The sequence below is a fragment of the Corynebacterium amycolatum SK46 genome (assembly GCF_000173655.1).
Classification (GTDB): domain Bacteria; phylum Actinomycetota; class Actinomycetes; order Mycobacteriales; family Mycobacteriaceae; genus Corynebacterium; species Corynebacterium amycolatum_A.
Genome location: NZ_ABZU01000015.1, coordinates 1 through 47,179, shown reverse-complemented (window position 1 = coordinate 47,179; position 47,179 = coordinate 1). Strand labels below are relative to the sequence as shown.

General features: G+C 59.1%; 36 protein-coding genes and 2 tRNA genes. 33 read left to right on the top strand and 5 right to left on the bottom strand.

Features of this window, described 5'->3' with window-relative positions; translation table 11 throughout:
* Positions 1-164: 164 nt before the first annotated feature.
* The gene (locus CORAM0001_RS09085) at positions 165-1,343 is read left to right on the top strand and encodes an IS256-like element IS3507 family transposase (RefSeq protein ID WP_040361790.1); all 1,179 of its coding nucleotides are present in this window, start codon (positions 165-167) and stop codon (positions 1,341-1,343) included.
* A 97-nt stretch (positions 1,344-1,440) separates the two neighbouring features.
* Here the strand turns inward: CORAM0001_RS09085 and CORAM0001_RS09080 are convergent.
* A tRNA-Gly gene (locus CORAM0001_RS09080) sits at positions 1,441-1,515 on the bottom strand.
* Positions 1,516-2,077: 562 nt separating this feature from the next.
* Here CORAM0001_RS09080 and CORAM0001_RS09075 point away from each other — a divergent pair.
* The 6 genes from CORAM0001_RS09075 to clpX all read left to right on the top strand — a co-directional run bounded on the left by CORAM0001_RS09075 (position 2,078) and on the right by clpX (position 8,670).
* Positions 2,078-2,154 (top strand) — tRNA-Pro (locus CORAM0001_RS09075).
* Positions 2,127-3,590, top strand: a complete 1,464-nt coding sequence (tig, locus tag CORAM0001_RS09070) for a trigger factor (RefSeq protein WP_005511546.1) — start codon at positions 2,127-2,129, stop codon at positions 3,588-3,590. Before CORAM0001_RS09075 ends, tig begins: the two co-directional genes overlap by 28 nt.
* 141 nt (positions 3,591-3,731) lie before the next feature.
* Positions 3,732-4,304 (top strand): ATP-dependent Clp protease proteolytic subunit, encoded by a 573-nt coding sequence (locus CORAM0001_RS09065; protein ID WP_005511512.1) that lies wholly within the window; start codon positions 3,732-3,734, stop codon positions 4,302-4,304.
* 46 nt (positions 4,305-4,350) lie between these two features.
* Positions 4,351-4,974 carry an ATP-dependent Clp protease proteolytic subunit gene (locus CORAM0001_RS09060; protein WP_369707172.1) on the top strand — a complete coding sequence of 208 codons (624 nt, stop codon included), beginning with the start codon at positions 4,351-4,353 and terminating at the stop codon, positions 4,972-4,974.
* 92 nt (positions 4,975-5,066) lie between these two features.
* Positions 5,067-7,190 carry an alkaline phosphatase D family protein gene (locus CORAM0001_RS09055; protein ID WP_100066823.1) on the top strand — a complete coding sequence of 708 codons (2,124 nt, stop codon included), beginning with the start codon at positions 5,067-5,069 and terminating at the stop codon, positions 7,188-7,190.
* Between the two features lie 217 nt (positions 7,191-7,407).
* Positions 7,408-8,670: an ATP-dependent Clp protease ATP-binding subunit ClpX gene (gene clpX, locus CORAM0001_RS09050; RefSeq protein WP_040361775.1), complete on the top strand. Its 1,263-nt coding sequence runs from the start codon at positions 7,408-7,410 to the stop codon at positions 8,668-8,670.
* A gap of 59 nt (positions 8,671-8,729) precedes the next feature.
* Here clpX and CORAM0001_RS09045 read toward each other — a convergent pair whose 3' ends face one another.
* Positions 8,730-9,515: a TetR/AcrR family transcriptional regulator gene (locus CORAM0001_RS09045; RefSeq protein ID WP_005511545.1), complete on the bottom strand. Its 786-nt coding sequence runs from the start codon at positions 9,513-9,515 to the stop codon at positions 8,730-8,732.
* 230 nt (positions 9,516-9,745) lie between these two features.
* On the opposite strand from CORAM0001_RS09045, the gene CORAM0001_RS09040 reads away from it, so the two are divergent.
* The 20 genes from CORAM0001_RS09040 to holA all read left to right on the top strand — a co-directional run bounded on the left by CORAM0001_RS09040 (position 9,746) and on the right by holA (position 34,579).
* On the top strand, positions 9,746-10,729 hold the full coding sequence (locus tag CORAM0001_RS09040; RefSeq protein ID WP_005511521.1) for a malate dehydrogenase: 984 nt from the start codon (positions 9,746-9,748) through the stop codon (positions 10,727-10,729).
* A 214-nt stretch (positions 10,730-10,943) separates the two neighbouring features.
* The gene (locus tag CORAM0001_RS09035) at positions 10,944-13,679 is read left to right on the top strand and encodes a valine--tRNA ligase (protein WP_005511522.1); all 2,736 of its coding nucleotides are present in this window, start codon (positions 10,944-10,946) and stop codon (positions 13,677-13,679) included.
* A 209-nt stretch (positions 13,680-13,888) separates the two neighbouring features.
* A complete protein-coding gene (folC, locus tag CORAM0001_RS09030) occupies positions 13,889-15,394 on the top strand; it encodes a bifunctional tetrahydrofolate synthase/dihydrofolate synthase (RefSeq protein WP_425265868.1) in 1,506 nt (501 codons plus the stop codon).
* Positions 15,391-15,906, top strand: a complete 516-nt coding sequence (locus tag CORAM0001_RS09025) for a DUF4233 domain-containing protein (protein WP_005511507.1) — start codon at positions 15,391-15,393, stop codon at positions 15,904-15,906. Before folC ends, CORAM0001_RS09025 begins: the two co-directional genes overlap by 4 nt.
* 84 nt (positions 15,907-15,990) lie before the next feature.
* A complete protein-coding gene (gene ndk, locus CORAM0001_RS09020; protein WP_038629458.1) occupies positions 15,991-16,401 on the top strand; it encodes a nucleoside-diphosphate kinase in 411 nt (136 codons plus the stop codon).
* A gap of 574 nt (positions 16,402-16,975) precedes the next feature.
* Positions 16,976-20,686: a translation initiation factor IF-2 N-terminal domain-containing protein gene (locus CORAM0001_RS09015; RefSeq protein WP_005511508.1), complete on the top strand. Its 3,711-nt coding sequence runs from the start codon at positions 16,976-16,978 to the stop codon at positions 20,684-20,686.
* A 383-nt stretch (positions 20,687-21,069) separates the two neighbouring features.
* Positions 21,070-21,378, top strand: a complete 309-nt coding sequence (rplU, locus tag CORAM0001_RS09010; protein ID WP_005511541.1) for a 50S ribosomal protein L21 — start codon at positions 21,070-21,072, stop codon at positions 21,376-21,378.
* A 40-nt stretch (positions 21,379-21,418) separates the two neighbouring features.
* A complete protein-coding gene (gene rpmA / locus CORAM0001_RS09005) occupies positions 21,419-21,676 on the top strand; it encodes a 50S ribosomal protein L27 (protein WP_005511518.1) in 258 nt (85 codons plus the stop codon).
* Between the two features lie 258 nt (positions 21,677-21,934).
* Positions 21,935-23,452, top strand: a complete 1,518-nt coding sequence (obgE, locus tag CORAM0001_RS09000) for a GTPase ObgE (RefSeq protein WP_005511509.1) — start codon at positions 21,935-21,937, stop codon at positions 23,450-23,452.
* A gap of 98 nt (positions 23,453-23,550) precedes the next feature.
* A complete protein-coding gene (proB, locus tag CORAM0001_RS08995) occupies positions 23,551-24,900 on the top strand; it encodes a glutamate 5-kinase (RefSeq protein ID WP_005511531.1) in 1,350 nt (449 codons plus the stop codon).
* A 161-nt stretch (positions 24,901-25,061) separates the two neighbouring features.
* Positions 25,062-25,775, top strand: a complete 714-nt coding sequence (locus CORAM0001_RS08990) for a class E sortase (protein ID WP_005511516.1) — start codon at positions 25,062-25,064, stop codon at positions 25,773-25,775.
* Positions 25,776-25,928: a hypothetical protein gene (locus CORAM0001_RS11355; protein ID WP_005511511.1), complete on the top strand. Its 153-nt coding sequence runs from the start codon at positions 25,776-25,778 to the stop codon at positions 25,926-25,928.
* A 14-nt stretch (positions 25,929-25,942) separates the two neighbouring features.
* Positions 25,943-27,286: a glutamate-5-semialdehyde dehydrogenase gene (locus tag CORAM0001_RS08980; RefSeq protein ID WP_244262047.1), complete on the top strand. Its 1,344-nt coding sequence runs from the start codon at positions 25,943-25,945 to the stop codon at positions 27,284-27,286.
* Positions 27,287-27,307: 21 nt separating this feature from the next.
* On the top strand, positions 27,308-28,078 hold the full coding sequence (gene nadD / locus CORAM0001_RS08975) for a nicotinate-nucleotide adenylyltransferase (protein WP_050773640.1): 771 nt from the start codon (positions 27,308-27,310) through the stop codon (positions 28,076-28,078).
* A gap of 87 nt (positions 28,079-28,165) precedes the next feature.
* Complete coding sequence (gene rsfS / locus CORAM0001_RS08970; protein ID WP_005511538.1) at positions 28,166-28,624, top strand: ribosome silencing factor; 459 nt, start codon at positions 28,166-28,168, stop codon at positions 28,622-28,624.
* A gap of 2 nt (positions 28,625-28,626) precedes the next feature.
* A complete protein-coding gene (locus tag CORAM0001_RS08965; protein ID WP_005511520.1) occupies positions 28,627-29,334 on the top strand; it encodes a histidine phosphatase family protein in 708 nt (235 codons plus the stop codon).
* A complete protein-coding gene (locus tag CORAM0001_RS08960) occupies positions 29,324-30,667 on the top strand; it encodes a DegV family protein (protein ID WP_005511533.1) in 1,344 nt (447 codons plus the stop codon). The genes CORAM0001_RS08965 and CORAM0001_RS08960 overlap by 11 nt, the downstream gene beginning before the upstream one ends.
* A gap of 126 nt (positions 30,668-30,793) precedes the next feature.
* Positions 30,794-31,564, top strand: a complete 771-nt coding sequence (locus CORAM0001_RS08955; RefSeq protein ID WP_244262046.1) for a ComEA family DNA-binding protein — start codon at positions 30,794-30,796, stop codon at positions 31,562-31,564.
* Entirely contained in the window at positions 31,548-33,524 is a 1,977-nt protein-coding gene (locus CORAM0001_RS08950; protein ID WP_050773639.1) for a ComEC/Rec2 family competence protein, read from the top strand. Before CORAM0001_RS08955 ends, CORAM0001_RS08950 begins: the two co-directional genes overlap by 17 nt.
* The gene (gene holA / locus CORAM0001_RS08945; RefSeq protein ID WP_005511539.1) at positions 33,521-34,579 is read left to right on the top strand and encodes a DNA polymerase III subunit delta; all 1,059 of its coding nucleotides are present in this window, start codon (positions 33,521-33,523) and stop codon (positions 34,577-34,579) included. Before CORAM0001_RS08950 ends, holA begins: the two co-directional genes overlap by 4 nt.
* A gap of 313 nt (positions 34,580-34,892) precedes the next feature.
* Here holA and rpsT read toward each other — a convergent pair whose 3' ends face one another.
* Both rpsT and CORAM0001_RS08935 read right to left on the bottom strand, forming a co-directional pair.
* Positions 34,893-35,159 carry a 30S ribosomal protein S20 gene (gene rpsT, locus CORAM0001_RS08940; RefSeq protein ID WP_005511524.1) on the bottom strand — a complete coding sequence of 89 codons (267 nt, stop codon included), beginning with the start codon at positions 35,157-35,159 and terminating at the stop codon, positions 34,893-34,895.
* A gap of 288 nt (positions 35,160-35,447) precedes the next feature.
* Positions 35,448-36,062 carry a type II toxin-antitoxin system PemK/MazF family toxin gene (locus CORAM0001_RS08935; protein WP_005511544.1) on the bottom strand — a complete coding sequence of 205 codons (615 nt, stop codon included), beginning with the start codon at positions 36,060-36,062 and terminating at the stop codon, positions 35,448-35,450.
* Between the two features lie 162 nt (positions 36,063-36,224).
* Between CORAM0001_RS08935 and lepA the strand changes: the two genes are divergently transcribed.
* The 6 genes from lepA (at position 36,225) to CORAM0001_RS08905 (ending at position 43,511) form a co-directional block, all read left to right on the top strand.
* Positions 36,225-38,072 carry a translation elongation factor 4 gene (lepA, locus tag CORAM0001_RS08930; RefSeq protein ID WP_005511529.1) on the top strand — a complete coding sequence of 616 codons (1,848 nt, stop codon included), beginning with the start codon at positions 36,225-36,227 and terminating at the stop codon, positions 38,070-38,072.
* Positions 38,073-38,085: 13 nt separating this feature from the next.
* Positions 38,086-39,102, top strand: a complete 1,017-nt coding sequence (locus tag CORAM0001_RS08925; RefSeq protein ID WP_005511505.1) for an ankyrin repeat domain-containing protein — start codon at positions 38,086-38,088, stop codon at positions 39,100-39,102.
* Between the two features lie 91 nt (positions 39,103-39,193).
* Positions 39,194-40,777 carry a cation:proton antiporter family protein gene (locus tag CORAM0001_RS08920; RefSeq protein ID WP_005511540.1) on the top strand — a complete coding sequence of 528 codons (1,584 nt, stop codon included), beginning with the start codon at positions 39,194-39,196 and terminating at the stop codon, positions 40,775-40,777.
* 128 nt (positions 40,778-40,905) lie between these two features.
* Entirely contained in the window at positions 40,906-41,841 is a 936-nt protein-coding gene (locus CORAM0001_RS08915) for a hypothetical protein (protein ID WP_005511513.1), read from the top strand.
* A gap of 49 nt (positions 41,842-41,890) precedes the next feature.
* Positions 41,891-42,463 carry a histidine phosphatase family protein gene (locus tag CORAM0001_RS08910; RefSeq protein WP_005511515.1) on the top strand — a complete coding sequence of 191 codons (573 nt, stop codon included), beginning with the start codon at positions 41,891-41,893 and terminating at the stop codon, positions 42,461-42,463.
* Positions 42,464-42,542: 79 nt separating this feature from the next.
* Positions 42,543-43,511 (top strand): ADP-ribosylglycohydrolase family protein, encoded by a 969-nt coding sequence (locus tag CORAM0001_RS08905; protein ID WP_005511535.1) that lies wholly within the window; start codon positions 42,543-42,545, stop codon positions 43,509-43,511.
* A 66-nt stretch (positions 43,512-43,577) separates the two neighbouring features.
* On the opposite strand, the gene CORAM0001_RS08900 is transcribed toward CORAM0001_RS08905, so the two are convergent.
* Complete coding sequence (locus CORAM0001_RS08900; RefSeq protein WP_040361779.1) at positions 43,578-47,075, bottom strand: DEAD/DEAH box helicase family protein; 3,498 nt, start codon at positions 47,073-47,075, stop codon at positions 43,578-43,580.
* Between the last annotated feature and the right edge of the window lie 104 nt (positions 47,076-47,179).

Sequence of the window (47,179 nt, the reverse complement as noted above, 5' to 3'; positions counted from 1 at the left end):
GGGGGTTAAACGACAGAAAGTGTGTCTGGATTCGGTGATTTGTAGTGGTTGACCTCTAGGTTTCAGAGAAATATATGCTCCGGGAGCATATATTTGGCTCCGGGACGGTAAATCCGCGGTGTGGCAGCAGTGATGTGCTACACGCGGCGTGGTGTGGTGTCGCAATGTCAAAGAACCAACCACGCTGCCACTGCGGCGATGAGATGAAGCGCAACGGCACTACCAGCAAAGGAACTACGAGGTGGCGATGCAAACACTGCGGCGCGTCGAGTGTGAAGCGCCGCAGCGACATCACCAATTCCACGGTTTTTGCCGCCTTCATTGACCACCTGACCACTGGCGCCAGCCTCGATACCATTGCCAGTCGTGTGGGATGCTCACCGCGCACACTGCAACGCCGCTTCGAACCCTTCTGGCTCGTTGACGTACCAGATCCCACCATCGGACATATCGGGCGGGTTTACGACCAGGTGTTTCTAGACGGCACATATACCGCCGGCGGCTGTTTGATCATTGCCGCAACTATCGACCATGTCATCGCCTGGCACTGGTGCAAACACGAAACCACGCGCGACTACCAACGACTTCTCGAGCGCATCGAAGCCCCACTTATCGCCGTTATCGATGGCGGCCAGGGAGCGTTTAGCGCGATCAAAAAGTGCTGGCCCACCACGAAAATCCAGCGTTGCCTCGTCCACGCCCAACGCGTTGTACGCCGCTACACCACCTCACGGCCCCGGACTGATGCCGGGCGCACCATCTACCGACTGGCGCTGAAACTGACCCGGATCACCACCCTGGACCAAGCAGCAGCATGGGGTGCACAACTGCACGAATTCTCCACGATCTACCGTTCCTGGATGGACGAGAAAACCACGGTCAAAGACCCTAAAACAGGTACATGGACCCGCACGTGGACACATCACAACGTGCGCAAGGCCTACAACAGCCTCAACCACCTCTGGCGCTCCGAACTGCTGTTTGTCTACCTCACCCCACCAGAAGGTGTGCTGGAGAAAAACCGGATTAAATCCACCACCAACAGCCTTGAAGGCGGCATCAACTCCCAGATCAAACTACTTGCCAGAACACACCGCGGCAGATCAGGCGAACGACAACGCCGAATGCTGGATTGGTGGCTCTACTTAAAAACCGAACTGCCCGACGATCCAGCACGAATCGCCAGGCAGTCCAACTGGGGCCAGGACCAACTCGCCAAAGTTTCCACCCTGACCCAACACGAGAACCAAGCCGACCACGAAACAGGACGACCAGCCCTCTACGACAACGCTATCGACACCGACTACACCCACTCAATCGGCATCCAGAAAGGCCAAATCTAACCCCCGCGCGACACGCCGAGCCAGACACACATTTTGTCGTTTAACCCGACATCGGCTCGGAAAAACAAAAAAACCGGGAGCGGTGCTCCCGGTTTCGTGGAGGGGATGACGGGAATCGAACCCGCGTCTTCAGCTTGGAAGGCTGAGGTATTAGCCACTATACGACATCCCCATAGACAGAAATCCGGCTTAGACGCTCAATCGCCTCCACCAGACTGTGTCTTGGTACAAGGCATATTAACCCGTTAAAGCGCACATACAAAAATCGATGCCAGGTTTTTCTCGAAGGCTTTAAAGAAAAGTGGCTGTGGCCGGGAAAAACAGAAATTGAAGATAAAGCAACGTGGGGTATGTGAAACAGGCGGATAGCCGTTGATTACACTGTCACACGACTCAACAAAGGGGCAGTCGTTTGAGAGGCTTCTTTGGGGAGTCGGCCGACGAATGGAGTGTTTGCAGTAAACGAGGCCGCCAAAAGCAGTGCCGAGGTGATGTAAACGCCCTGTGATATGCATGGTTTTCATGAAACCAGTAGCAGTTGGCAGGTTGGCTCTCGATGGCGTCGTAAAGCGTTTTCGGACAGAGCATTAGCCTGGTTGAACGCGTGGTTTTGTGATTTCATTAATCGTCAGGTAAATCTATACGGGTCCGTTGTGGAAACGCGATTTCGCGCCTATGAGGGCCCCGGTGCAGATGCTCCAAAGGGGTTTCTGCTAGGTTTCGAATGACGCATACGGGGTATGGCGCAGCTTGGTAGCGCGTCCGCTTTGGGAGCGGAAGGCCGTGGGTTCAAATCCCGCTACCCCGACCAGTATCACGGGCACTCCCGTGGTCTATGAATTAATCATCGAGTTGCAGGAGAGTGCACCAGTGAAGTCTTCCGTTGAGAAGCTCAATGAGACCCGAGTGAAGATTACCGTCGAGGTCCCGTTTGACGAGCTGAAGCCAGAGTTCGACAACGCCTACAAGGCACTGGCTCAGCAGGTCCAGATTCCGGGCTTCCGTAAGGGCAAGGCACCGGCAAAGCTGATTGAGGCCCGCTTCGGCCGCGGCCCAATCCTGGAGCAGGTGCTCAACGACATGGTTCCGTCCCGCTACGACGAGGTCGTTCGCGAGGAGGACCTGAAGGTTATCGGTCAGCCAGAGGTTGACATCACCAAGCTGGAAGACGGCGAGCTCGTTGAGTTCACCGCTGAGGTCGACGTCCGCCCGGAGATTGAGCTGCCGAAGTTCGAGGACATCGCAGTTGAGGTTGACCCGCTGGTCGCCGACGAGGAAGCTGTTGAGGCTGAGCTGCAGAACCTGCTTGCTCGCTTCGGCACCCTGACCGGCGTCGAGCGTGCAGTCGAGAAGGACGACTTCGTCTCCATCGACCTGTCCGCCACTATCGACGGCGAAGAGCTGGAAGAGGCTTCCACCGAGGGTCTGTCCTACCAGGTTGGCTCCGACGACCTGATTGACGGCCTGGACGAGGCTGTTGTTGGCCTGTCCCAGGGCGAGTCCAAGGAGTTCACCACCAAGCTGGTTGCTGGCGAGCACGAGGGCGAGGACGCTCAGGTTACCGTTACCGTTCAGTCGGTCAAGGTCCGCGAGCTGCCGGAAGCTGACGACGACTTCGCTCAGATGGCTTCCGAGTTCGACACCATCGACGAGCTGAAGGAAGACCTGGCTCGCCAGGTTGAGAACACCAAGAAGGGTGAGCAGGCTCAGCAGGTTCGCGACAAGGTTCTGGCTGCCGCTATGGAGCAGACCACCATCGCTCTGCCGGAGGGCGTTGTCAAGGAGCAGGTCGAGGGCCAGCTGCAGCAGCTGCTGGGTCAGTTCGGCGGCGACGAGAAGGTTCTGAACTCCATGCTGGAGGCACAGGGCACCACCCGTGAGCAGTTCGACGAGGACTCCAAGAAGTCCGCTGAGGAAGCTGTCCGCACCCAGCTGTTCCTGGACGCACTGGCTGAAGAGATTAAGCCGGATGTTTCCCAGCAGGAGCTCACCGACCACATCCTGTTCACTGCTCAGTCCTACGGCATGGACCCGAACCAGTTCATCCAGCAGATTCAGCAGTCCGGCCAGCTCGGCAACCTGTTCGCAGACGTTCGCCGCGGCAAGGCTCTGGCTACCTCGATCCTGAAGGCTTCCGCCAAGGACACCGAGGGCAACGAAATCGACCTGAACGAGTACTTCGGTGAGGTCGAGCCGGAGGCTGAGAAGGCTGATTCCGACAAGGCTGAGGACACCTCCGCTGAGTAAGCCCCGCAGTTAGCGCGGCGCGTTCGACATGACGCAACGCTTATAGCGAACAAGGGCCGTTCCCGAAACAAAGGGGCGGCCCTTTTCGTTACCCTCTAATGAACGACAAAACTCGCACACGTACGAAAAAGGAGTACACAGATGAGCGATAACGCCCAGATGTCGACGAACACAGTTTTCGACAAGCTGCTCAAGGAGCGCATTATTTGGCTGGGTGAGCAGGTCGACGACGAGATTGCCAACAAGCTCTGCGGTCAGATGCTGCTCCTGGCAGCCGAGGACCCGGAGTCGGATATCTCGCTGTACATCAACTCCCCGGGCGGCTCCGTCACCGCCGGCATGGCTATTTACGACACCATGCAGTTCGTTCCGTGCGACGTGGCTACCTACGGCATGGGCCTGGCAGCTTCCATGGGCCAGTTCCTGCTCGCCGCAGGTGCTAAGGGCAAGCGGTACGCACTGCCGCACGCTCGCATTATGATGCACCAGCCGTCTGCAGGTATCGGCGGTACCGCATCCGACATCACCATTCAGGCTGAGCAGTTCGCTGCCACCAAGAAGGAAATGGCTCGTCTGATTGCGCAGCACACCGGCCAGCCGGTCGAGCGCATTGAGGAAGACTCGGACCGCGACCGCTGGTTTACCGCAGCTGAGGCTAAGGAGTACGGCCTGGTTGACCACGTCGTGACCGCTCTCAAGGACACCGCACGCTAAAAGCGGACAGTAGCGAAGAATTAGAGGCGAAACAATCAACATGGAGATGAACAATATGCAGATGCCGCAGTCGCGCTACGTGCTTCCTTCTTTCGTGGAGCACTCCAGCTTTGGTGCTAAGGAATCCAACCCGTACAACAAGCTCTTCGAAGAGCGCATTATCTTCCTCGGCTCGCAGGTCGACGACACCGCCGCTAACGACATCATGGCGCAGCTGCTGGTGCTCGAGGGCCTGGACCCGGACCGTGACATCACGATGTACATCAACTCCCCAGGTGGCTCCTTCACCTCGCTGATGGCCATCTACGACACGATGCAGTACGTGCGTCCCGACGTGCAGACGGTGTGCCTGGGCCAGGCTGCCTCCGCGGCCGCCGTGCTGCTCGCTGCGGGTGCACCGGGCAAGCGTGCAGCTCTGCCGAATGCGCGCGTGCTCATTCACCAGCCGGCCACCCAAGGTATCCAGGGCCAGGTTTCCGACCTGGAGATTCAGGCGAACGAGATCGAGCGCATGCGCAAGCTGATGGAGGAGACTCTGGCTCGCCACTCCGGTCGCACTGCGGAGCAGATCCGCAAGGACACCGACCGTGACAAGATTCTGACCGCTGAAGAGGCCGTCGAGTACGGCATCATCGACCAGGTCTTCGAGTACCGCAAGCACAACGCCTAGAGCGTTTGGTTGCATGGCCTTAATCGGAAAGTTTTCAATCCGGTTAAGGCCTTGTTCATTTTTGGGTATGTATTAATACCTAATATCGATTCATGCCTTTTCGACCTGATATCGATGCCCAACAGTTCAGCAGTGATAATTCGGAATTCCAAGTTAGCCGACGTCAAGTTTTGCGTGGCATCTTTCTGTCTGTAGCAGGTGCAGCAACTACTTATTCGGTCTCTTCGTTTTCGAACCTAACGGCCGCTCAAGCTGTAGCTGCAAAACCGGTAACGCCGGGGTCTTTTGAAATACCTATCTTGCCTCTCGGTAAGCGAACCGGTGCACCTGAAGATGCCGGTGAGGACAACATCTCGCTGCCGGGGCAAGGGGCTAGCGAGAATGATCGCGGCGTCGGTAGCGTGCCGGTGGATGACTTCCCAACGGCTTATGATTTCCCATTTGCTCACGGCGTTGCCTCGGGAGACCCACTGCAAGATCGTGTGATTATTTGGACTCGCGTTACGCTTGCAGAGCGAGACCCTAATGGCGCTCCAGGCGCTAATCCCAAAGGTATGAGAATTCCGGTCGATTGGTCAGTGGCCACGGACCGAGAGATGTCCAATGTTGTGGTTTCGGGTACTCAGGAAGCTATTGCTGAGCATGATTGGACGATCAAGGTTGACGTCACTGGACTAGCGCCAGGTAAAACGTACTATTACCAGTTTGTCTCGCAAGGGCAGAAGTCGGTGGTTGGACGCACTCGCACTGCATTTGATGCAGGCATAGACGAAATGCGAATGGCCGTGATGTCCTGTAGCTCCTACTGGTCATCATGGTGGTCTGGCCTTGGTCACCTGGCGAATCGAAACGATCTTGACTTGGTGGTTCACCTGGGGGACTACTTGTACGATTTCATCGATAAGGATGAAATGGTGCGCTCGCGCCCTGGTTTCGACAAGCTTGATCATCCGGATAATCGGGACTGGCTCAATCTGGATGAAGTTCGACGTCGTTATGCCTTGTGGCGCTCGGACGAGAATTTTGCCCGAGCCCATCAACAGCATCCCTGGACCATTATTTGGGACAATCACGATATTGATCCGTTCTACGGAAACCAAGTTGATGTGCCGGAAATTAGTATCGACGAAACCATCACGATTTCAGATACTTTCCGCGCATTTTGGGAGTGGACTCCCTCACGGCCACCGCGTGGTGATGGATCCGGCGAGTTCATGCTGGTAGAGGACTTCTCATACCCAGTGCCGGAGGATCCAGCGCTGGTGTACCGAAAGCTAAAGTTCGGTGATCTCGTTGACATTCATGCCATGGATGCTCAGTCGCTATTGCCGAAGTACGAGTTGCCAGTAGATAACTCACATCTCGATGGTGCGCCTAGTTTGCTTGGCCGTCCCCAGTTCGAATGGTTGGAAAGGGGATTGGCTGATTCTCAGTCGCGCGGCGTTCGCTGGAAAGTTTTAGCTCAGCAGGCTTGGTTCTCGCCAACTGAATTGCCGGATGTTATTCCCGGTCAAGAGGGCCCAAAGTTTGGTCTCAGTCGCTGGTCGGACTACCTGGCGGAAAAGGAAAAACTCATCGCACTGCTGCGAAACGAAGTTAGCAATGCGGTTATGGTTTCCGGAGATGCACATGGAAACCTCGGATCAGATTTGCTGTCGCAATCAGTAGTTGGAGACGGTTACATTTCTGGGTTGCCGGGTACCAATCCACGACCAGGTGCAGAGTCGGGGAATGTGCAGGCAGGAGCGCTCAGGACAACCACGGGTAACAGCGGCACCTTTAATGCCCGTAGGTACAGCGCCGGTGTTGAATTCTGCCCAACATCAATGGGACGTGGAGGCGCAGATGATGCGGTTAGAGGTGTGACAAGTGCTGTCAGTGGAAATTCTCCTGAGGCGCGTATTGCTGCTTTTGCAGCATCTCGCGTAGCTGAGATGGCTCTGTTGAATCTCAATTCGAATGTCCAGTTCATGGAGTGGTCCGATCATGGGTATGGGATCGTCCATTTCGACAGGGAAAAGGCGATATTCGAATTTTGGTGGCAGGACAAATACGAACGCAACGCACCCGACGTCTTGGGCCATCAAATGGTCAGTTGGGCGGACGAGGATCTCGAGCATCCAGTGCCGCGGTATCCGAATCAAATTGACTCTGTAGTGCTCCACGGTCTGCCGATCGAAGCGACGCAGGGCAGTCGTGTTTCCGAGTCAGCGTAGTTTCGGCATGCTGTAGCCGAGACATCGTCTTCGGGTACAGGCGTTGATGCGTCAGTAGCTACGCTGGATAGCGCGAGTGCAATTCAAGTAGTAAACGCCTCGTTTTAAAAGCTTCCTCAGCATCAGGCGTGGGGGCTTCGTTCTGATCGTGAATCTTGGTAGGCTCGTGCGAAGTCATACCGAAATTAATCAGCGGAAAGGCGGCGGCGGGAGCCTCATGGCGCGTATGCAAGAAAGTGCGGATTTGCTGAAATGCTCTTTCTGTGGAAAGAGTCAGAAGCAGGTCAAGAAGCTGATTGCCGGACCTGGTGTGTACATCTGTAATGAGTGCATTGAGCTCTGCAATGAAATCATTGAAGAGGAGCTCAACACCGGCGGCGAGGCAACTGGCAACGACGACCGCCTGCCGCGTCCGATGGAAATTCGCGACTTCCTCGATGAGTACGTAATCGGCCAGGACATGGCGAAGCGCACCCTAGCGGTAGCGGTCTACAACCACTACAAGCGCCTTCGTGCTGCGGAGACCAAGTCGGACAACGACGTCGAGCTGCAAAAGTCGAACATCCTCCTACTGGGGCCGACTGGCTGCGGCAAGACCTACCTCGCGCAGACACTGGCCCGCAAGCTGGACGTGCCGTTCGCAATCGCTGACGCCACCAGCCTGACCGAGGCCGGCTATGTCGGCGAGGACGTGGAGAACATCCTGCTGAAGCTGCTGCAGGCTACTGATTTCGACGTCGAGAAGGCACAGCGCGGCATCATTTACGTCGATGAAATTGACAAGATTTCGCGCAAGTCCGAGAACACCTCCATCACCCGCGATGTCTCCGGTGAAGGTGTGCAGCAGGCGCTGCTGAAGATTCTCGAGGGGACCGTAGCCGCCGTGCCCCCGCAGGGTGGGCGCAAGCTGCCCAACCAGGAGTTCATTCAGTTCGACACCTCTAACGTCCTGTTCATCGTCGCCGGTGCGTTTGCCGGTCTGGAAAAGGTCGTGCAGGAGCGCGTCGGCAAGAAGGGCTTGGGCTTCGGCGCAGATGTCACCTCGGCTAACGACGAGGACATGAAGGATCCATTCCGCGATGTGCTGCCGGAGGACCTCGTTCGATTCGGCCTGATTCCTGAGTTCATTGGCCGCCTGCCCGTTATTGCATCGGTCACCAACCTCGATGAGGACGCGCTGGTTCGTGTGCTCACCGAGCCGAAGAACTCCCTGGTCCGCCAGTACCAGCATCTGTTCGACATGGACGGTGTGCGCCTCACCATCGACGATGAGGCACTGCGCGCCATTGCTGCCAAGGCGATTAGTCGCAATACCGGCGCCCGTGGTCTGCGCGGCATCATGGAAGAAATCTTGGTTCCCGTGATGTTCGAGGTACCAGAGCGTGACGACGTCACGGAGGTCATTGTCCACAAGGAATGCATCACGGACGGTGCAGCGCCGGAGCTCGTTGAACGCAGCGAGGATAAGAAGACTGCGTAAAGTTAGCTAAAAACCCGTAGTAGCCGCTCTAACCGGTTTTTTGATGTCTGTATGGAGCCCTAGTCGTCCATGCCGTAGATGTCGCGGTAATCCGGGGCGTCGTCAGTAGTTAAGTCCTGAGTCTCTGGGTTGGGCTGATCGCCGTAGACCTCTGCGCCAAGCGCGGACGAGTTGGCGCCATGGGAGGCCAGCAGGGAAGTGTACGAGCTGCCCGGTTCGTTGCGAGGCGAGGACGTCAACAGGCTGGTCACAGTGTCCTGAGCGAACTCACGCAGCTTGTCCGACAGCACTGTCGACTGCATTTCAATGCCGTAGAGGTTTTCAAAAGTCCGCTGGTGCAGGGTGGGGAAGGTGGCCAGCGACAGCACGAGAATATAAAGATCAAGGGCGGAAATATCAGTGCGGAATGCACCGTAATCGCGGCCGAGCAACAAGATGCGGTCAAACTCCAAAACAATGGGGCTCTGACCACCAAGGCCAGTCACGCCTTCTAGCGGCAGTACCGGGTGCAGGTTTTCCTGGATGATGAACCGCACGGCGAGCGGGTTCGCCGAGAAATAGTCGTAGATAACGCCGACTACATGCTGCAGGGCTTCCACCGGCACATTGGAGTGCGGACGCAGGGCGTCGTCGTCAGGCCTTACGGTCTCCAGTACATGTGCCCACGTCGCCCTGTAGAGTCCCAACTTGTCACCGCAGTGGTAGTGAAGCATGCGCTTGGAGACCCCAGAGGCGGCAGCAATGGCATCCAAACGGGCATCTGCATACCCCTTTGCGGTGAATTCTTGAAGTGCTGCCACCAAGACTGCATGGGGGATTGCATCAGAGGAGCCTGGAGACTTCATGAAAATCCTTTGCTTGGACTAGAGGGCGACTACGGGGTTTGGGCTATCTAACGGGGGTGAAATTGCTCGGTCGCGGACTTCTTTCTAGTGAAATGAGTACACGACCGTAAGTCATGCCTAATGCTATCCGTTTTTCAGAATCGGCCTGAGCGCATCGCCCCCGTCTGCGCCAATTCTGTAGTCGCATTAGAGTGGGCAGCGAATTGATTCTCTCTCGAGAAAGGCCTGTAGTGAACAAGACTCCCGTAAAGGTTGCAGTTACCGGCGCCGCCGGACAGATCGCTTACTCCCTGCTCTTCCGCATTGCCAGCGGTTCGGTTTTCGGCCCTGAGACCCCGGTTGAGTTGAATCTGCTGGAGATCACTCCGGCGCTGCACGCCACCGAAGGCGTCGCCATGGAGCTGTTTGACTCCGCCTTCCCGCTTCTGACTGGCATCAACATCACCGATGATCCGGCAAAGGCATTCGACGGTGCCAACGCCGCATTCCTGGTCGGTGCAAAGCCGCGCGGCAAGGGCGAGGAGCGCTCCGCACTGCTGGGCGCCAACGGCAAGATCTTCGGCCCGCAGGGTGCCGCTCTGAACGATCACGCAGCAGACGACATCAAGGTTCTGGTTGTCGGCAACCCGGCCAACACCAACACCATGATTGCCGCATCCCACGCTAAGGACATCCCGGCAGAGCGCTTCACCGCCATGATGCGCCTGGATCACAACCGCTCCCTGTCCCAGCTGTCGGAAAAGATTGGTGTTCCGACCACTGAGATCAAGAACATGATCGTCTGGGGTAACCACTCCGCCGACCAGTTCCCGGACATCACCTACGCCACCGCCGCAGGCGAGAAGGTCTCCGACAAGGTTGACGCTGCATGGGTCGAGCAGGACTTCATCCCTCGTGTCGCCAAGCGTGGCGCAGAGATCATCGAGGTACGCGGTTCCTCCTCTGCAGCTTCCGCTGCAGCTGCCGCAGTTGACCATATGCGCGACTGGGTAATGGGTACCCCAGAGGGCGATTGGGTCTCTGTCGCACTTCCGTCCGACGGCTCCTACGGCATCGACGAGGGCCTGGTCGCTGGTGTTCCGTGCTACGCCAAGGACGGCGAGTGGGTTCGCGTTGAGGGTCTGGACCTCTCTGAGGTTCAGCGCGCTGGCATCGAGCGCAACGTCAAGGCACTGCGCGAAGAGCGCGACGCAGTTAAGGACCTGCTGGCCTAAGGGCTGGTCAACGGCCGTTTAGAGGCGCTCTCTTGTGATGATTTCACAAGAGAGCGCTTTTATTTTGTGCGGTAATCGCCGGTTGGCTCGGGACGTGAGTAAAGCTTGAATTCGGCGGTGCGTAAGTCGCCGATAGCAGATATGGGTTGGGGCGCAAGGGTCGTCGTAAAGCCCCTGGAAAAACAAATCCGGGCAAGGCGCTAAGATGTGACGCGTGACTGAGAACAACGTGGACCTAAACAGAGCAGATAAGTTGCCCAAGTCGTGGAACCCGGCTGACGTGGAGTCGGACCTGTACCAGGGCTGGGTAGACGCTGGCTATTTCGAGGCTGATCCGTCTAGCTCCAAGCCGGCTTACTCTATTGTGCTGCCCCCGCCGAATGTGACGGGTCAGCTGCACATGGGCCACGCACTGGACCACACTTTGATGGATGCGCTGGTGCGCCGTAAGCGCATGCAGGGCTACGAGGTGCTGTGGCTGCCGGGTATGGACCACGCGGGTATCGCAACGCAGACCAAGGTCGAGGCGATGCTGAAGGATTCCGAAGGCAAGGACCGCTTCGATTATGGCCGCGAGGAATTCGTGGAGAAGGTCTGGGAGTGGAAGCACGATTACGGCGGACGTATCGGCAACCAGATGCGCCAGATTGGTGACTCCCTGGATTGGTCCCGTGAGCGCTTCACTCTGGACGAGGGCCTGTCCCGTGCGGTTCAGACGATTTTTAAGGAACTGTTTGACCGCGGCCTAATCTACCGCGCCAAGCGCATGGTCAACTGGTCGCCGGTGCTGCAGACCGCAATCTCGGATATTGAGGTCAAGTACGAGGACGCTGAAGGCGAGCTCGTCTCCTTCCGCTACGGCGATGGGGAAGACTCCATTGTTGTGGCGACGACTCGTGTGGAGACGATGCTGGGCGACGTGGCAATTGCCGTGCACCCGGAGGATGAGCGCTACACGCACCTGGTGGGCAAGGTTTTGGACCACCCGTTCCGCGAGGACCTGAAGATTCAGGTCATCGCCGATGACTATGTGGACCGCGAGTTCGGTACCGGTGCGGTGAAGATCACGCCGGCACACGATCCGAATGACTTCGCCATGGGCCAGCGCCACGACCTGGATATGCCGGAGGTCATCGACACCACTGGCCGTATCTTCAACACTGGCACGCGTTTCGACGGCATGGATCGTGCGGAAGCCCGTACTGCGCTGACGGAGGCGCTGCGTGAGCAGGGGCGCATTGTCAAGGAGGTCCGCCCGTACGTTCACTCGGTTGGCCACTCGGAGCGCTCGGGTGAGCCGATTGAGCCGCTGCTGAGCCTGCAGTGGTTCGTTAAGGTCGATGAGCTGGCCAAGATGTCCGGCGATGCTGTTCGCGAGGGCGACACGGTTATTCACCCGGCTTCGCAGGAGCCGCGCTGGTTCGACTGGGTCGATGACATGCACGACTGGTGTATTTCGCGTCAGCTGTGGTGGGGCCACCGCATCCCGATCTGGTACGGCCCGAATGGCGAGGTCGTCTGTGTCGGCCCGGATGATGAGGCTCCGACAGGCGAGGGCTGGACGCAGGATCCGGACGTTTTGGATACCTGGTTCTCCTCCGCGCTGTGGCCGTTCTCCACGATGGGTTGGCCGGAAGCCACCCCAGAGCTGGAGAAGTTCTACCCGACATCCGTGCTGGTCACCGGCTACGACATTCTGTTCTTCTGGGTCGCGCGCATGATGATGTTTTCGACCTTTGCTGCCAACCTGCCTGATTCACCGCTGGGTAAGGGCCGCGACGGCCGACCGCAGGTGCCGTTCAAGGATGTCTTCCTGCACGGTCTGGTCCGCGATGAGCAGGGCCGCAAGATGTCGAAGTCTCTCGGCAACGGCATTGACCCGCTGGACTGGGTGCGTGACTACGGTGCGGACGCACTTCGCTTTACGCTGGCTCGTGGCGCTAACCCGGGCTCTGACCTGCCGGTTGGTAACGACGCCGCTCAGAGCTCCCGTAACTTCGCTACCAAGCTGTTCAACGCCACCCGCTTTGCGCTGATGAACGGTGCCCACATGGGCGAACTGCCGGACCGTGACCAGCTCACCGACACCGACCGCTGGATTCTGGACCGCCTGGAACAGGTCCGCGCTGAGGTTGACTCTGCGCTGGATAGGTACGAGTTCTCCAAGGCCAACGAGGCCCTCTACCACTTCGCATGGGACGAGGTCTGTGACTGGTACCTGGAGATGACAAAGGTCGACTTCCCACGCCTGAACGACGGCGAAACCATGACCGAGGAGCAGGCCGCCCGCGCCGCCTCCACACGTCTGGTTCTCGGCCGTGTTCTGGATACGCTGCTGCGTCTGCTGCACCCGTCCATGCCGTTCGTCACGGAGACGCTGTGGAAGGCGCTTACCGACGGCGCGGAGGGCTTCGAGGACTCTCTGGTTATTTCCGCCTGGCCGGACGCAACCATGACCACCGATGGCGCTGCTGTCGACGAGGTTGCCGCACGTCGTATTGCCGATGCCCAGAAGTTGGTCACCGAGCTGCGTCGTTTCCGCAATGACCAGGGGGTGAAGCCGTCGCAGCGCGTGCCGGCACGCATGAACCTAGTGGATGCAGATTTGGCTGCTCAGGAAGAGATGATTCGTTCGCTGGCTCGTGCTGAGGCACCGGAGGATGGATTCACCGCTACCGCTTCCATTGAGGTGCGCCTGTCTCAGGCCACGGTCCTGATCGAGCTGGATACCTCCGGCACTGTCGACGTGGCCGCTGAACGCAAGCGCCTGGAAAAGGACCTGGCCAAGGCGGAGAAGGAACTGGCCGGCACCGAGAAGAAGCTCGGCAACGAGGCCTTCCTGTCCAAGGCTCCGGAGCAGGTCGTGGAGAAGATTAAGACTCGCCACCAGTTCGCACTGGAGGAGATTGACCGTATTAAGGCTCGTTTGGAGGGACTTCCGCAGGCATGACCGATCCACGGGATGCTGAACCACGTGATGAGGCCGCAGGCGAGATTCGTTTGAGTCTTGGCGGCGAGGACGATTCGGTGACGCAGGAAGAGTCTGCGGTGCGAGAGGAGTCCACTGCAGCGCCTGAGTTTGAATTCGATCCGGCTGACTCTCAGATCGTCGAGGACCTCGAACCTCGCGAAATCGCCGGTGTGATGGCCGATGACCGCATGCCCGATGACATGCGCCTCGGTGAGGTCTCCGTGTCCGAGGAAGGCCTGAGCCTGCCCGTCGATGTGGATCGCCCAGTCAACGATCCGGCCCCGCTGGAGGCCACCGCAGAGGAGCTGCGCGAGCTTGCAGAGGTGGAAGCCGAGCTGGATCAGCGCTGGCCGGAGACCAAAATTGACCCGTCGCTCGAGCGGATCGAGATGCTGATGGACATCCTTGGCCATCCCGAGCGTGCCACTCCGGTCATTCACGTTGCCGGCACGAATGGCAAGACTTCCACTGTGCGCATGATTGAGTCGCTGGTGCGCGCTCTCGGTCGTCGCACCGGCCGCACCACCAGTCCCCATCTGCAGCTGGTTACCGAGCGCATCGCCATCGATGGCCAGCCCATCCATCCACGCGATTACGTGCGCATCTGGCGCGAGATTCAGCCCTACGTGGAAATGGTTGACGCCAAGTCCGCCGAAAAGGGCGGCCCGCAGATGAGCAAGTTCGAGGTCCTCACGGCCATGGCCTACGCTGCCTTCGCCGACGCTCCTGTCGATGTTGCCGTGGTGGAAGTCGGCATGGGCGGCACATGGGATGCGACCAACGTGGTGGAGGCCGACGTGGCAGTCATCTGCCCAATCGGTCTCGATCACACGGAGTACCTCGGCGATACCCTGGCTGAAATCGCTTCTGAGAAGGCCGGCATCATCAAGTCGCGGTGGAATAAGGACGACTTGCTCACGCCACCGGACAATGTCGCCATTGTTGGCGAGCAGGAACCGGAAGCAATGGACGTCGTTTTGCGCCGTGCCGTGGAAATGGACGCCTCCGTCGCCCGTGCTGGGGTTGAGTACGGTGTCGTTAGTCATCAGCTGGCTGTCGGCGGGCAGAACCTGACGCTCAAGGGTCTGGTCGGCGAGTATGACGACATCCATCTGCCGCTGCACGGTCCGCATCAGGCGCGTAACGCCGCCACAGCACTAGCCGCGGTGGAGGCGTTCTTCGGCGCAGGTCCGGGGCGTCCGCTCAACATTGATGCGGTTCGCGAAGGCTTTGCGACGGTCGCCTCACCCGGCCGCCTGGAGCGCGTGCGCTCGACCCCGACGGTGTTCATCGATGCCGCCCACAATCCTCACGGTGCCCGTGCGCTACGCACGGCCCTCTCCGCTGAGTTCGACTTCCGCCGTGTCATCGGTGTGCTGTCGGTGTTGGGGGAGAAGGATGCTCGTGGGCTGCTGGTTGAGCTGGAGCCGTACTTCGAAGAAGTGGTAATCACCCAGAACACCTCGCCGCGTGCGCTGCACTACGACGACCTGGCTGACCTTGCGGAGGAGATTTTCGGCGAGGAGCGTGTGCATCGCGTACCGACTCTGCCGTCCGCCGTTGAGCTAGCTGTCGCGCTGGCTGAGGAAACCGACACCGGTGACGGTATTGTCTCTGGTTCCGGTGTGATCGTCACTGGATCTGTTGTTACCGCGGGCGAGGCCCGGACACTATTTGGAAAGGACCCGCAATGAGTGAATCTCAGGCGAGCCAGCCACAGGGCAATGGCGCGGAGGATTACACCGCTGCCGACCGCGAGGCCCTGCGCGCCTATCGCGAGGGCCGTGACCTGAGTGAGGGCGGCAAGTACGGTCCGCTCGGTGCGGGACACGATCCGGCTAAGGACCCGCTGAAGGGGCTGCGTGGTGTCATGGCCGGCACGCTGATTATGCAGGCTATCTCGGTGCTGCTTGGTCTGACTGTGGTCACACGCATTCCCGACGGCCAGATTAACCAGACCTTCTCGGTTACGTACATCACCATCCTGGGCCTGGCTCTGATTGCGATGGCTTTCCTGCAGAAGCAGCCCTGGGCGCTGAAGGCCAACATTGTGCTGCAGGTTTTTGGTGTGTTGGCTATTTTCACACACGTGTCTATGGGCGTGGTGGGTATCGTCTTCGCACTAGTGTGGGCCTACATTCTGCACCTGCGGAAGAACCTCATCCAACGAATGGAGCGCGGTCTGTTGACCACCCAGCACTCGTAAACCTCCCGCGCTCGTAGTCGCGACTTTCACCCCGCTGTACCACCACTCCGGTGCAGCGGGGTTTGTCATAGTATGATGCTCACCATGACTGAACGTACTCTTATTCTGATTAAGCCGGACGGCGTTTCCCGCGGTCTGGTCGGCGAAGTTATCTCCCGCATCGAGCGCAAGGGCCTGAAGCTGGTCGCGCTTGACCTCCGTGTTGCTGACGAGGCAACTGCGAAGGAGCACTACGCAGAGCACGTCGATAAGCCGTTCTTTGGTGAGCTGGTTGATTTCATCACCTCTGCACCGCTGGTCGCTGGTGTTATCGAGGGCCCGAACGCAATCGCTGCTTGGCGTCAGCTCGCTGGCGGCACCAACCCGGTTGAGGCCGCAACCCCGGGCTCCATCCGCGGTGACTTCGCACTTGAGGTTGCTAACAACGTTGTTCACGGTTCCGATTCTCCGGAGTCCGCTGAGCGCGAGATTGGTATTTGGTTCCCGAACCTCTAAGCGTTGGCGGTTCAGCATTGACACGTAAGCGTTGAACTGGCGCCGAACTGAGCAAGCAAATTGTTTGCCGGTTCGGCGCTTTTTGCTTGTCGACGACCGTGGAGTGGCTCTTTAGCGGGCTGCAAATGTGAATGCGGGCAAGGGCTGCAAATGTGAAACTGCGTGAGTTTATGACACTTTCAGACGGTAGGTTCAGGCAATTTTTGTCATAAACGCAGTCAGTAACTCGGATTGGCCTGCCGTCGTCAATGTCGGTGCGCGCCACCTGCGCGATATGTGCGACAATGGACAGCAGCAGTAGTGCCCGGGAGTTCGCTCCGGCGGATTGAATAGTTCGCATGTGATCGCTGAATCCCCGAGTCAGCCGGAAGGCCTGCCAATAAGACTTTCATAATTGTTCATCGTTTTCGGCCCTCTATCTGCGCGTATGGTGCAAATGAAGTGGCTGTCGCAATATCGTTGCTCCGCCTGGTTCCCAAGGCCGCAACGGGACGTACACGCACATGGAATGACAAAACGTGCGCTTCCTGTTGCTGGGTTTTGCATGGTGGGGTGTCAAGGAGAAACAAATACAGTGGCAAATTTCAGCCAGGATGTTGTCGCTAAGGCACGCGAATTTGATCGTGAATCAGCGGCTCTGAAAACCCGAGTCCACCACCTGGCCAAGAGCTTGGGGTTGACCTCGAAGGAAACCATCGAAGCACTGGGGCACGCGGGGATTGTCGTAAAGTCCGCAGCGTCCACCATTAATCAAAATCAGCTCGACGCAGTGCTGAATTTCATCGGCGATCATCCAGAGGATGCCTCGCTTAACGACGGATCCGCTGCGACCAAGCCAACCGGCGAAGAGCCGGCCGCGAAGGAAAAGCAGTCGGTAGGTAAGCCGAACGCGGCGAATGAGAAGTTGGACGAGCAAACCGCAGCGAAGTCCGAGAAGAAGCCAGCTGCTAAGAAGAACAGCAAGAAGTCGGCTGCGAAGAAGGCCACAAAGAAGGCTGCACCGAAGACAGAAAAGAAGGCCGACCAGAAGGCAGCCAAGAGCGAAGCTAAGTCGGACGCAGCGCCTGCTGAGGAAGTGACCGAGAAGAAGGACACCAAGAAGGCCTCGAACTCGGTCGTCGAGGAAGCTGTTGAGGCTGTAGTTCAGTCGTCGTCGAAGAAGGCTGCCGATAAAAAGGCCGCCGATAAGAATGCTTCCGACACTGTAGCTGACACCGTAGCCGAGACCGCTGAGAAAACTTCCGCCGAAGCACCTGCTGCAAAGAGCGCTGCAGTGACCACACGTCGTGGTCGCCGAGTTCGCCGTGCGGTCCGCACGACCAGCGCTCCAGCAGCAGAGGAAGCTCAGGAAGCGCAAGGACCGCAGGATACGCAGGATACACAGGCAACTCAGGGCGAAGCCCTGCAGGACATCGAGCCGCCGGTAGTCCCGGAGCCGCCGGTTGCGGAAGAGCAGACCGCGTTTGCGCCTATCTTCCTGGCTCCGCAGGCTGTCCCGGCCACGGCCAAGAATTTGGCCACCGAGGATGCAGCTTCGGCTGATAGCGGTGCCTCCAACCAGGGCACCGATGACAACGCGGGGGAGGGGCAGGACGGCTCGTCATCAAGCGAAACGGAGCGTCAGCCGCGCCCGCGTCGTCGCCGTCGTGGACGTGGGCGTCGTAATGATGAGGCTCAGCAGGCGGAGAAGACCACCGAAAACGCAGAGCGCGAAGAGGAGGAAACCCGCGAAGAGGTCGAGGAGCCGCAGGCGATTAAGGGGTCGACTCGCCTGGAGGCGCAGCGCCGTCGCCGTATCGAGCGTCGTGAGGAGTCGCGCAAGCGCCACGTGATCTCGGAGGCTGAGTTCCTGGCACGCCGTGAGTCGGTGGAGCGCACGATGGTGGTGCGTGAGCGCAAGCGCCATGACCACGCGGGCATTGTCACTGAGGTGGGCGTGCTGGAAGATGACCTGTTGGTCGAGCACTTCGTTACCTCTGACACGCAGACCACGCAGATCGGCAATATCTACCTCGGTCGCGTGCAGAACGTCCTGCCCAGCATGGAAGCGGCGTTCATCGATATCGGAACCGACCGCAACGGTGTCATTTACGTAGGTGACCTGAACTGGAAGCTGCTGGGCACGAAGTCGCGTTCGCGCAAGATTGAACACGCGCTAAAGGCTGGCGACCAGATTTTGGTCCAGGTATCCAAGGACCCGATTGGTCACAAGGGTGCGCGTCTGACCACCCACATTTCGATGGCTGGTCGATTCCTGGTGTACGTGCCGGGCGGTCGGAGTGCGGGTATTTCCCGCAAGCTGCCGGAGCCGGAGCGCAAGCGCCTGAAGTCGATTCTGAGTGAGGTTACGCCGGAGGGGTCGGGCACGATTATCCGCACCGCCGCCGAGGGCGTGTCCAAGGAGGCCATCGAGGCCGACATTAAGCGCCTGGAGTCGCAGTGGCAGGAGATCTGGGAAGCCTCCGAGGCGGCGAAGGCGAAGCGCGGAGCAAAGCCGATCGCGCTGTACGAAGAGCCGGACATGCTGGTCAAGGTCGTCCGCGACGTCTTCAACGAGGACTTCTCGCGTCTCGTGGTGGAGGGCGACCGTCCGTGGAACACAGTGACGGACTACATCGGCGACCTGGCACCGGAGCTGGAGCCGCGTCTGCAGCGCTACTTCGCCAAGGAGCACGGCGGCGCTGATGTCTTCGAGCACTTCCGCATCGATGAGCAGCTGGCCAAGGCACTCGACCGCAAGGTCTGGCTGCCTTCGGGCGGCACGCTGGTCATCGACCGCACCGAGGCTATGACGGTCATCGACGTCAACACCGGTAAATTCACCGGCGCTGGCGGAAACCTGGAAGAGACGGTCACTCGCAACAATCTGGAGGCCGCTGAGGAGATCGTCCGCCAGATGCGTCTGCGCGATCTGGGCGGCATGATTGTCGTCGATTTCATCGACATGGTGCTGCCGGAAAACCAGGATTTGGTGCTGCGCCGTCTGAAGGAGGCACTCGGCCGCGACCGCTCGCGTCACGAGGTCTCCGAGGTTACCTCGCTCGGTCTCGTCCAGATGACGCGCAAGCGTCTGGGCACAGGCCTGCTGGAGACCTTCTCCACGCCGTGTAGCTGCTGTAATGGCCGCGGTCTGATTATCCACATCGACCCGGTCGAGCAGGACAATCAGGGGCGTGGTCACAAGAACGGTCGCCGCAACGAAGAGCAGGGTAAGTCCAAGCGCCGCAACAAGTCGCGCTCGGAGCACAATCCGGCCAACCACCCGGCCGCGCTGGCCATGCACCGCAATCAGGGCGACCAGGCAGGCTCTTCCACGGCAACGCTTGACGACGACGCGGAGACCAACCAGCGCGATAGAGACGCAGCCGACAAGCGTGTCGCAGCTGCTGTCGAAGCTGTCATCGTCTCTTCTGAGAACGATGAGCCGAAGCCGCCGCGTCGTCGCCGGGTTCGTAAGAGCCAGAGCCGAGATGATGAGCAGCGACAGAACGGCCGTGGCCGTCAGGAGCGCCGCGAGCGTAATGAGCAATCGGACAACTCCAATGACCTAGCTGCTCTGGCGGCCGCGGCTGTTGCGGAAGCCCGCGAGAAGGATCCAGAGGAGCCGTCGGATGACCGTTACATGCCGAAGGAGGGACAGCGCCGCCGCCGTCGGGCTACGCGTCGTCGCGCCGTTCGCCGTACGGCTGTGGATGAGACCACTGCGCCTCAGGCCGAGTCCCAGACAGCTTCCACCACAGATGTGCGGGAGCCAGCCAAGGATGACAAGGGCGGCAACGCTAACAAGGCCGCTAAAGCTGCGGCCGCAGAGTCCCAGACCTATGAGGAGGCCAAGGAGGCGTTCGAGCGTTCCCCACGCCGCCGTCGTCCGACTCGCGGTAACTCCCGGTCGGATCGCGCACCGCGTCGCGAGGACTTCGAGTCCGCTAAGCCAAAGGCAGACGCTGAAGGCAGCAAGGGTGGAGATCGTGCGAAAGACAACCGCGATGACAGCAACCGCAGCGCCAACCGCAGTGGCGGTAGCCGTCGCTCGGGCAAGTCGCGGGTTGAAGTGGTAGCGGTTCAGGGCACGGGAGCTCGCCGTAATCGCCGTCGGGCGGTGCGCAGGGTCTCGTCGCAAAGCGATGCCGGAGCGACTGCGCCGAAGCAGCGACAGAGCGCTTCCAACCGCACTACTAAGCCAGAGCGGAAGCAGGCTAATCGCGGTGGCTCGGTGCCGGAGACGAAACCGCTCAATCGTCGCCGCCGCGTGCGTCGTGCGGTGCGCCGAAGCGGCCAGAACTAGGTATCAAAAATCTGGGATAAGGCCAGATAGGGAGCTACTTTCCACTTCCTGAAGCGGGGAGTGGAAAGTGGCTTCGGAAACTGCCCGAGAAGACCGTGAAAACCAATGGGGGACAGGGTCTTACTCGGGCAGTTTGTAATTTAGGGGGATTTTTCGCTACTCTTGACCAGTCGCTGATTAGTAGGCGTATCTGGTCATGCCCACTGGTGCTTGAGGCGCTGGTGGTAAGGAAACGGCCAGAGCGGGGAAATCTACTCGGATTTGGCTTTCGGGTATGCCCCTGAAGTGTTCTGCACACGCAACTAATCGCAATTCCATTGTCCAGTCAAGGAATTACAAAGATTCCTTGAGTCGAGTTTCTCAGATAAAGGGGTAGCCCTCCTATGTACGCGATCGTCAAGACCGGCGGCAAGCAGTACAAGGTTGCCGAAGGTGACCTCGTCAAGGTCGAGAAGATCGAGGGTGAGCCGGGTTCGTCCGTGGCTCTCACCCCGGTTCTGCTCGTCGATGGCGCAGATGTCATTGCGGATGCCGACAAGCTTGCCAACGTTACCGTTAACGCAGAGATCGTCGAGGCCGCTAAGGGCCCGAAGATCCGCGGCATGCACTACAAGAACAAGACTGGCTACAAGCGCCGCTACGGCCACCGTCAGCCGCTCACTGTTCTGAAGATTACCGGCGTCTCCAAGTAAACCGCCGAAATTTTTAATAGCTTTTCCCTAGGAGAAAATCATGGCTCACAAGAAAGGTGCGTCCAGCACCGCTAACGGCCGCGACTCCGAAGCTAAGCGCCTCGGCGTGAAGCGCTTCGGCGGCCAGCAGGTTAAGGCAGGCGAGATTCTCGTTCGTCAGCGCGGTACCTCGTTCCACCCGGGTGAGAACGTTGGCCGTGGCGGCGACGACACTCTCTTCGCTCTGAAGGCAGGCGCAGTCGAGTTCGGTACCCGCCGCAACCGCCGCATTGTCAGCATTGTTGAGAATAACTCCTAAGAACAACCCTCGGTTGTCCACATAGGATTACTGCAACGTTGAATTTGAGGCAGGTTTAACTGCCTTGCAAAAGAGCCGATTACCTTTCCCACTGCGAAAGGTAATCGGCTCTTTTGTTGTTTATGTACTGTTTCGCGCCGTTAGGTTGCGAGGCAACGTTTTGTTACCGCCTAGACTTCTGCCCGTCGGCTCGCTTAAATTAGGGCATTACTCCAGGCACTAGATGATGGCTCTCCGCTCGGAAGTGTGTGTGATTTTATGTCTCGTTTTGTAGATCGTGTCGTGCTGCATTTGCAGGCTGGCGACGGTGGGCACGGCTGTAACTCGGTGCTGCGTGAAAAGTTCAAGCCACTCGGCGGTCCCGACGGCGGTAACGGTGGCCACGGTGGCGACATTGTGTTTGTGGTAGACCCCCAGATTCACACTCTGATGGACTTCCACTTCCACCCCCATATCAAGGCTGCCAACGGTAAGCCGGGCGCGGGCGATCACCGCAACGGCGCTCGTGGTGAGGATCTGGTTCTCGGAGTGCCGGAGGGCACGGTTGTGATGACCGAGGATGGGGAAGTGCTGGCGGACATGACCGGTAAGGGTGCCCGCTTCATTGCCGCTGAGGGCGGTTACGGTGGTTTGGGCAACGCAGCGCTGGCGAACAAGAACCGCCGTGCGCCGGGCTTCGCGCTCCTCGGTGAGCCGGGTGAGGCCAAGGATCTTGTCTTGGAGCTCAAATCCATGGCAGACGTTGGATTGGTGGGCTTCCCGTCAGCCGGAAAGTCCTCGCTGGTCAGCACCTTGAGCGCTGCTAAGCCGAAGATTGGTGACTACCCATTTACTACGCTGCAGCCGAACCTGGGTGTAGTCAACGTTGGCTACGAGTCCTTCACCATCGCAGATGTGCCGGGTCTTATCCCGGGGGCTTCTGAAGGCCGTGGTCTCGGGTTGGATTTCCTGCGTCACATTGAGCGCTGCGCTGTGCTGGTGCATGTGGTTGACGCTGCTGCGCTGGAGGGGGACCGCGATCCGGTTTCTGACATCCAGGCGTTGGAGGCGGAACTCGCCAACTACCAGTCGGTGCTGAAGGCCGACGTGGGGCTCGGGGATCTCGCAGAGCGTCCGCGCGTCATCGTGCTGAACAAGATTGACCTGCCCGACGCTCGCGAAATGATTGACATGCAGCGCGAGGAGCTAGAGAAGTTCGGCTGGCCAATTTATGAGATCTCCACGGTGACGCACGAGGGGCTCAAAGAGCTGACCTACGGCCTGAAGGATCAGATTGCCGCCTACCGCAAGGCGCATCCGTTGCCAACAGAACAGGAGCCCCGTGCGGTCATCCGCCCGGAAGGTGTGCGTGGCAAGAAGCGCGAAGGCGCGGAGGACTTCACCATCGAGCGCGATTCGAATACCCCAGATGGGTTCATTGTGCGTGGCCGTAAGCCGGAGCGCTGGATTAACCAGACGGACTTCGAAAACGATGAGGCAGTCGGCTACTTAGCTGACCGCCTGGCCAAGCTTGGTGTCGAAGATGCCCTGGCAAAGGCTGGGGCAAAGGTTGGCTGCCCGGTGACGATTTCCTATCTCACCTTCGAGTGGTACCCGCAGCAGGTCGCGGGCACCGATGACTTCGTGCCGAGTGGCCGTGGTACCGACGATCGTCTCTACGTCAACGAGCGCACTAGCGCCGAGCAGCGTAAGCGTGCATCGCAGGCCCGCCGTGGTCTGATTGACGAGTACGATTTCGGGGATGGCGAAGAGGCTATTCGCGACCGGTACTCATAGGCGCTGGCGCCAGCGTCGTCGGCAAGCGAAGACTTCAAACTTGCATTTTGCCATTGATTGTTTAAACAATTATATGGTCAGAATTAAATGAGACCGTCATGTTTTCCATTAGTGAAATGAGTGAGTCAGTTATCCCTTCCGACACCGTTGCCAACGATGTTGACGTCACTGGAGCAGATGCATTAGATGCCCCGGTAGCTACCGCGCCGAAGTCTGAATCGGGCGCGCCGATTTCCCGTGAGGAGGTCGACGAGCTGCTTCACGACAATCCCGAGTCCACCGTCGCTGAGATTGAAAAGGCGACTGAGAATTTATCTCCGGGAACCAAGGGTGGTTTCGATTCCGAGACTCGTGAGGCAATTCGGACCGCGAAGCGTGTCGTGGTGAAGATTGGTTCTTCCTCGTTGACCGGATCTGACGGTCGTACCGATCCCGAGCGCATCGACTTCATCGCCGATGCCCTGGAAAAGCGTATGGGCATTAGCGATGTCATCGTTGTGTCCTCCGGCGCGGTGGCATCCGGAATGGGGCCGCTGGGGCTGACTTCACGTCCCTCTGATTTGGCGACCAAGCAGGCGGCTGCAGCTGTGGGGCAGGTGCGCCTGGCACAGGAGTGGGGACGCTCCTTCCTGCGCTATGGTCGCACTTCTGCACAGGTGCTTTTGACCTCGGACGATGCGGGTGTGCGTTCGCGTGCCCGCAACGCCCAGCGCACTATCGATCGCCTGCGCCAGCTGGGCGCGGTGCCAATCGTCAACGAAAATGACACGGTCGCGACCTCGGAGTTCCGCTTCGGCGACAACGACCGCCTCGCCGCGCTGGTCAGTCACCTGGCGTACTGCGATGCACTGATTCTGCTTTCCGACGTCGACGGCCTCTACGACCGCAACCCGGCCGACCCAGGTGCAACCTTTGTGCCGGAGGTGCGCAGCGGTAACGATTTGCGTGGTGTGGTCGCCGGTGACGGTGGTGCACTGGGCACCGGTGGAATGGCCTCGAAGGTGTCTGCCGCACGCCTGGCTTCGCGTGCTGGGGTGCCGGTGTTGCTGACTTCGGCGTCCAACATTGAGCGAGCACTGGACCAGGCAGACGTGGGAACCGCTTTCTCCGCGAAGGAAAACCGCTTGAGCGCCTGGAAGTTCTGGATGCTCTACGCAGCGGATAGCTCGGGCCTGCTTCGTCTGGATGCCGGTGCAGTCGACGCCGTAACACGCATGCGTAAGTCGCTGCTCCCGGTCGGTATTACCGCGGTTGACGGTGAGTTCTCCGCTGGTGACATCGTCGACCTGATTGGCCCGAGCGGTGAGGTCATCGGTCGCGGCGAGGTCAATTACGACTCTGAAGAACTGCTGGGCATGATCGGCTACCACACTGAGGAATTGCCGAATGACATGCAGAAGCCTGTCGTCCATGCCGACTATCTGTCGGATTTCGCCTCCCGCGCTTAGGAGGGCATTGCGCTGAGAGCTGCAGCGCTTAAAGACGCGCACACCTGGGTGCGCCCGGACAGAAATGTCTCGGCAAAGAGTAGCTGAGTGCGGACTGGCTGGGGGAGGAGCGGCTGAGTGCGGACTGCCTGGATGAGGAACCTTCGGGCATAATCCTAAGTGTGTTATCGAAAATTATTGGCGTCATTGGCGAGTTGCTCTTGACAGCTGGAGTGCTGGTGGCGCTCTTCGCCTTTTATCTGCTGTACTGGTCTGGTCTTGAGACCGGGAAAGCTCAGCAGCAGGCTCGTGAAGAGCTGCAGCAGGCATGGTCCGCACCGGCGTCGGCCCCAGCTCCGGCGCCAGAAGGTACGGAGCCAGCTGTTGAGGGGTCCTGGATGCCTGGTTCTGCGGTGGCGATGATTTCCGCTCCTAAGGCCGGTTTTAGCGATTTGGTCGTATTCGAAGGTGTCTCCCAGGAAGTTTTGCGCGGTGGCCCCGGCCATTATCCGAGCACAGCCCTGCCGGGGCAGGTGGGCAACAGCTCTTATGCCGCTCACCGTGACGGCCACGGAGCTCCCTTTGACAACATTGACCGCCTGCAAACGTGCGATGACATCACTGTAGAGACACGTGATGCTATTTACCGCTACAAGGTATTGCCGGTCGACGGTATGGCTGGCGCAGGGGAAAGCTTCGACTGTGTGCCAGCAGGAACCAACGTCCCCGAGATTCCCGGCCAGCACATTGTCACTCCAGACCGCGCCGATGTCCTCAATCCGGTCGGTGACGCGACTCTACTAACGCTGACTACCTGCCATCCGCAGTGGGACAACACTCATCGGCTCATTATTCACGCGGTTCTCGCCGGCGTTGAGACCAAGGAGGTCAACTAGATGTACGCAGCATATTGGCGATCCCTGCCGGGGCCGTGGTGGGTGAAAGCGATCATCACCATCGTGATTGCCGTCATCGTGTTCCTGCTGTTGATGAATTACATCTTTCCTTGGGTTGCTGAGCTAATTCCCTCAAATGATGTCTCGCTCTAGTTATGCTGGTAGGCATGACTGCTCAAACGAACGAAACTGCTAACACCAATCAACAGGGCATTGCCGAGGATTCGGCTCTTAGCCCGGAGCGTGCTGCTGAGCGCGCCGAGGTTTTAGATAAGGCACAGCGTGCCAAGGCTGTCGCGGGAGAGCTGTCTCGCTTCACGTCGGCACGCAAGAACGAGCTCCTGCTGGCCGCAGCGGACGCGCTGGTCGCCAGTACTGAAGAGATCCTGGTGGCCAATGCCAAGGACATCGAGGCCGGTAAAGCCCGTGGTTTTAGTGACTCCCTGCTGGATCGCCTGCGCCTTGACGCCGCTCGTGTTGAGGGTATCGCCGGTGGGCTGCGCCAGGTTGCGGCCCTGCCGGATCCGGTAGGCGAGGTGCTGCGTGGAAGCACTCTTCCCAACGGCATTAAGCTTTCCCAAGTCAGCGTCCCGCTGGGCGTGATGGGCATGGTCTACGAGGCACGCCCGAACGTTACTGTCGATGCCTTTGGTCTGGCGCTGAAGTCGGGCAACGTGGCCTTGCTGCGTGGCTCCAAGTCCGCCGTCCATTCCAACACGCAGCTGGTCACGGTTTTGCGTGAGGTGCTGGCCAACCACAATGCACCGGAGGACCTCGTCCAGCTGCTGCCGTGTGAGACCCACGATTCCGTGCAGGACCTCATCACTGCCCGTGGCCTGGTTGACGTGGTGATTCCGCGTGGTGGCGCCGGTCTGATTGAGGCCGTCGTGACGAAGGCAACGGTGCCGACCATTGAGACCGGTACCGGTAATTGCCACATCTACATCGATGCCTCCGCCGACATTGACGAGGCGATTGCGCTGATGATTAACGGCAAGACCCGCCGTCCGAGCGTCTGTAACGCCACCGAAACGGTGCTCATTGACTCGGCGCTGTCCGCGCAGGATCAGGTCCGCATTTTGGACGCGCTTGCCGACGCGGGCGTTGCGGTCCACGGCGATGTCGATAATCTGGCGGCCTCTGGGTGGACTGGTGAGGTCATTCCTGCGACGGCGGAAGACTGGTCGGATGAGTACCTCTCGTTAGACATTGCCGCGCGCATTGTCGACGGTGTGGTGGCCGCGACGGATCACATCACTGAGTACTCCTCGGGCCACACGGAGGCTATCTCTGCACGTGACTGGGGTGTGTGCCAGGAGTTCGTCGACCGAGTTGATGCCGCAGCGGTCAGTGTCAATGCCTCCACTGCATTCACCGATGGTGAGCAGTACGGGTTCGGTGCAGAGATTGGCATTTCCACCCAGAAACTGCACGCCCGTGGGCCCATGGGTCTGCCGGAGTTGACCAGCAGCAAGTGGGTTCTGGCCGGTCGTGGACAGACTCGTCCGTAGTGCCCAGGTAGAGTGCCATACATGATTAAGCGCAAGAGAAGTGTGCGGTCGCGAGTGCATGCCGCGTTGACATCAAAGTCGGCGGAAGCGCCCCGGCAGCGCATTGGCGTAATGGGTGGCACTTTTGATCCCATCCACAATGGTCACCTGGTTGCCGCCAGCGAGGTGGCAGACCGTTTTGACCTTGACTTTGTGCTTTTCGTACCCACGGGTGAGCCGTGGCAAAAGCGCGGCCGGAAGGTCTCTCACAGCGAAGACCGTTACCTGATGACGGTCATTGCCACCGCGTCGAACCCACAGTTTTCGGTCTCGCGGGTTGATATTGACCGGCCGGGTGCGACCTATACCGTCGATACGCTGCGGGATTTGAAGGTCATATATCCCAACGCGGATCTGTTCTTCATTACCGGTGCCGATGCGCTGCAGAAGATTATGACGTGGCGGGACTGGGAGGAGATGTTCGACGCAGCAACGTTCGTCGGTGTCACTCGCCCAGGAGTTCACTTGCGTGCAGAGGATCTGGAAGGAATCGACGCCTCGCGGTTGCACCTCATCGAAATTCCCGCGATGGCTATTTCTTCCACCGACTGTCGAAAGCGTGCGGAGGCAGGACGCCCTGTTTGGTACTTGGTGCCGGATGGGGTGGTGCAGTACATCGCTAAGCGTGGTCTGTATCAGTCCTCTGAAGGCACGGTTGGTTCTGTGGGGCCCGCATCGGTGAACTCGACCTCCGAGGACGCGGCGCCGGTGGATGCGGCGCCGGTGGATGCGAAGTCCGATACCGCGGACTGAAAGTTAGCAAAATCCCGCTGAGGCGGTAAGTTACAAGTACAAACGCTGTTTTTCACGACTTTTAATCACAAGGAGCTGAAGTCTTTCGTGACTGCACAACCACGCGCCATTGAGCTGGCGACCGCCGCGGCGAAGGCCGCCGATAGCAAAAAGGGTGAGGACGTCGTTGTTCTCGATGTCTCTGGCCCAGTGGTGATTACGGACGCATTCGTCCTGGTCAGTGCCGACAATGAGCGTCTGGTTGCCGCAATCGTCGACGAAATTGAGGACGATCTGCGTGACCTCGGCGCAAAGCCGGTTCGCCGCGAAGGTGTCCGTGAGGGGCGTTGGGCGCTGCTGGATTACGGCGACATTGTCGTGCATGTCTTCCGCAGTGAAGAACGCGACTTCTACGGCCTGGATCGACTGTGGCGCGATTGCCCGCGCATCGAGGTCGAGGGCATCGAGCAGCCGAGCAATGAGGACGGCGAAGATTCCGCCCGCAATGCTCGTTCTATCGACGAGATTCCGCTGGCTGCCGAAAACCCGGACACGGACGAGTTTTAACTGTGGCGGGCTCACGCGAGGCACATGTTGCCGCTCGACGACGCCTGATTATGCTGCGGCACGGGCAGACGTCGTACAACGCTACCGGCCGCATTCAGGGACAGCTGGACACGCAGCTTTCCGACGTTGGCCGCGAGCAAGCCCGTACTGCGGCGCAGTACCTGGCGGAGGCTGAACCGCGAATCACAAAAATCGTGTCTTCTGACCTGACCCGGGCAGCCGACACCGCCCGCGCGCTAGCTGAGGTCACCGGTGCAGAGTTGAGTTTTGATAAGCGCCTGCGTGAGACCAACCTCGGTGAATGGCAAGAGCGTACCTACGACGAGATTGACTCCGCGTTTCCCGGTATGCGTGATCACTGGCGCCATAACCTCAACTGGGCACCCAAGGGCGGCGAGACCCGCTTTGAGGTTTCCAACCGAATGCTGGCAGTCATTGCTGAGCTAGCGGCCAACCTCGATTGGGAGTCGGATACCTTTGTGCTCGTGTCCCACGGTGGTGCCATCGCTGCCGCTACCGCGGCCCTGCTGCAGATGCCGCGCGACTACTTCAGCACGTTCAACGGCCTGGGCAACACTGCGTGGGTCGAAATGGAGCAGCGCACGCGCGTCAATGGTGAAACCTCCTGGTGCCTGAATGCTTTTAATGCGAAGGTCCGTGAGCGGGAGCCGCAGGTTTCTGACTCTTCAGGAGGCCGCCATGCCCGGTGACGGTCGTGTCCGCATTGTTGTCGATGACACCGCGTGTCTGATGCCCGAGGTTGCTCGCAAGCTCGACATCACCGTGGTTCCCATCGGCCATGACATCAATGAAGATGCCGTCACCACGTCGGCAGTCAGTCCGCTGAAGCTGTGCGCCGCATATGCGCGTGCGCTGGAACGTTCCAACAAGGACGGTTCTGACGCTGGCGTTGTTGCCCTGCATCTTGGCAAGGGAATGTCCGCTACCTGGTCTAACGCTGTCACAGCTGCTGGAGCGCTGGACCGTGTGACCGTCATCGATACCGACACCGTCGGAGCTGGAGTCGGTGCAGCTGCTATCGCGGCAGCCAAGGCCGCGAGGGCCGGGGCCAGTCGTGATGAGGTTGCCGACGTCGCCCGTGATGTGCTGCAGCGCTATCGACTCTGGTTATTCGTACCAAAGCTTGATTCGCTGCGCCGTGGCGGTCGCATCTCCGCAGGCCAAGCGATGCTCTCCACGGCTCTCGCTATCAAGCCCATCGTCGGCATCAAGGATGGCTCACTGGCGCTGGTCGCCAAGTGCCGGACAGAGGCGAAGGTCAAGCAGCGCATGGTGGATTTCGCCACGAAGATGGTGCGGTCTGCGTCATCGGCGAACCGTCCGCCTGCGGTTTTGCTGCATCATTCCGACGCGCTTGACGACGTTCACGAGCTTCAGGCCATGCTTGCCGAAGAGCTACCTGACGATACCCGGTTTAGAATCCTGGATTTGCCGGAGTCGCTGACTGCTCATGTCGGGCAGGGAGCCTATGCGGTTGGCATGGTCTCCGGCGGCTCGATTGATTCGGATGCCATGGATTTTGAAGCAGAGATGGGCGTGACAGCGCTGCTCCACAGTGTGGAGGAGAGTGACGCGCGTGCTGTTGATGCTGAGGCTGTGGACACGGTAGACGACGATTCCGGGAACATAGACAATTCCGGTGACTCTGCTGGCACGGACGGTTCGGTTGAAAACGCTGGCGCCACTGACTCAGGTGAGCCGATCACCGACCAGGCTGAGGTGAAGGTAGTTGAGAATCCGGCTGCCAGTCGCAACCGCAATAAGCGAATCCATCGCACAGTCGTGACTAATGAGCAGGGAATTCCGCTTTTCACCACGGCTGTTTCTAAATTGCCAACGTGGAGTGAGAATCGCCAAGCAGCCCTGGACAAGGCTGAGCGTCTGGCGAAGGCTATTTCTGATTTGGCGCTGCGCGATAAGTCCGATCCCGAGGGAGCTGTATTTGGCGCCGAAGGGGAGAAATCGCAGGAGTCGTCGTCAAGCGACAAGCGTGATGATGACGGCGACGAGAAGAAGAAGTAGTTTCTGAACTGCGACGATGGCGTGGCCTGTGGATAACCTCCACAGGTCATTTTTTATCCACAGATGACGTCTCGATGAGTGCTTTCGTCGAGGTGGGGTGTGGGGCGGGGCGCTAGTGTGCGCATCGTGACGAATTTGCGGAATCGGCTGGTGGACTACCTGGAACCGATTGACCAAGACAAGCGCATGGCGGTGGACTTTTCCACGCGCCGGGCGGTGGTGACACCGCGGGTGGCGATGGCCGCGTGCATTGTGATTGTCGTATTGGCCTTGGGAGCAATCGCTGCGGTGGTGTGGACATCGACGCCGCAGGTATCGATGCCTGCAGTGCAGGACGCGGCTGTTGCGGGATCGACACCGGAGACGACCGAAACCCCAGCGGAGATGCGTGGCGGTCCGGGGCAGGAGACTAACCCTCAGGCACAGGCGGGGCCGTTGATTGTGTCGGTGGTGGGGTTGGTTGTGAATCCAGGCGTGGTGGAGGTGCCAGCGGGCGCGCGGGTGGTGGAGGCAATCGATCGTGCGGGTGGGCTTTTGCCGGAGGCTAATCCAGCTAGCGTGAACCTGGCGGCACCGTTGGTTGATGGTCAACAGATTGTGGTTGGGACAGAGGCGCTCCCAGCAGGAACGGCGGAGGGTGGAGCCGATGTTTCCGGCGGTTCTGGTGCCGGTGCTGCGGGTATCGCTGGCCCGGGTGGCTCGGACGGAAAGATCAACATCAATACCGCTTCTGCTACTCAGCTGGAGGAATTGCCCGGAATCGGGCCCGCAACGGCGACCAAAATCATCGACTTTCGTGAAAAGAACGGGGCTTTTGCGAGTATCGACGCACTTGAGGAGGTTCCGGGAATCGGCCCGGCGAAGGTAGAGGCTCTGCGCGATGCCGCCACCGTCTGACCTGCGCGCTCGTGCTGGGCTCGATGTGCGGCTAGTGCCAGCAGCGGTGTTAGCGTGGGCGACTGCGGTGGCAGTGATTATGCGCCCAGAATGGTTGATAGTTGTGGCACCGAGCGCAATCGCGACTGCGGTGGCGTTGCCGTGGGCGTGGCAGCGTTGGTCGTGGCGATGGGGCAGAGGTGCGGTGACATCCGGCTGGCGAGCGATCGCCACTATCCTGGTGCCAGCTGTGGCGGTGGCCAGTGTTGCGGTGTCCACGCGAATCCGCATAGCGCAAGCCCGAGCCCACGAGCTCTATGACGACATCGGTGGGATGGCGAAAGTGCAATTGCGCCTTGTCACCGAGCCGAAAGCAACCGAGTTCGGGGCCAGTGCGAAGGCACGCATCGAGGGCCTTCCGGGGCAGGTGTCGGTTTTCGGCGACGAGTCACTGTTGACGGTCACGAGAGACACCGTAGTTGAATCCACAGCCGGTATACGTGCGGCTAGCAAGCCCTGCATTAGCGGTATCCAGTTGAATCTGCGCGGCGATATTGAGGTCATCGCGCCACCGCAGGGGCTGGCAGCTCAGGCGCGCCAGCAGCTCTTTGACTCGGCGCAGAATCTCCCCGTTGGTCCCGATCGCCTCATACCCGCCATGGCCATCGGCGATGAGCGCGGCTTTAGCCTCACCGACGGCGACATGATGACTGCCTCTGGGCTTTCACATCTATCAGCAGTCTCTGGAGCGAACGTTGCGCTTGTTGTCGGGGCTGTTGTAGCCGTGTTCTCGTGGACGGGACCGCGGGTGCGAGTCGCAGTCGCCGCATTTGCTCTATATGGCTTTGTAGCAGTTGTGGGCACCGAACCGTCAGTGCTACGCGCAGTGGTCACCGGTTGCATCGGGCTGTTGGCGATTCTCGTAGGACGAGCGGGCCAGGCCATCGCGGCGCTGTCGGCTGGCATTATCGGTTTAATTCTCCTGGCACCCGACCTATCGGTATCAGTAGGCTTCGCCCTCTCGGTCGCAGCCACCGTCGGGCTAGTCCTTCTTGCCGAGCCCCTTGCCAGACGTCTGTCCGCCACCACCGTTATGGGTGCCTGGCCCGCCCCAGTAGTCCGCGCCATCGCCGTATCGATTGCCGCACACGTGGTCACCATGCCCGTATTGGCGCTTCTCATCGGCGAAATTAGTCATGTCTCACTGCTCGCCAATCTCCTCGCCGCGCCCGCTGTCGCACCCGTTACTATCGCCGGTTCGCTCGCTGCCGTTGCCGCCGCACTGCATCTCAATTGGCTGGTCAGTGCGCTGCTCTGGTGCGCCGCGCCGTTCGCGTGGTGGATTCATCAGGTCGCACGTCTCACTGCAGGAATCGTCGCGCCCGCCACAGGGACGGTCACGTTGGTCGTCTCCTGCACGCTCACACTTACATGCTTGACGACGCTCTGGGCGTGGCCCCGTCTTGCGCTTCGCGCTGGGGCCTGTGCCGCTGTCTTGGCGGCCGGTAGTTATGCCGTTATTTGGGTGTTTGGCCTTGACATTGCTCGTGCACCACAGGGGTGGCAACTTGCAGCCTGTGCGGAGAAGAGCCAGATCGTTCTCATCCGCACGGGGGCTGACGGAGAACCCGTCAACCATGTTGCATCTACTGGCCACCCTGTACCGACCCCGCTCAGTCGGCAGTGCCGAATTTCCCTCGGACTCACCGAGCAAATGACGTGGCATGCCCAGGTACTGGATGCTGCCGCAGATAACCCCACGACAGAAACCGTGGTGGTGGAATCCCCGTCGTATACCGCTGAAGCCGTGAGCGACCAACCGTCCCAATTAGGCCGCTCACCCAAGTGGTTTATCGCTCGCGAGTGTGGTCCGCGCGTGCGAGAAATCGTAATGACACCCGAGCAGATTCCTGTGGTGTGCCCGCAGCGAGATGGGCCGCAAGCTCTCTATTCGAATAGTGAAGTCTGGCGAGGAAGGTGAAATCCGGGCTGTCCCGTAGGCTAGAAACAACAGTCGCAGGAATCAACGCGGAAAAGAGGTCGGGATTGAGCGCCGTCGCACCCGTGAACTTGATTGTGGGCAAAGAGGAGCTGCTGAAAGACCGCGCCCGCCTCGCCATTGTCGCTGCCGTCCGCGCGCAGGCAGCAACGGAGTCCGATCCGGGTGGACGCTCGGTGCCTGTGACCACCATCCGCGCAGGGGACATGACTACTGTCGATGCCGTGGAGCTTTTCAGCCCCTCGTTGTTTGGGGATGACCGCATTGTGGTTGTCACCGACTGCCAGGATGCGGGTAAGGAACCCGCCAAGCTATTGATGGATTCTGTTAAGGATCCCGCGCCGGGCATCACGTTGATTCTCCTTCATAGCGGTGAGGGACGTCAGAAGAAGATGGTGGCTGACCTGCGTAAGCTAGGCGTCCGCTTCTTCGAAGCACAGCCGCTCAAGAGAAACGACTTGCCCGGTTTCGTTGGCGAAGAGTTCGCCTCACACGGGGTTAAGGTGCGTCGCGACGTCATCGATACTGTCCTGGATGCGGTCGGTTCAGACCTCCGCGAACTGGCGACTGCCATTTCCCAGCTGTGTGCGGATACAGCGGGCAAGGTCACCTCGGAAGCAGTGCGCACCTACTACGGTGCTTCGGCGGAGGTCTCGGGCTTTGAGATTGCCGAGCTCGCACTGCGCGGTCGCGGTGGGGAAGCGTTGGCCAAGATGCGCCGCGCCTTGCAGCTGGGCATGGCACCGGCACTGCTGTCGGCTGCAATCACGGGAATGGTCGGTGATGTAGCGCGGCTCCACGGCGCGCGTGGTGTCAATGCGCGCAGAGATGCCCACCGCTATGGCATGCCGCCGTGGAAGTTGGAGAAAACTCAGCGGTTGGCATCTGCCTGGTCAACCCCGGCGGTTGCTCGCGCTGTGGTTGTCGCGGCACAGCTGGATGCGGACACCAAGGGCGCTTCGTCGACGCCAGAGCTGTCGCTGGAACAGTCGGTGCTTCGTATCGCGGAGCTGGCGCATTCGTCCCATCGGCGTTAAAAAGTTACGGGCTGCAAATATGAAACTGTGCGAGTTTATGACGCTTTCAGGCCATTTTTCGGGCCGTTTCCGACATAAACGCAGTCAGTAACTCGCATTGAACCGTGGTCGTCAGACATAAACGCAGTCACTAACTCTCGTTGGGGTTAAAAAATAAGAACCGCCTCCCGCCACATCCGAAATGAAATCGGAAAATAGCAGGAAGCGGTTAACTTTCACGGTGCGAGCGCGGCGTAAAAGCAGTGCTGGCACGACGCAAGCGCAGCGCTGAAACAGCCGCTGCAAAAGCACAGCGCACAGCGCCAAAAGGGAATTAGCCCTCCAGCTTGTTGAAAGCCTTAGCCATACCGGACTTCTTGTTAGCCGCGGTGTTGCGGTGGAAGACGCCCTTGGTGACAGCCTTGTCCAGCTTGCGGGAAGCAACGCGCAGCTGAGCCTCAGCAGCAGCCTTGTCGCCAGCCTCAACAGCAGCCTGGAACTTGCGGATCTCGGTGCGGACTGCAGAGCGGATAGCCTGGTTACGCAGGCGAGCCTTCTCGTTGGTCTTGATACGCTTGATCTGGGACTTGATGTTTGCCATCGTGAATACCTCTTGTATCCGTAGTAGTTGGAATTGTTACCGCCCGACACCAAGAAAAGTCCTGATCACAGTGCAAATTTCGGCTCGAATCCCTGCTGGTCAAACTAATTAACCAGCGGGATAAAACCACGCACTGCGCTTATACGGCGATGAAAACGCGAACCCAAGGTCCTGCCCGCGCTCGCCGCAAAGGAACGCAACGGTAAACAACTTGCAGAATTCTAGCAAACAGCGCTGCCTAATACCAGCCGCTGCCTAAAGCCAGCTACTGAGTAACTCCAGCCGCGGCTAATTCCAGCCGTAGTCCCCGCGCAACCGGGCGGCGATGAGCTCAAAGCGCCTGCGGGGCATCATTGCGCCCGCGCGGCGAATGCCAGATTCCGGGATGAGCAAAATGCGATCCATGCGAACCCACGATGGCTTGGGGTCTTCATTCCAGAACCCGCTGCCGATAAACAGCCACTCCGGTTGCTCACTGTGTTCACTTCGAGTGGAGATCAGCATGCCCAGAAGATACTGGTCGTGGCGGCCAACCACGACCACAGCGCGCTCGCGCAAAGCGGCATTTTCACCTTCGAGTTGCAGCGGAATCCAGACCACTTCGCCGGGGTCGGCCTGGCCATCCATGTCGGGGCTGTAGACGATTGTGCGGGCCAGCTCCGCGGTCGGACGCGCGATGGTCACCGAATCTCGCAGTCGAAGTAGGGCGTCCTTGGACTCGTCGGAAAGCGCGGTGTCCTGGGCGAGACCGAGCTGCGTGTTGAGCTTAAACAGCGCCTCATCGAGTGTGTCGGGGCCGCGGAACCACTCGGTACCGGCGAAAAGACGCGCGCTGATGCGATTACGCAGGCGTCGCGGCCAGCTTTCGCGTTCATTTTGATCGGTGGACGAAGTGGAGCTCATGGAATCTAAGTCTAGAGGTTTAGTGCGGAGGGAATCGATAGGTAAGATTGTGCGTGATTGTATTTAAGCCCGGCTGGTCGGTTTTCGAGGCCGGCGCATATGGGTCGGCCAACGCCGCGCCCCAATGCCCATAACGTCTTTATTTTTCGGAGTAGACCCAACGTGACCAAGAATTTTGCGGAGCAGACTTTTACGGACCCCTCACGGATTCGAAATTTCTGCATTATTGCGCACATTGACCACGGTAAGTCCACCCTGGCGGACAGAATTCTGCAGCTCTCGGGTGTTGTCGAGGCGCGCGACATGCGCGATCAGTACCTCGACAACATGGATATTGAGCGCGAACGAGGCATCACCATTAAGGCTCAGAACGTGCGCCTGCCGTGGGTTCCGCGCACAGGTAAGCATGCGGGCGAAGAGATTGTCCTGCACCTGATTGACACGCCTGGTCACGTTGACTTCACCTACGAGGTCTCGCGCGCGCTAGAGGCGTGTGAAGGCGCAATTCTGCTTGTCGACGCTGCTCAAGGCATTGAAGCGCAGACGCTGGCCAACCTGTACCTGGCCATGGAAAACGACCTGGAGATCATTCCGGTTCTGAACAAGATTGACCTGCCGGCCGCGGACCCGGATAAGTACGCGGAGGAGATTGCGCACATCATCGGCTGTGAGCCGGAAGACGTTATGCGTGTCTCGGGCAAGACTGGTGAGGGTGTTGAACAAATGCTCGACCGAGTCTGTGAGCTTGTGCCTGCGCCGGTCGGCGACCCGGAAGCGCCTGCGCGTGCGCTGATCTTTGACTCGGTCTATGACACCTACCGCGGTGTGGTTACGTACATCCGTGTTGTTGACGGTCAGCTGAAGCCACGTGAAGTCATTCAGATGATGTCCACTGGCACCAAGCATGAGTTGTTGGAAATCGGTGTTGTCTCGCCTCAACCGAAGAAGTGTAAGGGGCTTGGCGTCGGCGAGGTCGGTTATCTGATTACTGGTGTGAAGGACGTCCGCCAGTCCAAGGTCGGTGACACCGTCACGCTGAACGCCACGCCGGCCGAGGAGCCGTTGGAAGGCTACGAAGAGCCGAAGCCGATGGTCTACTCGGGTCTGTTCCCGATCTCTCAGGCCGACTATCCTGACCTGCGCGATGCGTTGGAAAAGCTCCAGCTTAACGACGCTTCGTTGACATTCGAGCCGGAGACTTCGGTGGCTCTCGGGTTCGGTTTCCGCGGTGGCTTCCTTGGCCTGCTGCACATGGAGATTACCCGTGCGCGACTGGAGCGCGAGTTCGACCTGGACTTGATTTCGACAGCTCCAAACGTTGTCTACCGCGTCGTCACCGAGGACGGCTCTGAGGTCACGGTTCACAACCCGAGTGACTGGCCGGAGGGCAAGCTCCGCGAGATTTACGAGCCGATGGTCAAGTGCACCATCGTCGTGCCGAGCGAGTTCGTTGGCCCCACCATGGAGCTGTGCCAGCAGAAGCGCGGCGAGATGGGTGGCATGGACTACCTGTCCGAGGACCGCGTGGAGCTGCGCTACAAGATGCCGCTCGGCGAGATTATCTTCGACTTCTTCGACATGCTGAAGTCCCGCACCAGGGGTTATGCTTCGCTGAACTACGAAGATGCCGGTGAGCAGCTGGCAGACCTGGTCAAGGTGGATATCCTCCTGCAGGGCGAAGCGGTTGATGCTTTCTCCGCTATCGTCCACCGCGACAACGCGCAGTGGTATGGCAACAAGATGACCAAGAAGCTGCGTGAGCTAATCCCTCGCCAGCAGTTCGAGGTCCCGGTTCAGGCGGCAATCGGTTCGAAGATTATCGCCCGCGAGAACATCCGTGCACTGCGCAAGGACGTCCTTGCCAAGTGTTACGGCGGTGACATCTCTCGTAAGCGCAAGTTGCTGGAGAAGCAGAAGGCCGGTAAGAAGCGTATGAAGAACATCGGTTCGGTCTCGGTGCCGCAGGAAGCATTCGTGGCTGCGCTGTCCACTGACGAGGGCGGTAAGTAAAAGGGGAAACTGTATGCCACGGAAGCGGAAGAAACTGGTCGAGAACTTCGAAGAGCTGCTCGAGGCCGGTGACATGGATGCGCTGAAGGCCGTCTATGACGCTTGCGCACTCAACGCAGTTTTCGGATACAGCAAGGACACTGCACTAGCGCTCCGTGGCACCCCGCCGGAGCTCATGCGCTGGCTAATCGACCAGGGAATCGACGTCAACACCGAGAACCGCTTCGGTAAAACCGCCCTGGCAGAGCACGCAAGCCGGGGCGATACCGACAAGATGAAAGTCCTGCTCGAATGCGGTGCTGACATCGAAGCTGGCAAACACTGGCCTCTATTCCAGGCAGCGAAGAGCCATCAGCCCAAGGCCATTGCGTTGCTGTTGGAAAATGGCGCTGACCTTCACCGCGAGAACCGCCTCGGTCACGGCCGGACAGCGTTCAAAGAGGCCGTCGCTACCGCCGATATCGATTCCCTCAGTCGAGTCCTAGCGAGTATCGAGGTGCTCCTGGACGCGGGTTCGGAAATCGACGACGAAGCTCGCGAAGAGTTCACTAAGTTCGGTCGCCGCTACAACCGCCTGTCAGACAAGCAGCGCGACAAGTACCAGCCAGTCATGGATCGACTATATGAGCGCATCTGTGCTGACCGCCCGCAGGAAATCACGCCTCACGACGGCCACAGCGACATTATTGTCCCCGCAGACAAGTCGATCAACGGCCAGTTCCGATACCTCTGGAACTACCTGGTGCCGGGTGGTGGCCCAGCCGCGACTGTGCAGGGCGAAGTTATCCGCATCGTGGGCCGGCTCGGGTACGAAGCGCTGGAGATGGGCTACGTCAACTGGGACGAAGACTATGCCAAGATGATCGACTTCTGGCTGGAGACGGTTGGGGCCGCCGAGGATGCCATGGCCGTCGTAAAGCAGCGCAAAGCTGGTGAGGCGGACATTGATGCGCTGACGGAGGCGACAATCGAGTGGGTTACAGAGCACCCGCAGCCGATTGCGTTGGGCGAGGTCCCGTACCGGCGCTAACTCCCAAGAAGCTAACCCCGGTTTGGTGTTAAAAATCTGTTAATGGTTAGCCACTGCATCAATCGGTAGTGTCAGCTGATATCTTTGATGGGTGGAATCCGTATACCTAACAGCAATACTGTTTTCGATTATCGGCGGACTCGGTGCGTCGTTGCTTCGGCTGCCGCCGCTGATTGGTTTCCTTGGGGCCGGTTTTGCCGTTCATGCAATGGGGCTTGAGGAAATCCCGTTCATTGATTCGCTGGCCGAGCTTGGTGTTACCACCTTGCTGTTCACAATCGGTCTGAAGCTAAATCCGAAGGATATCGTGGCGCCACGAGTGGTCTTTTCGGGGCTTGGCCACGCGTTTTTAAACACGGTAGTTTTTGCCGTGCTGTTCGGTGTCGCCAGTTTCTTGCCGCTGCGTGAGCTCACGGGACTGTCGGTGACCGCGCTAATTTACATCGGCATCGCGACTTCATTTTCGTCGACGGTGTTTGTGATGAGCCACTTGGAGGAGCAGAACCGCGGTGCTTCGGCCATCGGACGTATCGCGATTGGTGTACTCATTCTGCAGGACATCATTGCGGTCGGCGTGCTGGTGGCATCGTCGGGTAAGACCCCGGAGCTGTGGGCGCTGGCGCTGCCACTATTGTTCTTCATTCGCCCGCTGGCGGCGCGGCTTCCCAACCGCATGTTCCGCACTGAGCTGCTGGTTCTCACCGGTATTGGTATTGCAGTGGCTTCTTACTCGGCTTTCGAACTGGCAGGGCTCTCTGGCTCGCTGGGGTCCCTGGTCGCCGGTATTCTGCTGTCTTCGCACCCAATTTCTGACCGTCTGTCGGAAGCACTGATTAGTATTCGTGAGCTACTGCTGGTCGCGTTCTTTATCGAGATTGGTCTCGGTGGTCTGCCAAGCGCGGGCGGCTACGTCATCGCTGCGATTATGGTGCTGTTCCTGGTGTTCAAGGCCACTATCTTCATCTGGATTCTCAAGCGCATGGGACTGTCGCTGCGCACGAGTGCGCTGGCGGGGCTGACGTTGAGTAACTACTCGGAGTTCGGCCTAATTGTGATGGCGGCGGCGACGCAACAGGACATTCTGCCGGAAGAATGGACCTCGATTATGGCAGTCGCCGTGGCGGGTAGCTTCATTGCCAGCTCGCTGATGGCCCCGCACGAAGACAAGATTGTCAGCTTCCTGCAGAAGTTCGTCCCAGAAACCCCAGAGGACCGCCTGGTGCCAGAAGAGGCAAAGGTCATTATTGATAACGCCGATGCTCTCATCATGGGTATGGGGCGAGTCGGCGTTGGTGTCTACGGCAGGTTGGTCAACGAGTACGGCATGAACGTCTTCGGTGTTGATTTCGACGAGGATCGCATCGAAGAGCTGCGCGAGCAGGGCTACCAGGTCATCCCAGGCGATGTGACAGACCCAGAGCTCTGGCACCACATCGAGTTGGAGAAGAAACCAGCGCTGTACGTGTTGGCGCTGTCTGAGCACGCTGAGACCTACGCGATGATTCAGAACATCCGTAAGCAGGACACCGAAGCCGTGGTTGCTACCACCACTAAGGTGCAGAGGTTTAAGGATCAGCTTCTCAACGTTGGTGCCGACATGGCCGTCTACCTCTACGACGGTGCTGGCGAGGAGCTCGCCGACCGTGCAGTGGAGACGCTTAAGCAGCGGTCTTAGTCGCATCCGTTAAATACGGCAAACAACAAGCCAGCCGATTCGTTCGGCGATAAGCTGATTTCATGTCAGTCACCCAAAACCAGATGCCCGCGAGTCCTATTCGATCCAGTCGCAGTGCGATGTTTCGGATGACCGCGGGCCTTGCTGTTGTCATGCTCGGAACTCTCGTCGGCTGCTCATCTTCAGATTCCGAAGATGCCGCCGCATCACAAAGCAACAATGATCAGAGTGAGGTACAGTCGCAATCGACGTCGGCAAGCGAGGGCGATAATCCGAAGATGCCGTCGCCGACGAAGGGGACAAGCGTCGACAGCATCGGATTTGATGAAAGCGCCTACCAGAAAATTGACGTTCAGCGGTTTAGCCAGAACGGAATCAAGGCGTTCTACGTCACGCTAGACGGGAAAAAGAGCGAGTGTTTCTACTCAGACGGCGCGGTGACGTGCATCGGTAAGGCTGATTCGTCGATTCCCGACGTGGAGGTTCCGCCGTTCCCACCACAGTCGCCGGGCGCAATCATGCTGAATACTTCAGGTGCCGCGTACACGCTCGTCGAAGGGGTACCGCCGGCTCAGGAAGAGCTTGACGACGGCCAATGGACGAGCTTCGGCACCGCTGCGTGTGCGAAGACGGATGCGAACAAGCTGGTGTGCCAGTCGGATAACGCGGCCTTTGCCATCGAAGGCAAGGACAAGAATATTCGCACCTCCGGCAAGGTTTTCGATTCCGTCGAGGAACTCATGGCCCAGGGGAGTGAGCCGGCGAGGGGCTACAGTCAGGGCACGGATGCACTTGTTCAGGGGCCGATGATGTGCGGTGCCATGGAGGGCCATCGTCTGGCGGAAGTGGTCAAGGGCGAGATGACCTGCGCTGAGGCCATGGATGTGTTGGATCGGTACGACGCAATCAAGGACACTGAGGGCGGTGGCAACACCCTGACCGCTCAAGTAGGGGACTGGACCTGTAGCTCTCCGACGGCGGCGAGGTCTGAGGAGTTGGGAGCGGTAACGGTGTGTGAGGACCCGGAGCATGGCTTGGAAGTCCGTGACCCCGTGATGGGCTAGCAGGGTTACCGCGGCTAACAGCATTTTCAAATAAGCCTAAGCTGGAACTATGACTGATTTATATCTCGTGCGGCACGGTGAAACTGAGTGGTCGCGCACTGGGCAGCACACATCGGTAACTGATCTTCCGCTGACTGACAACGGTCGGGAAGAAGCCAAGGCCCTCAACGGCTGGCTGGATCCGAAGGACTTTGGGCTAGTGCTGGCATCACCCCGTCAGCGCGCCCAGGAGACCGCTCGATTGGCGGGGTTCCACGACTTCGAGGTCGAAGAGGATCTCGCGGAATGGTTCTATGGCGACTACGAGGGGATTACCTCGAAGGAAGTGCAAAAGACCGTTCCCGATTGGCAGATTTGGACTCACGGTGTGCCCAATGGCGAAACCGCGGAGGAAGTCCGTGAGCGAGTTGAGCGAGTGGTGAAAAGGGTGCGTGAATCGGGCGAAGACAAGGCGATTCTGTTCGCCCACGGTCACTCGCTGCGTGCGCTCACCACAGCCTGGTTGGAACTGCCCATTGCACTTGGCCAGTCCTTCCCATTGAATACCGCATCCCTGTCCGTGCTCGGTCGCTACCATGACCGACCTGCGGTTCTGCGCTGGAACCTCTCGCGGGGATTGTAGCGGCGTTGTACAGGTGTCTCGGTGAATTCGCCGATGCCATTCAAGCCGCCAACGCCGTCAAGCTCTGTAAGAGGTGCCTGTGAATCACAATTCCGATGCTTTCGCCCGCGTAGTCGACCGTGCCCGCGGCGTGCTCTATGGCCAGGTCATCGGCGATAACCTCGGCGCGCTAGTGGAGTTTTGTAGTGCCGAGGAGATTGCACAGCGCTACCCACACGGTGTCTGTGAACTTGCCGATGGCGGCACCCACAACATCGCCGCCGGCCAGCCCACTGATGACTCCGAAATGGCGCTGGCGCTGGCACGCTCACTGGTGCGCTGCGAAGGCTACGATGCCGCCGATGTCCGCGAGTCCTATGTGCGCTGGGCAAACTCCGACGCTTTCGACATCGGAGAGGCCACCACGGCAGCGTTGCTCCGGCGCGCGCCGAACCCGAACTCCCAGGCTAACGGCGCGCTCATGCGTATCTCACCGCTGGCTATCGTGTACTGGCGCAACCCCGCACGTGCTGGCGAACTCGCCCGCAAGGACGCCGCCATCACGCACCCGCACCCAGTGTGCATAGAGGCCAATTCACGTTACGCATCCGCGCTTGCCGACGTCATCAGCGGCGGCCTCCACCAGCCGCGCCGCGGCATTGGCGTGAGTGCGCTGATGGAGTGGCTGGCTTCCCAGCGCGCGCAGTGGGAAACCGAGTGGCAGGCCAGCGGTGCCGTGGTGGATAGCGGGGAGCCGGATTTCTCGGTGCATCAGGGATGGCTGCGCTTTGCGCTGTGGGCACTGCATGAAGAACTGCGCCGGGTAGAAGACAAAACCACGACCTTTGAGGACTCTCTGGTCCGAGTCATTGGCCGTGGCGGCGACACCGACACTAACGCGGCCATTGTTGGTGCTTTTCTCGGTGGCGTCTTTGGGGCCTCCGGCATTCCGCAGCGGTGGCGGGATGTCATTGATTCCTGCTCGCCGAAGCGAAACCGGCCCGCGCAGTATCACCCAAACGATGTTGCGGAGTTGGCGGAGAAACTGGCGGTCATGGGGAACCAATAACGAGCTAATAACCGCCGCCGCGCCGGGCTCACGCCGACGCTAACCATCCAAAAACGTCAGCCGACACTAAGAAGCGTCCGCGCTGCGTTCAATTTTCTCCAACCGGTTCTTCAGATCGATGACTGCGGCCATGCTGCCGTCAAAGACTTCTACCGGGGAGCCGTAGTCGTTGTAGGGAGCATTGAACAGATCGGGCACAGTGACAATGCCGTTTTGAACCAGGCCTGTAATCACTCGGTTCATAAACTCCAGCTGCACCGAGTTCAAATTCGCGCCGTCGATTAGGTCAGCGAAAGCCGCACGGGCAGCGCCTTCCTCAAGACCGATAACCGTGCGCACGAACCGGCTCAGCGACATGCCAAGTCGGTGTTGTAGTTCTTCGACATCGCCAATTCCAGCTTCAGCGACGAGCTGCTCCAATGACTCCACATCTACTGGTGTCAGCGGAATCGCCTTGTGCAGCTTCTGCAGCACAAGGGAGTCACCATGTTCTTCCAGAAGTTCGCGAATCTTCTGCTCAATGCTGCTCTCGGTGACGGCAAACGATGCTGCGGAGGCAGGTAGTTCCACTTCCTGTAATTCGCCAAACTCGTCTTCAATGTCGGTAATCACAACATTGCGCCTGCCGCGGTCGACATGTCGCACCAGGGAACGCATGCCGCGGCGCAGCAGCTCTAGCTCGTCCAGGCTAACGCCTTCCCACCACGACTCAGAGGCCGCATTTTCCAGCAACTCCGCCTGTGCTGCAATCTCTGGAACATTGAGTTTGGTCAGCAGATTCTCAGCCAGTCTCATTACGCGATTGCGGGCTGCCTCCGGTACGGCCCCATCAACCGATTCCAGCCCCTCGGCGGCAGCTTCCTGCATCTTCAAAATCAGCAAATCAAAGCGCTTCGCAAATTCCTCGTCAGCTGCAGATGCAAACGGCAGGTCAGCCAGATAATCTTCGAGCTCCGCAATATCCGCCGCATTCAGCTGATTCCATGAGTTCGGGCGCAGGTACTTTTCCAGATACGGTCGCGTCTTCGGGCCGACCAGCGGACTGTTCACTGGAACCTGCGAGAGCTGATTACGCAGGTGTGTCTTCACCGAATCCGCCAGGTCAGCATTGGTATTCGAGTGCCCCAACAGGTCAATCAGGCGAAGGCGGGCGAGGAAAAGTCGTTCCTGCAGTGACTTTTGCGCCGAACCGTCAGTGCTTTCCGACGAAGCCTCTGCGCTAAAACGGTGGAAGTTGTCGCAGTAGTCGAAGACGTAGAATTCCGTCTTATCCATACCTTCGCCGAACAGGTTCTTGCAGGTACGAGTACCGCGACCAATCATCTGCCAGAACTTGGTCTTGGAATGGACGGGCTTGAAGAACACCAGGTTGACGACAGCCGGAACATCAATACCGGTATCGAGCATGTCCACGCTCACCGCAATGTCGATGCTGCCGGGTTTGCTGGATTCGAAGGATTCAATCAGCTGGTTTGAGCGGGAGGATTCATGGGTAATGACCTCGGTGCGCAGCGTCGGATTAGCAACCTGCAGACGCTCACCAATCTTTTCCGCATGCGCTTGGCTGCGTGCGAAGAAGATGGTCTTACCAATGCGGTCGGCACCAGCGACTTTGATGCCGTTGGCCAGCACTTGGGTGATGACCTGGTCAATGGTGTCTTGGTTGATCAGCTTGGAGTTGATCTCCGATGCGGTGGCACCTTCGGGCGCGGCAAGCTTGGCGCCGTCTTCATCGGTGCCCCAGTCCTTGTTATCCCACTCGATCTTCTCTTCTTCGCTGAGCTCGTCGTAGATGATGCCGTCGCTCAGGATGACAGAGCTGGTGGAAAACACCTTGTAGGGAACGAGGTACCCGGCGGCGGTGGCTTCTTCCAGGCCGTATTCGCCGGTCGGCTTTCCCTTGGGTAGTTGGAACAGAGAATAGGTATTGCGGTCGACTTCATCGCGTGGGGTGGCAGTGAGGCCGAGAAGCAGTGAGTCAAAGTAGTCGAAGATTCGGCGGTAGCGGCGGTAAACACTTCGGTGTGCTTCATCAACCACGATGAGGTCGAATGCGTACGGGTCGAACTGTGTGCCCATGAGCCCGACCATGGTCTGGTAGGTGGACACGTACACCGACCCAATGCCGTTGGGGTTTTCCAGCAGGTTGACGATGCCTGCTTCTTCGTAGTGTGCCTGGAAGTTCTTCGCTGCCTGCCGCACCAGTGCTGTGCGGTCGGCCAGGAACAGAACATTCTTCACCCAACCCGCCTGCTGCAGGAGCTTGACCAGGGCAATGGACACACGAGTTTTACCCGTGCCCGTTGCCATCACTAGCAGTGCACGACGGTGCCCTTGCCCGTAGTGCTCGGTGACGGCGCGGATCATCTGCTCTTGGTAGAGACGGCCAGCGATGTCACTGTCAACTGGGATTTCCGACAGCGCCTGTCGCTGCGAGCGCTTGGAGATCATCAAGTACAGCTCGTCCTCAGTCGCATACCCTTCCACGGCGCGCGGCTGGTAGCCACCGACCTCCGGGAGTCCCGCGGCATCGTCCCACAGGTGAACTTCGTAGCCGTTGGTGTAGTAGATCACCGGGCGGCGACCGTAGTGCTGTTCAATCTCGTCGGCGTATTCGCGGGCCTGCTCACGCCCGGCACTGATTGATGAGGCGGTCTTCTTCGCCTCAACCACAGCCAACGGCTTGCCGTCTGCTCCCAGCAGCACATAATCGGCGCGCGCCCCGGAGGGCAGGAGGAACTCGGCAACGAGGTTGCCAGCGGCAGTGGTAAACCCTGCCTCCGCGAGCATCGGGTCGATGATGTCGCGGCGGGTGTCTTCCTCGCTGATGGCGTAGAGGTCGCTGGTATCCACCGTCCCCGCATCGGCTTGCGCGGCGACCAGTTCCTCACGAGTCTTTTCATCCAGCTGTTTGCGCAGCGCCTCCAGCTCTTGCTTGAGCTGCTCTTGCGCCTTAGCATCTTTGACCGCCTTCTTCCGAAACAGCTCTTGTTGACGCAGGTGTTCTTCCCGCTGTCGGTGCAACTCTTCGCGTTCTTTGCTCAGCAGTAGTGCGTCGCGCTTGCTAGCGTCGAGTCGGCGCTGCAGTTCGTCCAATTGGGCTTTGCTTGCCGACGGCTGTTTCGGAGCCTCTTTGAGGAATTCCGGGTTAAACGGTGCGCTCGGCAGCGCTGTTTTTCCCTTATCTGAGGTGTTAGCGGTGGCCCACACCAGAAGGTCGTACAGTTGCGCGATAGAGCGCTCTGCTAGTTGCGGGTTAAAGAATGTCTTCCCGTGAGCGGCGGTATTACCGATTTTGCGGACAGCGGTGATTTTTCCCTGAATGACCTGCGGTACGAACTTTCGGAATTGTGGCCTGCCTGTGAGCTCAGCGAATGTATACCCTTCAGTTTCTAGCCCGAGGAACCTGCAGATGTGAAAAGTCAGGCACTCGGCGACAAAGCGAGATTGGAAAGCAGAACCCCTGGGATTAGAGAGGGCCGCAGCTTCAGCGTTTCGACAGTCAGCCAGGAGTGAGGGGAAGGCAGCCCCGACGAATCCGAAGTTGGTTCGAGGTGCTGCCATGTGTTCCTCCGAAGGGTGCTGATTGGGGTTGGTATGTGGCTGGGAGCTGTTGTTAGTGAGTGCTGTAGTAGAGGAGTGCTGCCACAGTTCAGTATTCAACAGCG

Coding starts and splice junctions, on each gene's coding strand:
- rplU (WP_005511541.1), top strand. CDS start 21,070: ATGTACGCGATCGTCAAGACCGGCGGCAAGCAGTACAAGGTTGCCGAA.
- CORAM0001_RS09045 (WP_005511545.1), bottom strand. CDS start 9,515: ATGAAGTCTCCAGGCTCCTCTGATGCAATCCCCCATGCAGTCTTGGTG.
- nadD (WP_050773640.1), top strand. CDS start 27,308: ATGATTAAGCGCAAGAGAAGTGTGCGGTCGCGAGTGCATGCCGCGTTG.
- folC (WP_425265868.1), top strand. CDS start 13,889: ATGCCCGATGACATGCGCCTCGGTGAGGTCTCCGTGTCCGAGGAAGGC.
- rpsT (WP_005511524.1), bottom strand. CDS start 35,159: ATGGCAAACATCAAGTCCCAGATCAAGCGTATCAAGACCAACGAGAAG.
- CORAM0001_RS08960 (WP_005511533.1), top strand. CDS start 29,324: ATGCCCGGTGACGGTCGTGTCCGCATTGTTGTCGATGACACCGCGTGT.
- CORAM0001_RS09025 (WP_005511507.1), top strand. CDS start 15,391: ATGAGTGAATCTCAGGCGAGCCAGCCACAGGGCAATGGCGCGGAGGAT.
- CORAM0001_RS08925 (WP_005511505.1), top strand. CDS start 38,086: ATGCCACGGAAGCGGAAGAAACTGGTCGAGAACTTCGAAGAGCTGCTC.
- CORAM0001_RS08915 (WP_005511513.1), top strand. CDS start 40,906: ATGACCGCGGGCCTTGCTGTTGTCATGCTCGGAACTCTCGTCGGCTGC.
- CORAM0001_RS09055 (WP_100066823.1), top strand. CDS start 5,067: ATGCCTTTTCGACCTGATATCGATGCCCAACAGTTCAGCAGTGATAAT.
- clpX (WP_040361775.1), top strand. CDS start 7,408: ATGGCGCGTATGCAAGAAAGTGCGGATTTGCTGAAATGCTCTTTCTGT.
- CORAM0001_RS08935 (WP_005511544.1), bottom strand. CDS start 36,062: ATGAGCTCCACTTCGTCCACCGATCAAAATGAACGCGAAAGCTGGCCG.
- CORAM0001_RS08900 (WP_040361779.1), bottom strand. CDS start 47,075: ATGGCAGCACCTCGAACCAACTTCGGATTCGTCGGGGCTGCCTTCCCC.
- rpmA (WP_005511518.1), top strand. CDS start 21,419: ATGGCTCACAAGAAAGGTGCGTCCAGCACCGCTAACGGCCGCGACTCC.
- CORAM0001_RS08950 (WP_050773639.1), top strand. CDS start 31,548: ATGCCGCCACCGTCTGACCTGCGCGCTCGTGCTGGGCTCGATGTGCGG.
- ndk (WP_038629458.1), top strand. CDS start 15,991: ATGACTGAACGTACTCTTATTCTGATTAAGCCGGACGGCGTTTCCCGC.
- CORAM0001_RS08910 (WP_005511515.1), top strand. CDS start 41,891: ATGACTGATTTATATCTCGTGCGGCACGGTGAAACTGAGTGGTCGCGC.
- CORAM0001_RS09060 (WP_369707172.1), top strand. CDS start 4,351: ATGAACAATATGCAGATGCCGCAGTCGCGCTACGTGCTTCCTTCTTTC.
- CORAM0001_RS11355 (WP_005511511.1), top strand. CDS start 25,776: ATGTACGCAGCATATTGGCGATCCCTGCCGGGGCCGTGGTGGGTGAAA.
- CORAM0001_RS09065 (WP_005511512.1), top strand. CDS start 3,732: ATGAGCGATAACGCCCAGATGTCGACGAACACAGTTTTCGACAAGCTG.
- obgE (WP_005511509.1), top strand. CDS start 21,935: ATGTCTCGTTTTGTAGATCGTGTCGTGCTGCATTTGCAGGCTGGCGAC.
- CORAM0001_RS09085 (WP_040361790.1), top strand. CDS start 165: ATGTCAAAGAACCAACCACGCTGCCACTGCGGCGATGAGATGAAGCGC.
- proB (WP_005511531.1), top strand. CDS start 23,551: ATGTTTTCCATTAGTGAAATGAGTGAGTCAGTTATCCCTTCCGACACC.
- CORAM0001_RS08980 (WP_244262047.1), top strand. CDS start 25,943: ATGACTGCTCAAACGAACGAAACTGCTAACACCAATCAACAGGGCATT.